General features: G+C 63.7%; 51 protein-coding genes and 2 tRNA genes. 38 read left to right on the top strand and 15 right to left on the bottom strand.

Annotation, left to right across the window (positions count from 1 at the left end):
• Window positions 1-136 precede the first annotated feature (136 nt).
• The 6 genes from NCR38_RS09215 to NCR38_RS09190 all read left to right on the top strand — a co-directional run bounded on the left by NCR38_RS09215 (window position 137) and on the right by NCR38_RS09190 (window position 9,022).
• Window positions 137-1,792, top strand: coding sequence for a transglycosylase SLT domain-containing protein (locus NCR38_RS09215; RefSeq protein ID WP_250476869.1), 1,656 nt, complete (start codon window positions 137-139; stop codon window positions 1,790-1,792).
• 96 nt (window positions 1,793-1,888) lie between these two features.
• On the top strand, window positions 1,889-3,145 hold the full coding sequence (locus NCR38_RS09210) for a nitrate/nitrite transporter (protein WP_250476868.1): 1,257 nt from the start codon (window positions 1,889-1,891) through the stop codon (window positions 3,143-3,145).
• 343 nt (window positions 3,146-3,488) lie between these two features.
• Window positions 3,489-4,631, top strand: coding sequence for a glutamine-hydrolyzing carbamoyl-phosphate synthase small subunit (carA, locus tag NCR38_RS09205; RefSeq protein ID WP_250476867.1), 1,143 nt, complete (start codon window positions 3,489-3,491; stop codon window positions 4,629-4,631).
• Between the two features lie 31 nt (window positions 4,632-4,662).
• A complete protein-coding gene (carB, locus tag NCR38_RS09200) occupies window positions 4,663-7,917 on the top strand; it encodes a carbamoyl-phosphate synthase large subunit (RefSeq protein WP_061120980.1) in 3,255 nt (1,084 codons plus the stop codon).
• A gap of 113 nt (window positions 7,918-8,030) precedes the next feature.
• A complete protein-coding gene (gene greA / locus NCR38_RS09195; RefSeq protein WP_061120979.1) occupies window positions 8,031-8,507 on the top strand; it encodes a transcription elongation factor GreA in 477 nt (158 codons plus the stop codon).
• Window positions 8,507-9,022, top strand: coding sequence for a DUF4149 domain-containing protein (locus NCR38_RS09190; RefSeq protein ID WP_250476866.1), 516 nt, complete (start codon window positions 8,507-8,509; stop codon window positions 9,020-9,022). Before greA ends, NCR38_RS09190 begins: the two co-directional genes overlap by 1 nt.
• 57 nt (window positions 9,023-9,079) lie before the next feature.
• On the opposite strand, the gene NCR38_RS09185 is transcribed toward NCR38_RS09190, so the two are convergent.
• Complete coding sequence (locus tag NCR38_RS09185) at window positions 9,080-9,616, bottom strand: YhbY family RNA-binding protein (RefSeq protein WP_061120977.1); 537 nt, start codon at window positions 9,614-9,616, stop codon at window positions 9,080-9,082.
• A 283-nt stretch (window positions 9,617-9,899) separates the two neighbouring features.
• On the opposite strand from NCR38_RS09185, the gene NCR38_RS09180 reads away from it, so the two are divergent.
• From NCR38_RS09180 to phoR, 11 genes are all read left to right on the top strand, one after another.
• Complete coding sequence (locus NCR38_RS09180) at window positions 9,900-10,562, top strand: RlmE family RNA methyltransferase (RefSeq protein WP_061120976.1); 663 nt, start codon at window positions 9,900-9,902, stop codon at window positions 10,560-10,562.
• A 185-nt stretch (window positions 10,563-10,747) separates the two neighbouring features.
• The gene (gene ftsH, locus NCR38_RS09175; protein ID WP_061120975.1) at window positions 10,748-12,634 is read left to right on the top strand and encodes an ATP-dependent zinc metalloprotease FtsH; all 1,887 of its coding nucleotides are present in this window, start codon (window positions 10,748-10,750) and stop codon (window positions 12,632-12,634) included.
• A gap of 198 nt (window positions 12,635-12,832) precedes the next feature.
• On the top strand, window positions 12,833-13,705 hold the full coding sequence (folP, locus tag NCR38_RS09170) for a dihydropteroate synthase (protein WP_250476865.1): 873 nt from the start codon (window positions 12,833-12,835) through the stop codon (window positions 13,703-13,705).
• A 115-nt stretch (window positions 13,706-13,820) separates the two neighbouring features.
• Window positions 13,821-15,182, top strand: a complete 1,362-nt coding sequence (glmM, locus tag NCR38_RS09165; RefSeq protein WP_061120973.1) for a phosphoglucosamine mutase — start codon at window positions 13,821-13,823, stop codon at window positions 15,180-15,182.
• A 221-nt stretch (window positions 15,183-15,403) separates the two neighbouring features.
• A complete protein-coding gene (gene pstS, locus NCR38_RS09160) occupies window positions 15,404-16,435 on the top strand; it encodes a phosphate ABC transporter substrate-binding protein PstS (RefSeq protein WP_061120972.1) in 1,032 nt (343 codons plus the stop codon).
• Between the two features lie 125 nt (window positions 16,436-16,560).
• Window positions 16,561-17,544, top strand: coding sequence for a phosphate ABC transporter permease PstC (gene pstC / locus NCR38_RS09155; RefSeq protein WP_061120971.1), 984 nt, complete (start codon window positions 16,561-16,563; stop codon window positions 17,542-17,544).
• Complete coding sequence (gene pstA / locus NCR38_RS09150; protein ID WP_250476864.1) at window positions 17,544-18,431, top strand: phosphate ABC transporter permease PstA; 888 nt, start codon at window positions 17,544-17,546, stop codon at window positions 18,429-18,431. The genes pstC and pstA overlap by 1 nt, the downstream gene beginning before the upstream one ends.
• A gap of 15 nt (window positions 18,432-18,446) precedes the next feature.
• Window positions 18,447-19,322, top strand: coding sequence for a phosphate ABC transporter ATP-binding protein PstB (pstB, locus tag NCR38_RS09145; RefSeq protein WP_061120969.1), 876 nt, complete (start codon window positions 18,447-18,449; stop codon window positions 19,320-19,322).
• A 38-nt stretch (window positions 19,323-19,360) separates the two neighbouring features.
• A complete protein-coding gene (gene phoU / locus NCR38_RS09140; protein ID WP_061120968.1) occupies window positions 19,361-20,065 on the top strand; it encodes a phosphate signaling complex protein PhoU in 705 nt (234 codons plus the stop codon).
• A gap of 49 nt (window positions 20,066-20,114) precedes the next feature.
• On the top strand, window positions 20,115-20,816 hold the full coding sequence (gene phoB, locus NCR38_RS09135; protein ID WP_061120967.1) for a phosphate regulon transcriptional regulator PhoB: 702 nt from the start codon (window positions 20,115-20,117) through the stop codon (window positions 20,814-20,816).
• A 63-nt stretch (window positions 20,817-20,879) separates the two neighbouring features.
• Window positions 20,880-22,193: a phosphate regulon sensor histidine kinase PhoR gene (phoR, locus tag NCR38_RS09130; protein WP_061120966.1), complete on the top strand. Its 1,314-nt coding sequence runs from the start codon at window positions 20,880-20,882 to the stop codon at window positions 22,191-22,193.
• Window positions 22,194-22,273: 80 nt separating this feature from the next.
• On the opposite strand, the gene ppk1 is transcribed toward phoR, so the two are convergent.
• Complete coding sequence (gene ppk1, locus NCR38_RS09125) at window positions 22,274-24,337, bottom strand: polyphosphate kinase 1 (protein WP_250476863.1); 2,064 nt, start codon at window positions 24,335-24,337, stop codon at window positions 22,274-22,276.
• A 251-nt stretch (window positions 24,338-24,588) separates the two neighbouring features.
• Between ppk1 and ppx the strand changes: the two genes are divergently transcribed.
• Window positions 24,589-26,100, top strand: a complete 1,512-nt coding sequence (ppx, locus tag NCR38_RS09120; protein WP_061120964.1) for an exopolyphosphatase — start codon at window positions 24,589-24,591, stop codon at window positions 26,098-26,100.
• Window positions 26,101-26,155: 55 nt separating this feature from the next.
• Here ppx and NCR38_RS09115 read toward each other — a convergent pair whose 3' ends face one another.
• Window positions 26,156-26,980: a GNAT family N-acetyltransferase gene (locus tag NCR38_RS09115; protein WP_061120963.1), complete on the bottom strand. Its 825-nt coding sequence runs from the start codon at window positions 26,978-26,980 to the stop codon at window positions 26,156-26,158.
• 141 nt (window positions 26,981-27,121) lie between these two features.
• On the bottom strand, window positions 27,122-27,580 hold the full coding sequence (locus NCR38_RS09110) for a histidine phosphatase family protein (RefSeq protein ID WP_061120962.1): 459 nt from the start codon (window positions 27,578-27,580) through the stop codon (window positions 27,122-27,124).
• Between the two features lie 106 nt (window positions 27,581-27,686).
• On the opposite strand from NCR38_RS09110, the gene NCR38_RS09105 reads away from it, so the two are divergent.
• The 3 genes from NCR38_RS09105 to NCR38_RS09095 all read left to right on the top strand — a co-directional run bounded on the left by NCR38_RS09105 (window position 27,687) and on the right by NCR38_RS09095 (window position 28,404).
• Window positions 27,687-27,763: transfer RNA gene (locus NCR38_RS09105), tRNA-Pro, on the top strand.
• Between the two features lie 70 nt (window positions 27,764-27,833).
• Window positions 27,834-28,007 carry a hypothetical protein gene (locus tag NCR38_RS09100; protein ID WP_250476862.1) on the top strand — a complete coding sequence of 58 codons (174 nt, stop codon included), beginning with the start codon at window positions 27,834-27,836 and terminating at the stop codon, window positions 28,005-28,007.
• 253 nt (window positions 28,008-28,260) lie between these two features.
• Window positions 28,261-28,404 (top strand): hypothetical protein, encoded by a 144-nt coding sequence (locus tag NCR38_RS09095; RefSeq protein ID WP_250476861.1) that lies wholly within the window; start codon window positions 28,261-28,263, stop codon window positions 28,402-28,404.
• A gap of 31 nt (window positions 28,405-28,435) precedes the next feature.
• Here NCR38_RS09095 and NCR38_RS09090 read toward each other — a convergent pair whose 3' ends face one another.
• The 3 genes from NCR38_RS09090 to NCR38_RS09080 form a co-directional block, all read right to left on the bottom strand.
• Window positions 28,436-28,756, bottom strand: a complete 321-nt coding sequence (locus NCR38_RS09090; RefSeq protein ID WP_061120961.1) for a hypothetical protein — start codon at window positions 28,754-28,756, stop codon at window positions 28,436-28,438.
• Between the two features lie 30 nt (window positions 28,757-28,786).
• Window positions 28,787-29,479, bottom strand: a complete 693-nt coding sequence (locus NCR38_RS09085; RefSeq protein WP_061120960.1) for a peptidoglycan DD-metalloendopeptidase family protein — start codon at window positions 29,477-29,479, stop codon at window positions 28,787-28,789.
• Between the two features lie 135 nt (window positions 29,480-29,614).
• Window positions 29,615-30,544, bottom strand: a complete 930-nt coding sequence (locus NCR38_RS09080; RefSeq protein WP_061120959.1) for an aldose epimerase — start codon at window positions 30,542-30,544, stop codon at window positions 29,615-29,617.
• 565 nt (window positions 30,545-31,109) lie between these two features.
• Between NCR38_RS09080 and NCR38_RS09075 the strand changes: the two genes are divergently transcribed.
• The 3 genes from NCR38_RS09075 to NCR38_RS09065 all read left to right on the top strand — a co-directional run bounded on the left by NCR38_RS09075 (window position 31,110) and on the right by NCR38_RS09065 (window position 32,891).
• Window positions 31,110-31,940: an undecaprenyl-diphosphate phosphatase gene (locus NCR38_RS09075; protein WP_250476860.1), complete on the top strand. Its 831-nt coding sequence runs from the start codon at window positions 31,110-31,112 to the stop codon at window positions 31,938-31,940.
• A 93-nt stretch (window positions 31,941-32,033) separates the two neighbouring features.
• Window positions 32,034-32,110: transfer RNA gene (locus NCR38_RS09070), tRNA-Arg, on the top strand.
• 325 nt (window positions 32,111-32,435) lie between these two features.
• Window positions 32,436-32,891 carry a response regulator gene (locus tag NCR38_RS09065; RefSeq protein ID WP_250476859.1) on the top strand — a complete coding sequence of 152 codons (456 nt, stop codon included), beginning with the start codon at window positions 32,436-32,438 and terminating at the stop codon, window positions 32,889-32,891.
• Here the strand turns inward: NCR38_RS09065 and NCR38_RS09060 are convergent.
• Window positions 32,791-34,095 carry a cyanate transporter gene (locus NCR38_RS09060; RefSeq protein ID WP_250476858.1) on the bottom strand — a complete coding sequence of 435 codons (1,305 nt, stop codon included), beginning with the start codon at window positions 34,093-34,095 and terminating at the stop codon, window positions 32,791-32,793. The two genes, NCR38_RS09065 and NCR38_RS09060, sit on opposite strands and share 101 nt — an antisense overlap.
• Window positions 34,092-35,282 carry an amidohydrolase family protein gene (locus tag NCR38_RS09055; protein WP_250476857.1) on the bottom strand — a complete coding sequence of 397 codons (1,191 nt, stop codon included), beginning with the start codon at window positions 35,280-35,282 and terminating at the stop codon, window positions 34,092-34,094. The genes NCR38_RS09060 and NCR38_RS09055 overlap by 4 nt, the downstream gene beginning before the upstream one ends.
• A 151-nt stretch (window positions 35,283-35,433) precedes the next feature.
• Between NCR38_RS09055 and NCR38_RS09050 the strand changes: the two genes are divergently transcribed.
• On the top strand, window positions 35,434-36,147 hold the full coding sequence (locus NCR38_RS09050; protein WP_250476856.1) for a GntR family transcriptional regulator: 714 nt from the start codon (window positions 35,434-35,436) through the stop codon (window positions 36,145-36,147).
• Window positions 36,148-36,220: 73 nt separating this feature from the next.
• On the opposite strand, the gene NCR38_RS09045 is transcribed toward NCR38_RS09050, so the two are convergent.
• On the bottom strand, window positions 36,221-37,789 hold the full coding sequence (locus NCR38_RS09045) for an acid phosphatase (RefSeq protein WP_250476855.1): 1,569 nt from the start codon (window positions 37,787-37,789) through the stop codon (window positions 36,221-36,223).
• A 218-nt stretch (window positions 37,790-38,007) separates the two neighbouring features.
• Here NCR38_RS09045 and NCR38_RS09040 point away from each other — a divergent pair, with 218 nt between their 5' ends.
• The 3 genes from NCR38_RS09040 to NCR38_RS09030 all read left to right on the top strand — a co-directional run bounded on the left by NCR38_RS09040 (window position 38,008) and on the right by NCR38_RS09030 (window position 40,372).
• Entirely contained in the window at window positions 38,008-39,360 is a 1,353-nt protein-coding gene (locus NCR38_RS09040) for a cytochrome-c peroxidase (RefSeq protein ID WP_250476854.1), read from the top strand.
• Between the two features lie 144 nt (window positions 39,361-39,504).
• Entirely contained in the window at window positions 39,505-39,903 is a 399-nt protein-coding gene (locus tag NCR38_RS09035) for an RT0821/Lpp0805 family surface protein (RefSeq protein ID WP_061120952.1), read from the top strand.
• A gap of 19 nt (window positions 39,904-39,922) precedes the next feature.
• The gene (locus tag NCR38_RS09030; RefSeq protein ID WP_061120951.1) at window positions 39,923-40,372 is read left to right on the top strand and encodes an NUDIX hydrolase; all 450 of its coding nucleotides are present in this window, start codon (window positions 39,923-39,925) and stop codon (window positions 40,370-40,372) included.
• Here the strand turns inward: NCR38_RS09030 and NCR38_RS09025 are convergent, their stop codons facing one another.
• Together NCR38_RS09025 and NCR38_RS09020 are read right to left on the bottom strand one after the other, a co-directional pair.
• Complete coding sequence (locus NCR38_RS09025) at window positions 40,373-41,347, bottom strand: transporter substrate-binding domain-containing protein (protein WP_086961504.1); 975 nt, start codon at window positions 41,345-41,347, stop codon at window positions 40,373-40,375.
• A gap of 89 nt (window positions 41,348-41,436) precedes the next feature.
• Window positions 41,437-43,146, bottom strand: coding sequence for a glutamine--tRNA ligase/YqeY domain fusion protein (locus tag NCR38_RS09020; RefSeq protein ID WP_061120950.1), 1,710 nt, complete (start codon window positions 43,144-43,146; stop codon window positions 41,437-41,439).
• Between the two features lie 395 nt (window positions 43,147-43,541).
• On the opposite strand from NCR38_RS09020, the gene NCR38_RS09015 reads away from it, so the two are divergent.
• Entirely contained in the window at window positions 43,542-43,754 is a 213-nt protein-coding gene (locus NCR38_RS09015; protein WP_061120949.1) for a hypothetical protein, read from the top strand.
• Window positions 43,755-43,779: 25 nt separating this feature from the next.
• On the opposite strand, the gene NCR38_RS09010 is transcribed toward NCR38_RS09015, so the two are convergent.
• On the bottom strand, window positions 43,780-45,000 hold the full coding sequence (locus NCR38_RS09010) for a CaiB/BaiF CoA-transferase family protein (RefSeq protein ID WP_061120948.1): 1,221 nt from the start codon (window positions 44,998-45,000) through the stop codon (window positions 43,780-43,782).
• Window positions 45,001-45,202: 202 nt separating this feature from the next.
• Here NCR38_RS09010 and alaS point away from each other — a divergent pair, with 202 nt between their 5' ends.
• From alaS to NCR38_RS08965, 9 genes are all read left to right on the top strand, one after another.
• Window positions 45,203-47,827 carry an alanine--tRNA ligase gene (gene alaS, locus NCR38_RS09005; RefSeq protein ID WP_250476853.1) on the top strand — a complete coding sequence of 875 codons (2,625 nt, stop codon included), beginning with the start codon at window positions 45,203-45,205 and terminating at the stop codon, window positions 47,825-47,827.
• A gap of 124 nt (window positions 47,828-47,951) precedes the next feature.
• Window positions 47,952-48,188 carry a hypothetical protein gene (locus tag NCR38_RS09000; protein ID WP_061120945.1) on the top strand — a complete coding sequence of 79 codons (237 nt, stop codon included), beginning with the start codon at window positions 47,952-47,954 and terminating at the stop codon, window positions 48,186-48,188.
• A gap of 153 nt (window positions 48,189-48,341) precedes the next feature.
• The gene (locus tag NCR38_RS08995; protein WP_250476879.1) at window positions 48,342-49,376 is read left to right on the top strand and encodes a low specificity L-threonine aldolase; all 1,035 of its coding nucleotides are present in this window, start codon (window positions 48,342-48,344) and stop codon (window positions 49,374-49,376) included.
• 65 nt (window positions 49,377-49,441) lie between these two features.
• Entirely contained in the window at window positions 49,442-50,590 is a 1,149-nt protein-coding gene (locus tag NCR38_RS08990) for an iron-containing alcohol dehydrogenase (RefSeq protein WP_250476852.1), read from the top strand.
• A gap of 3 nt (window positions 50,591-50,593) precedes the next feature.
• On the top strand, window positions 50,594-51,031 hold the full coding sequence (locus NCR38_RS08985; protein WP_250476851.1) for a thioesterase family protein: 438 nt from the start codon (window positions 50,594-50,596) through the stop codon (window positions 51,029-51,031).
• Between the two features lie 70 nt (window positions 51,032-51,101).
• Window positions 51,102-51,983, top strand: a complete 882-nt coding sequence (locus tag NCR38_RS08980) for a branched-chain amino acid ABC transporter permease (RefSeq protein ID WP_061120999.1) — start codon at window positions 51,102-51,104, stop codon at window positions 51,981-51,983.
• Window positions 51,976-53,058, top strand: coding sequence for a branched-chain amino acid ABC transporter permease (locus tag NCR38_RS08975; protein WP_250476850.1), 1,083 nt, complete (start codon window positions 51,976-51,978; stop codon window positions 53,056-53,058). The genes NCR38_RS08980 and NCR38_RS08975 overlap by 8 nt, the downstream gene beginning before the upstream one ends.
• Entirely contained in the window at window positions 53,055-53,795 is a 741-nt protein-coding gene (locus NCR38_RS08970) for an ABC transporter ATP-binding protein (protein ID WP_061121000.1), read from the top strand. The genes NCR38_RS08975 and NCR38_RS08970 overlap by 4 nt, the downstream gene beginning before the upstream one ends.
• Window positions 53,792-54,490 (top strand): ABC transporter ATP-binding protein, encoded by a 699-nt coding sequence (locus NCR38_RS08965; protein ID WP_061120941.1) that lies wholly within the window; start codon window positions 53,792-53,794, stop codon window positions 54,488-54,490. The genes NCR38_RS08970 and NCR38_RS08965 overlap by 4 nt, the downstream gene beginning before the upstream one ends.
• Here the strand turns inward: NCR38_RS08965 and iolB are convergent.
• Complete coding sequence (iolB, locus tag NCR38_RS08960; protein WP_061120940.1) at window positions 54,487-55,299, bottom strand: 5-deoxy-glucuronate isomerase; 813 nt, start codon at window positions 55,297-55,299, stop codon at window positions 54,487-54,489. The genes NCR38_RS08965 and iolB overlap by 4 nt on opposite strands.
• Window positions 55,296-56,198 (bottom strand): myo-inosose-2 dehydratase, encoded by a 903-nt coding sequence (gene iolE, locus NCR38_RS08955; RefSeq protein WP_061120939.1) that lies wholly within the window; start codon window positions 56,196-56,198, stop codon window positions 55,296-55,298. The genes iolB and iolE overlap by 4 nt, the downstream gene beginning before the upstream one ends.
• Window positions 56,199-56,886: the final 688 nt, after the last annotated feature.

Below are 56,886 nucleotides of genomic sequence, written 5' to 3'. Positions count from 1 at the left end.
ACCGAAACGTTGGAATCGCCGTTAGATGCAGGATTTTGCAGGGGTTTTGCGCGCATTCTTATTGACGTCTTAAGTGCTGTTCCGTACTATCGGCTCCAAATTTCCAAGCATCATTTTGTGGAAGCAGAGACGTTCCATGCGACTAACCCTTAGCGCGCTGTCCGTCCTGATGCTCGCCGCGTGCGCGAGCCAGGGACCTACAGCGTCAGATCCTTTATCACTTCCAGTCAACTCCACCGCTTCGCAGCAACAGCAGCAACAAGTCGCCGACGCCATTCGCCGCACTGCAGCAGCCAAAGAGACCATCAACGTCGACAAGACGCCCGTGACTTCGCTCGCGGGATCGTCCGATCTGTGGAACCGCATTCGCGGCGGCTTCCAGATTCCCGATCTGCAAAGCGATCTCGTCGACATGCAGGTCAACTGGTACGCGCAGCGCCCGGATTACGTCGAGCGCATGACGACGCGCTCGCAGAAGTACCTGTATCACATCGTCGAGGAGCTGGAGCAGCGCCACATGCCGACGGAACTGGCGCTCCTGCCGTTCATCGAGTCGGCTTACAGCCCGCAGGCGCTGTCGGTGGCGAAGGCCGCGGGCATGTGGCAGTTCATGCCGGGCACCGGCCGCGACTACAACCTCAAGCAGAACATGTGGCAGGACGAGCGCCGCGACGTGCTCGCCTCGACGAGCGCCGCGCTCGACTATCTCTCGCGTCTGCATGACATGTTCGGCGACTGGCATCTTGCCCTCGCCGCGTACAACTGGGGTGAGGGCAACGTGCAGCGCGCGATCGCGCGCAACGAGGCGGCGGGCTTGCCGACCGACTACGAAAGCCTGCGCATGCCCAACGAGACGCGTAACTACGTGCCCAAGCTGCAGGCCGTGAAGAACATCGTGAGCAATCCGCAGACGTACGGTCTCACGCTGCCGGACATCCCGAATCACCCGTATTTCGTGACGGTCACGACCGCGCGCGATATCGACGTGACGATGGCCGCGAAGCTCGCCGGCATGAGCGTGGAAGAATTCCGTTCGCTGAATCCGTCGTTCTCGAAACCGGTGATACTCGGCGCGACCAATCCGCAGATTCTGCTGCCATTCGACAACGCGGCTTCGTTCCAGCGCAATCTGTCGTCGTATTCGGGCGCGCTGTCGTCATGGACCACCTATACGGTGACCGAGCGGTCGCGCCCGGCGGCGATCGCCGAGAAGATCGGTGTGGACGCGGACACGCTGATGTCCGTCAACCGCATTCCGGCGGGCATGCGTCTGAAGCCCGGCTCGACGATCGTCGTGCCACGCACGGACGACGACGACGAAGACATCAGCGCCGACGTCGCCGCGAACGCGATGCTCGCGATCGAGCGCGACGTCCCCGACACGCGCAGACTCGTGATCCGTGTGCGCCGCAAGCAGGCCGTCAACACGCTGGCGGACCGCTATGACGTGTCGCCGGCGCAGGTGCGCGCATGGAACCGCACGCACGGTGATGTGTTCATGCCGGGCCAGGTCGTCGTCCTGCACGTGCCGTACGGCCGTGCGGTGCCGGCCGAGCCGGGTCCGGCGCGCGTGGAGACGGTGGCGGCGTCTAGCCGTTCGTCGGGCGGCGTGTCGAAGATCGGCACGCGCGTGCCGGAAACGAAGTCTTCGCGCGGCGGGAAGTCAGCCGCGCATTCGGCGGGGAAGGTGACGAAAGTGTCGGCTTCGACGACATCGCACGCAGCAAAGCATGCCGCCACGGCCAAGGCCGTGAAGCCGGCCGCGCCGGCGAAGACCAGCAAAAAGAAATAAAGCCGGCGTTTCTACGAAGCGCTATCCCACGCCGTCACCAAGGTGACGGCGTTTTCGTTTGACGACCCCGTTAAACTGGCGATCCAAAAAGAATCAATGAAGCGCCCGTTTCACATGTCGCCCACCGCTCACCTTCGTGTTTTCTTCCTGTTCGCCGCCGGTTACTTCGTCTCGTACGTGTTCCGCGGCGTCAATCTCGGCTTCGCGCCGCTGATCACGCACGACCTCGGCCTGTCCGCGGCCGATCTGGGTCTGCTGACTTCGCTGTATTTCATCGGCTTCGCGCTGGCGCAGATTCCCGTCGGCGTGCTGCTCGATCATTTCGGACCGCGTCGCGTGACGGCCAGCATGCTGGTCTTCGCGGCGGCCGGCATCTGGGTGTTCGGCGCATCGCGCGGGCTTGTGGGGCTGATGATCGGCCGATTGCTGATCGGCATTGGCGTGTCGGTGTGCCTGAGCGCGGCCTTCAAGGCGTCGGCGCAGCATTTCGCGCTTGCGCGCCTGCCGCTCATCAACGGATTCACGATGGCCGTCGGCGGGCTGGGCGGTGTCGTCGTGGGATCGCCGCTCGCCGCGCTCTTGCAGGTCGCGAGCTGGCGGCAGGTGTGCGTGGGACTGGGCATGTTCACGCTCGTCGTCGCTGCCGCGATCGTCCTTTTCGCGCCACGCAAGGCGGAGGCCGATCCGCATCACCGGGCGGACGTCGTCACCCAGTTCAAGGGCACGTGGCTCATCCTGAAAAGCGGCGTGTTCTGGAAGATCGCGTCGTTTTCCGTTGTCACGCAGGGCGTTTTCTATGCGATGCAATCGCTATGGATTCGCCCCTATTTGCTCGATGTAATGGGCCTCGCCCCGGCACACGCGGCAGCGCTCGTTTCGATACTCGGCTTTGCGATGATGTTCGGCTGCGTCGGCTTCGGCGCCGCGGCGCGCGGGATGGAACGGCGCGGCGTGTCGGTGTATGCGTTCTGCGGCGCCGGCATGATGCTGTTCGTCGCCACGCAACTGCTGATGGTGCTGCGCGTGCCGGTACCGCCGTCCGTGCTGATTGCCGCATACGGGATTTTCGGCGGCACGGGCATTCTGAGCTACGCGGTCGCCGCGGAGTATTTCCCGTCGCACATGATCGGACGCGCGCACACGACGCTGACGCTCGTGATTTTTCTGTTGATCTTCGGTTTTCAGGTGGGCGTCGGCGCGATGCTTTCGTTCTGGCCCTCCGATGGAGGGCGCTATCCCGCGTCGGCGCACTTGACGGTCTGGATCGTGCTGATCGGGCTGCAGGTCGCGAGCGCGGTCTGGTACGTTTTCCCAAGCCGCACGGTGCAGAAGGCCGAACGCGCGGCGCGCTGATCGGCGCGCGAAGTAAGTAGCCGGCAAGCGGACATTTCTCAAATCTGGCGAATGTGACCTTTTCGCGCTATAATTCGAAGGTTTGAGCATATCAACCCGCACCCTAGCGCCTACCTCCCATTCACCGTCGTTCGCTGCGCACGAACTGCGCGCCGCACGCCGCCGATCGCCTGCTTGAATCCTTCGTTGCCACGCGCAAGCGTGCCGGTTCGAGTCACGATGCGCGCCCCGCGAGCCGCCGCTTTCACTGCGAAGGAAACCCCTCGTTCTTCGAGCGACGGGAGGCCAAGCCTGAATTTCGGACAGACAGGTCGGTAACAGGGTGTTCCCCAAGGAGCTTCCCGTGTTGCCGTCATTTTCCCCCGCACTCCTCGCACTTGCCGACGGCACGGTCTTTCGTGGTCAATCGATCGGCGCGCCCGGTTCGACGATCGGCGAAGTGGTGTTCAACACCGCCATCACCGGTTATCAGGAAATCCTGACCGATCCGAGCTATGCCCGCCAGATCGTCACGCTGACCTATCCGCACATCGGCAACTACGGCGTGAACGCCGAAGATGTCGAAGCCACCAAAGTCCATGCCGCCGGCCTCATCATTCGTGATCTGCCGGTGCTCGCATCGAACTTCCGTTCCGAGCAAAGTCTCTCCGACTATCTGAAGGCCCAGGGCGTCGTCGCGATCGCGGGCATCGACACGCGCAAGCTCACGCGCATCTTGCGCGAGAAGGGCGCGCAAAACGGCTGCATTCTCGCCGGCACCGATGACGAAGCGAAGGCGCTCGGCCTCGCGCGCTCGTTCCCGGGTCTTGCGGGCATGGACCTCGCGAAGGTCGTGTCGACGGAAAAGAACTACGAGTGGACGCAGACCGAATGGCGGCTCGGCAGCGGCTACGGCAAGCAGGAAGCGCCTAAATTCCGCGTTGTCGCATTCGACTACGGCGTGAAGTTCAATATCCTGCGCATGCTTGCCGAGCGCGGTTGCCACGTGACCGTGCTGCCGGCGCAATCGAGCGCCGCCGACGCGCTCGCGCTCAATCCGGACGGCATCTTCCTGTCGAACGGCCCGGGCGACCCGGAACCGTGCGACTACGCGATCCGCGCCACGCGCGAGTTCATCGAGCGCGGCACTCCGACCTTCGGCATCTGCCTCGGCCATCAGATCATGGGCCTCGCCGTCGGCGCGAAGACCATGAAGATGAAGACGGGCCATCACGGCGCGAACCATCCGGTGAAGGACATGGAAGACGGCCGCGTCGTCATCACGTCGCAGAACCACGGCTTCGCAGTCGATGCCTCGACGTTGCCCGCCAACGCGAAGGTCACGCACGTCTCGCTCTTCGACGGCACGCTGCAAGGTTTCGCGCTCACGGATAAGCCCGCGTTCTGTTTCCAGGGCCACCCGGAAGCGTCGCCCGGCCCGCACGACATCGCGTATCTGTTCGACCGCTTCATCAAGCTGATGGAGTCGGCGAAGGTCGCCGCTTAAAAGTACCGAACATATATATTCGAGAGCAGTTATGCCGAAGCGCACAGACATCAAGAGCATCCTCATCATCGGCGCGGGCCCGATCATCATCGGCCAGGCGTGCGAGTTCGATTATTCGGGCGCACAAGCCTGTAAAGCGCTGCGAGAAGAAGGCTATAAGGTCATCCTCGTCAACAGCAATCCGGCGACGATCATGACCGATCCGAACACGGCCGACGTGACCTACATCGAGCCGATTTCGTGGGAAGTGGTCGAGCGCATCATCGCGAAGGAGCGCCCGGACGCGATCCTGCCGACCATGGGTGGGCAAACCGCGCTCAATTGCGCGCTGGACCTGTTCCACCACGGTGTGCTGGAGAAGTACAACGTCGAACTGATCGGCGCATCGCCCGAAGCGATCGACAAGGCGGAAGACCGTCAGAAGTTCAAGGACGCGATGACGAAGATCGGCCTCGGTTCGGCCAAGTCGGGCATCGCGCATTCGATGGAAGAAGCGCTCGCGGTTCAGGCCCAGATCGCCGAGGCGACGGGCAGCGGCGGTTATCCGACCGTCATTCGTCCTTCGTTCACGCTGGGCGGCTCGGGCGGCGGCATCGCGTACAACAAGGAAGAGTTCGAGGAGATCTGCCGCCGCGGTCTCGATCTTTCGCCGACGCGCGAACTGCTGATCGAAGAATCGCTGCTTGGCTGGAAAGAGTACGAGATGGAAGTCGTCCGCGATAAAAAGGACAACTGCATCATCGTGTGCTCGATCGAAAACCTCGACCCGATGGGCGTGCACACGGGCGACTCGATCACCGTCGCGCCCGCGCAGACGCTGACCGACAAGGAATATCAGGTGCTGCGTAACGCGTCGCTCGCGGTGCTGCGCGAGATCGGCGTCGATACGGGCGGCTCGAACGTGCAGTTCGCGATCAATCCGAAGGACGGCCGCATGGTCGTCATCGAGATGAACCCGCGCGTGTCGCGCTCGTCGGCGCTGGCATCGAAGGCGACGGGCTTCCCGATCGCGAAGGTCGCCGCGAAGCTCGCGTGCGGCTACACGCTCGACGAACTCAAGAACGAAATCACGGGCGGCCAGACGCCGGCATCGTTCGAACCGACGATCGACTATGTCGTGACGAAGGTGCCGCGCTTCGCGTTCGAGAAATTCCGCGAGGCCGATTCGCGCCTGACGACGCAGATGAAGTCCGTGGGCGAAGTGATGGCAATGGGCCGCACGTTCCAGGAGTCGTTCCAGAAGGCGCTGCGCGGTCTGGAAGTGGGCGTCGACGGTCTCGATGAAAAGACCACGAGCCGCGACGAAGCGATCCGCGAAATCGGCGAGCCGGGCCCGGACCGCATCTGGTATCTCGGCGATGCATTCCGTCTCGGCCTCACGATGGACGAGATCTTCGAAGAGACGTCGATCGATCCGTGGTTCCTCGCGCAAATCGAACAGATCATCCTGAAGGAAAAGGCGCTCGAAGGCCGCACGCTCGCGAGCCTCACGAAGGACGAGCTGCTGTATCTGAAGAAGAGCGGCTTCTCGGACCGCCGTCTGGCGAAGCTGACTGGCTCGACGCAGGACGACGTGCGCAAGAAGCGCCATGAACTGAAAGTGCGCCCGGTCTACAAGCGCGTGGACACGTGCGCGGCCGAATTCGCGACGAAGACCGCCTACATGTACTCGACCTACGAGGACGAGTGCGAAGCGAATCCGACCGACAAGAAGAAGATCATGGTGCTGGGCGGCGGCCCGAACCGGATCGGGCAGGGCATCGAGTTCGACTATTGCTGCGTGCATGCCGCGCTCGCGATGCGCGAGGACGGCTATGAAACCATCATGGTCAACTGCAATCCGGAAACCGTGTCTACCGACTACGACACGTCCGATCGTCTGTACTTCGAATCGCTGACGCTCGAAGACGTACTCGAAATCGTCGATCTCGAAAAGCCGGTCGGCGTGATCGTGCAGTACGGCGGACAGACGCCGCTCAAGCTCGCGCTCGATCTCGAAGCGAATGGCGTACCGATCATCGGCACGTCGCCGGACATGATCGATGCCGCCGAAGACCGCGAACGCTTCCAGCAGCTTCTGAAGGATCTCGATCTGCGCCAGCCGCCGAACCGCACGGCGCGTGCGGAAGACGAAGCGTTGAAGCTCGCGGAAGAAATCGGCTATCCGCTCGTCGTGCGCCCGTCGTACGTGCTGGGCGGCCGCGCGATGGAAATCGTCCACGAGCCGCGCGACCTCGAACGCTATATGCGCGAGGCCGTGAAGGTATCGAACGACTCGCCGGTGCTGCTCGACCGCTTCCTCAACGACGCGATCGAATGCGACGTCGACTGCATCTCCGATGGCGACGACGTGTTCATCGGCGGCGTGATGGAGCACATCGAACAGGCGGGCGTGCACTCGGGCGACTCGGCTTGCTCGCTGCCGCCGTACTCGCTGTCGAAGGAAACCGTCGACGAACTGAAGCGGCAAACCGCCGCAATGGCGAAGGCGCTGAACGTCGTCGGCCTGATGAACGTGCAGTTTGCGATCCAGCAAGTGCCGCAGGACGATGGCTCGAAAAAGGACATCATCTACGTGCTGGAAGTGAATCCGCGCGCATCGCGCACGGTGCCGTACGTGTCGAAGGCAACGGGCCTGCCGCTTGCGAAGATCGCCGCGCGCGCGATGGTCGGTCAGAAGCTCAAGGCGCAAGGCGTCACGAAGGAAGTGATTCCGCCGTACTTCAGTGTGAAGGAAGCCGTGTTCCCGTTCGTCAAGTTCCCGGCGGTCGATCCGGTGCTCGGGCCGGAAATGCGTTCGACCGGCGAAGTGATGGGCGTGGGCCGCACCTTCGGCGAAGCGCTCTTCAAGTCGCAGCTTGCGGCCGGCTCGCGTCTGCCGGAATCGGGCACGGTGCTGCTTACGGTGATGGACGCAGACAAGCCGAAGGCCGTCGAAGTCGCGCAGATGCTGCATGAGCTCGGCTATCCGATCGTCGCGACCAAGGGCACCGCGGCTGCGATCGCGGCGGCGGGCGTGCCGGTGAAGGTCGTGAACAAGGTGAAGGACGGCCGTCCGCACATCGTCGACATGATCAAGAACGGCGAGATCGCGCTCGTGTTCACGACCGTCGACGAAACGCGCGCCGCAATCGCCGATTCGCGCTCGATTCGCATGAGCGCGCAGGCCAACAAGGTCACCTACTACACGACCATGTCGGGCGCGCGCGCGGCGGTCGAGGGCCTGCGTTATCTCCGCGATCTGGAAGTCTATGATTTACAAGGGCTGCATGCTCGCCTAAACTAAGGCTTCGATTACCAGTCTAAGCATCACGAGCCGCGGTTAAGCGGCGTCTCCTTTTATAGGGAGATGCGCTTAACCGCGGTAATTTTTTTGACGAAATTGTTTGTGAGTGGTCTATGAGCACGATTCCTTTGACGAAGCGCGGCGCGGAGTTGCTGCGCGACGAATTGCAGCGCCTGAAGGCCGTGGAGCGTCCGGCGGTCATCAACGCGATCGCGGAGGCCCGCGCGCAAGGCGACTTGTCGGAAAACGCGGAATACGATGCCGCGAAGGAAAAGCAGGGTTTCATCGAGGGCCGCATCGCTGAGATCGAGTCGAAGCTCGCTGCCGCGCAAGTGATCGACCCGACGCAGGTCGAGGCCGAAGGTCGCGTGGTGTTCGGCGCGACGGTCGAGCTGGAGGACCTGGAGTCGGGCGACATGGTGACGTATCAGATCGTCGGCGATGACGAAGCGAATATCGATCACGGTCTCATTTCGGTGAGTTCGCCGATCGCGCGCGCGCTCATCGCGAAATCGGAAGGCGACGTGGCGTCGGTGCAGGCTCCGAGCGGCGCGCGCGAGTATGAAATCATCGCAGTGCGTTACGTCTGATGGAGCACCGGCTCTTTCGCACCATCAGCATGGTCTGGGTCGGTAGCTTGCTGACCCTGGGCTTCGTCGCCGCGCCCGTCCTCTTTTCGATGCTCGACCGCACGTCGGCGGGCTCGGTAGCGGCGCAACTCTTCAGGATCGAGGCGATCATCGGCGTGGTCAGTGCGCTCGTGCTCATTCTGATCGGCAATCGCTTTGTGAAAAGCGGCATCGTCGACTACAAGCGCGTTCGGTGGATCGTCGCGGTGATGCTTCTCTGCGTGCTGGTCGGCTACTTCGCGCTGCAGCCGTTCATGAACTCGCTACGCATGGCAGCGCAGGAAGCGGGCACCGATCTCGCGAGTTCGCCGTATGCGAAGGAGTTCGGGATACTGCACGGCATATCGAGCGCGATCTATGTGATCGAATGCCTCTTCGGCATTGCGCTGGTGTGGCGCCTGCCGGGTGCGGCGCCGGCCAAGATCGTGCCGAAGAAAAATTCGGCCAAGGTGGCGGCGAAGCGGGCGCGAAGCTGAATCGCATTCGTTACAGGGCGGCGCGTGCGTTGAAGTGGAATCGCACGCGCCGGTTGATCACTTCACGTCCTGATGCTGGCGTTTCGAGCTGGTCTGACGCTTTTTCGCGCGCTTCACGTTGCCACCAGCGGTGACGCGTTCATTACCCAGCACCTTCAGCGTCTGCTTTTTCGGCTTCTTGAAGGCAGGCGCGTCACGCGTGATTTTCACTGCCTTGACGACGCGCGGCGCACGGCCCCTGGTCGGGCGGTCGGCGGCTTCGCCTGCGCTCGGCGGCATCGTGCTGCGCGTGCGGGTGGCGCGACTTTTGGGCGCGGCGCCTTCAGGTCTCCAGATCACGAGCAGCTTGCCGATATGCTGGATGGGCGCGGCGTTCAGGCGATCGCAGATTTCGTCGTAGATCCCGACACGCGTTTCGCGTTCGTCGCCGAACACGCGGACTTTGATGAGCTGGTGCGCTTCGAGGTGCACGTTGATCTCTTTCAGCACGGCATCGGTCAGACCCTCCGCGCCGACGAGCACGACGGGCTTGAGCGCATGGGCCTGGGAACGCAGATCGGCGCGCTCGGCGGGGGAGAGTTTAAGAGCTGGCATGTGAGATTTGGGACTCGACTAAAATGTGGGCGGCGTGAGGTACGCTCGCGAGGCGGTTTGAACACGCTGAAGCGAAAGCGCATGGCTTCGCGCCGGATCTGCGGCGCATCGATCGCGCCATCGCCCACCAGAAACAGAACAGGCCGGATGCCGGGTACGGCGCACGTAAGCGTCCGAGGGCCGGTCCGGCCGACAAGACGCGTATTATCCGCTAAAAGCATCGCGCGATGCAGCAAAATACGCACCGGGCGCGCTGTCAGCGCGCCACATGAGCTCAGTTTGAATGGCAAAGAACCGTTTTAATCAATCGTGGTTGCATGACCACATCAACGATCCCTACGTGAAGATGGCGCAGCGCGAAGGCTATCGCGCGCGCGCCGCGTACAAGCTTAAGGAGATCGACGAGCAGGACAAGCTCATCAAGCCGGGGCAGGTGATCGTCGATCTCGGCTCGACGCCCGGAAGCTGGAGCCAGTACGCGCGCAACAAGCTCGCGCAGGGCGCGAAGCGGGACGTCGAGCGCGAGGGCGGTATCGACGGGACGATCATCGCGCTCGATATCCTGCCGATGGAGCCGATTGCGGACGTCACGTTCATTCAGGGCGACTTCCGCGAGGACGAAGTGCTCGCCCAACTCGATGAAATCGTGGGGGAGCGGCAAGTGGACCTTGTAATCTCGGACATGGCCCCCAACCTCTCTGGCGTAGCGAGTGCGGATGCCGCGCGCATCGAGCATCTCTGCGATCTGGCGCTGGAGTTCGCGCAGAACCATCTGAAACCGGAAGGTGCGCTGCTGGTCAAATGTTTTCATGGCAGCGGTTACAGTCAGATCGTCGAAAAGTTCAAGCACCAGTTCAAAGTGGTGGCGCCGCGCAAGCCCAAGGCCTCCCGTGACAAATCGTCGGAGACTTTTATTCTCGGGCGGCGGCTCAAGCACCCGAACTGAAAGGCCCGCTCCGCTAATTTGGCGAATTTCTGCGATATTTGCGCGGATTATGCCGAAAATAACGGGTCAGCCGCTATTTGTGCGGTAAATAAACCTTATGGCAGGGGTTAGCGGTCTGGATTAGAATGCTTTGGTGGCGTCGCAAGGTTTATGTAGGCGCCCGTCTATGAGTGAGGAGTGGTGCTTTGAACAACAATATGTTCTCTAAAGCGGCAGTGTGGCTCGTGATCGCACTGGTGCTGTTTACGGTGTTCAAGCAGTTCGATAAGCCCCGCGTCCAGGAAGGTGTGTCCTATTCGCAGTTCATGGACGACGCGAAGAACGGCAAAGTGAAGAACGTTACCGTTCAGGGCCGCAATCTCACGGTCACTCCGGCGGACGGCCAGAAATACCAGATCGTGTCGCCCGGCGACATCTGGATGGTCGGCGATCTGATGAAATATGGCGTTCAGGTCAGCGGCAAGGCTGACGATGAACCGAATGCGCTCGTCTCCGCGCTGTACTACCTCGGGCCCACGATCCTGATCATCGGATTCTGGTTCTACATGATGAGGCAGATGCAGGGGGGCGGCAAAGGCGGGGCGTTTTCATTCGGGAAGTCGCGAGCGCGACTGATCGACGAGAACAACAACGCAATCAATTTTACCGACGTCGCGGGCTGCGACGAAGCCAAGGAAGAAGTGTCGGAACTGGTGGACTTTCTGCGCGATCCGCAGAAATTCCAGAAGCTGGGCGGGCGCATACCACGCGGCGTGCTGTTGGTCGGCCCTCCGGGTACCGGCAAGACGCTGCTCGCACGCGCCATCGCGGGTGAAGCGAAGGTTCCATTCTTCAGCATCTCGGGTTCTGATTTTGTCGAAATGTTCGTCGGTGTCGGTGCGGCCCGTGTGCGCGACATGTTCGAGCAGGCAAAGAAGCACGCGCCGTGTATCGTGTTCATCGACGAAATCGACGCGGTCGGTCGCCATCGCGGCGCCGGTATGGGTGGCGGCAACGACGAGCGCGAGCAGACACTGAATCAGATGCTCGTCGAAATGGATGGCTTTGAGGCGAACTCGGGCGTCATCGTAATCGCGGCAACGAACCGTTCGGACGTGCTCGACAAAGCGCTGCTCCGCCCGGGCCGCTTCGACCGTCAGGTGTATGTCGGTCTGCCGGATATCCGCGGTCGCGAGCACATCATGAAGGTGCATCTGCGCAAGGTGCCGATCGCGAACGACGTGGACGCATCGGTCATCGCACGCGGCACGCCGGGTTTCTCGGGCGCTGACCTGGCGAACCTCGTGAACGAAGCTGCGCTGTTCGCGGCGCGCCGCGGCAAGCGCATCGTCGAAATGCAGGACTTCGAGGATGCGAAGGACAAGATCTTCATGGGTCCGGAGCGCAAGTCGGCGGTCATGCGTGAGGAAGAGCGTCGCAATACGGCCTATCACGAGTCCGGTCACGCGGTGGTGGCGAAGTTGCTTCCGCATGCCGATCCGGTTCACAAGGTCACGATCATGCCGCGTGGCTGGGCGCTTGGTGTCACCTGGCAGTTGCCGGAGCATGACCGCGTGAACCTGTATCGCGACAAGATGCTCGAGGAAATCGCAATCCTGTTCGGCGGTCGCGCAGCAGAAGAAGTCTTCCTGAACTCGATGTCGACCGGCGCTTCGAACGACTTCGAACGCGCAACCAAGATGGCACGCGACATGGTCACGCGCTACGGGATGTCGGATGTGCTCGGCACGATGGTCTACGTCGACACCGAACCGGACGGCATGTTCGGCAAGCTCGGCTCGAAGACGGTGTCCGAAGCCACGCAGCAGAAGGTCGATGCGGAAATCCGCCGCATCCTGGACGAACAATATGCGCTCGCCCGTAAGCTGCTGGAAGACAACCGCGACAGGGTTGAAGCGATGACCAAGGCGCTCCTCGAGTGGGAAACCATCGACGCGGAGCAGATCAGCGACATCATGTCGGATCGTCCGCCGCGTCCGCCGAAGAATCTGCCGCCTCCGTCGGGCGATACGCCGCCGGGTGGCAGCAGCGGCACCGAGGTCAAACCGGGCAACGCGCCGGCAACGGCCTAAGTTCCCTGCGTCCGTTCATGGGCCGGTGTGCTTTGCACGCCGGCCCATTTTCACTTCTCGGCACAGTTTTAATGAGATGCTGAACGTAGCGCCGCGCGACGCCGATTCGCCTCGAACTGAATTCAGGCCAGACGCCTTGCGACAGCCCGTCCGCCAATCCTGATCTCTGCTTCGCTCCCACTCGCTTCGACCACACCAATGTCTTCCCCGCTTCCAGCAGCGCCGCTCCAGTGCGGCCGCTTCATGTTGACCTTCGAGCGCCCGCTCGTCATGGGCATTCTCAACGTTACGCCGGATTCGTTCTCCGACGGCGGCCGCTTCGTGTCGCGCGATGCCGCGCTCGCACGCGCCGAGCAGATGCTTGCCGATGGCGCCGACATGATCGACATCGGCGGCGAATCCACGCGTCCGGGCGCGCCGCCCGTGCCGCTCGATGAGGAACTGCAGCGCGTCGTGCCGATCGTCGAGGCGCTGCGCGCCATGCAGGTGCCGCTCTCCGTCGATACCTATAAGCCTGGCGTCATGCGTGCCGCGCTCGAGGCCGGCGTGGACATGATCAACGATATCTGGGGCTTGCGTCGGGAAGGCGCGCTGGATGCCGTCAAAGACAGTAACTGCGGACTGTGCGTGATGCATATGCTCGGCGAGCCGCGCACGATGCAGCTTCACGATCCCGTGTACGACGACGTCGTCGCCGACGTGCGCGCGTTCTTCGCGGAGCGCGTCGCTGCGCTCGCGCACGCGGGCATCGCTGCATCGCGCGTCAGTTTCGATCCGGGCTTCGGGTTCGGAAAGACGGTCGAGCATAATTACGCGTTGCTTGCGCACATCACGGCCACGTTGCCAGCAGGGACGGACTTCCCGTTGCTTGCAGGCATGTCCCGGAAATCGATGCTCGGCGCGGTCACCGGACGCGGCGCCGGCGAGCGGCTCGCGGCAAGCGTCGCGGGCGCAGTCTGCGCGGCCGAACGGGGTGCGGCGATTATCCGCGTGCACGATGTCGCGGAGACCGTCGATGCGCTGAAAGTCTGGCAGGCCACAAAGAATGCTGCCAGGAATGGGCATCATTGACACCTGGCCTCATTCATCAGGAAGTTAGGCGCAGGCGCGCGTCTATAGAATTCATCAACTAGAAATCGCGGTCCGATGACAAGCGCCATACGGCCGCGAGGAGGGTCAAGCAACAATGACACGTCAATACTTTGGAACGGACGGCATCCGCGGACGCGTAGGCGTCGCGCCGATCACGCCGGACTTCGTACTCAAGCTCGGCTACGCGGCCGGCAAGGTGCTGGCGGGCGCGGACCGCGCCCAGCAAAAAAAAGGCAATCGTCCGACGGTGCTGATCGGCAAGGACACGCGCGTGTCGGGCTACATGCTCGAAGCCGCGCTGGAGTCGGGTTTTTCGGCGGCGGGCGTCGATGTCATGCTGGCCGGCCCGATGCCCACGCCCGGCGTCGCATACCTGACGCGGGCGCTGCGCTTGTCAGCGGGCGTCGTGATCAGCGCGTCGCACAATCCGTATGACGACAACGGCATCAAGTTCTTCTCCGCGGACGGCAACAAGCTGCCCGACGAAGTCGAGCTCGACATCGAGCGCCAACTCGAGCAACCGATGGAATGCGCGCCGTCCGAACGTCTGGGCAAGGCGCGGCGTCTTGACGACGCGGGCGGGCGTTACATCGAGTTCTGCAAGAGCACCTTCCCCGCGAGCTTCGACCTGCGCGGGCTGAAGCTCGTCGTCGATTGCGCGCACGGCGCCGCGTACGACGTCGCACCGCACGTGTTCCACGAACTCGGCGCGGAAGTCGTGTCGATCGGGGTGTCGCCCAACGGCTTCAACATCAACGATGGCTGCGGTGCGACCGCGCCCGACGCGCTCGTGCGCGCCGTGCTGGAGCACAAGGCCGACCTCGGCATCGCACTCGATGGCGACGCGGACCGCTTGCAGATCGTCGATTCGACCGGCCGTCTCTTCAACGGCGATGAATTGCTCTACGTGCTGGTCAAGGACCGCATCGCGACCGACGGAAAAGTGGAGGGCGCCGTCGGCACGCTGATGACCAACATGGCCGTCGAAGTGGCGCTGAAGGAAGCCGGCGTGCAGTTCGTGCGGGCGGCGGTCGGCGACCGTTACGTGCTCGAGAAGCTCCGCGAAAACGGCTGGCTGCTGGGCGCAGAAGGTTCGGGTCACATCCTGTCGCTCGACCGTCACTCGACCGGCGACGGCATCGTCTCGGCGCTTCTCGTTCTGGCGGCGATCCAGCGCAGCGGCAAGTCGCTTGCCGAATTGCTGCACGGCGTGAGCCTGTTCCCGCAGAAGCTCATCAACGTGCGCATGAAGGCGGGCGCGGACTGGAAAGGCAGCGACGCGATCCGCCGCGCGGTCGAGCAAGCCGAGCGTTCCCTCGAATCGCACGGCCGGGTCTTGATTCGCGCATCGGGAACCGAACCGGTCTTGCGCGTGATGGTTGAAGCGTCGGCGCAGAAGGATGCGGTTCGCTACGCGGAAACGATTGCGCAAGTCGTGAAAGAGGCGACTTCGTAGCGTTTACTGAAGTTCGTCATCATCGCTGAAAGCGGGCCGCGGCCCGCTTTTTTGTTTGCGCCGGCACCTTGACAAGTCGAGCGTGATCTAACTTTCAAGGCGTAAGGCGAATGACACGGTGGCTTCACGAAAAGTCATATTACTGTCACAGACTCCTCCTATATTTCGCGTTGTCGTCTCACACGCATACACGACACACGCTCATAACCCTGGAGGTTTCAATGAAATTGATGCAAACCGCGCTGGCCGGCGTAATTGGCGCCCTGTTCGCCATCTCCGCGCAAGCCGCCGACATCACCGGCGCGGGTTCTACCTTCGCAGCTCCGATCTACACCAAGTGGGCGGACGCCTACCAGAAAACCGGCGGCGGCAAGGTGAACTACCAAGGCATCGGCTCGTCGGGCGGTATCAAGCAAATCATCGCGAAGACGGTGGATTTCGCGGGCTCTGACGCTCCGCTGAAAGATGAAGAACTCGCGAAGGACGGCCTGTTCCAGTTCCCGACGGTGGTTGGCGGCGTCGTGCCGGTGATCAACGTGCCGGGCGTGAAGGCCGGTGAAGTGACGCTGTCGGGTCAGGTGCTCGGCGACATCTACCTCGGCAAGATCAAGAAGTGGAACGACCCGGCGATCGCCGCGTTGAATCCCAAGGTCAAGCTGCCGGATACGGACATCGCCGTGGTCCGTCGTGCCGACGGCTCGGGCACCAGCTTCATCTGGACGAACTACCTGTCGAAGGTCAACACCGAGTGGAAGTCGAAGGTCGGCGAAGGCTCGACGGTGAACTGGCCGACGGGCACGGGCGGCAAGGGCAACGACGGCGTCGCGGCCTTCGTGCAGCGTCTGCCGGGCGCGATCGGCTACGTCGAGTGGGCGTACGCGAAGCAGAACAAGATGACCTACGTCGGCATGAAGAATTCGGCCGGCACGGTCGTCGAGCCGAAGACGGACACGTTCAAGGCGGCGGCCGCCGGTGCGGACTGGTCGAAGTCGTTTTACCAGATCCTGACGAACGAGCCGGGCCAGAACGCATGGCCGATCGTCGGCGCAACCTTCGTGCTGCTGCACGCGACGCAGGAGAAGCCGCAACAAGGCACCGAAACGCTGAAGTTCTTCGACTGGGCGTTCAAGAACGGCGGTCAGGCTGCGAGCGATCTCGATTACATCTCGCTGCCGGATTCGGTCGTCGCCGAAATCAAGACGCAATGGAAGGCGAAGGTCAAGGATGCGTCGGGCAAGTCCGTTGCTGAGTAAGCGCAGTACTCATAGCTGGAAACTGTCCTAAGCTTCTGAAGCCTGGATGGTCAGTAACAAGGAAAGCCGCGCGGCTGGCCGTAACGCCGCCGCGCGGTCTGACACGTAGCGAAACCAAGGTTGCCATGTCGGACACCAACTTAGCGTCGGCAGTGCCGGCGGCGCAGACACAGCGCGCGCCGAGCCGTATCGGTGACATCATTTTCGGCGGCGTGACACGGCTCGCGGCCGTCATCACGCTGCTTCTGCTTGGCGGCATCATCGTTTCGCTGATCGTCGCGTCGATGCCGACCATCCAGAAATTCGGCTTCTCGTTCCTCTGGCGCTCGGAGTGGGATCCGCCCAGCGAATTGTTCGGCGCGCTCGTGCCGATCTACGGCACCGTTGCGACCTCGATCATTGCGCTCATCATCGCAGTGCCGGTGAGCTTCGGCATCGCGCTTTTCCTGACGGAGCTGTCGCCCGCATGGCTGCGCCGGCCGCTGGGCGTCGCGATCGAGCTGCTCGCGGCGATTCCGTCGATCGTCTACGGCATGTGGGGCTTGCTCGTGTTCGCGCCGATCTTCGCGCAATACTTCGAGAAGCCGCTCGGCCATCTGCTCGGTGATGTGCCCGTCATTGGCATGTTCTTCCAGGGCGCGCCGATCGGCATCGGCATCCTGTGCGCGGGCGTGATTCTCGCGATCATGATCATCCCGTACATCGCCTCCGTGATGCGCGACGTATTCGAAGTCACGCCTGTCCTGCTGAAGGAATCGGCGTACGGCATCGGCTGCACGACTTGGGAAGTGATGTGGAAGATCGTGCTCCCCTACACGCGCGCCGGTGTGATCGGCGGCGTCATGCTCGGCCTCGGCCGCGCACTCGGGGAGACGATGGCCGTCACGTTCGTCATCGGCAATACGAACCTGCTCGACAACGTATCGCTCTTTTCGCCCGGTAACAGCATCACTTCCGCGCTCGCCAACGAGTTCGCGGAAGCGAGCCCGGGCCTGCATACCTCGGCGCTGATGGAACTCGGTTTGATCCTTTTCGTGATCACGTTCTTCGTGCTCGCGCTCTCGAAGCTGATGCTGCTTCGCATGGAACGCGGGGAGGGTCGTAAATAATGAGCCGTCCCGCTACCTTCAGTCACGACCCGGACCGCGTGCAGGCCACGCGCAAGAAGCTGCAAAGGCGTCGCCGCGCCACCAACGCAGTCGCGCTGACGCTTTCCCTCGCCGCGATGGCCTTCGGCCTCGTCTGGCTCATCTGGATTCTCTATACGACGCTCAGGCTCGGCATCGGCGGTTTGTCGATCGATCTCTTCACGCAATCGACGCCGCCGCCGAACACCGATGGCGGCGGTCTCGCCAATGCGATCGTCGGCTCGCTGATGCTCGTCCTCCTCGCGACGTGCGTCGGCACGCCGCTCGGCATCCTTGCGGGCGTGTATCTCGCGGAATACGGCCAGAAGCGCTGGCTCGCGAGCGTGACGCGCTTCATCAACGACATTCTGCTGTCGGCGCCCTCGATCGTCGTCGGTCTTTTCGTGTATGCGATCGTGGTGGCCAAGGCGGGCCGCTTCTCGGGCTGGGCCGGGGTGATCGCGCTGGCTCTGCTGCAGATTCCGATCGTCGTCCGCACGACCGAGAACATGCTGAAGCTCGTGCCTAACGCACTGCGCGAAGCCGCGTTCGCACTCGGCACGCCGAAGTGGAAGATGGTGATGTCGATCACGCTGAAGGCGTCGGTCGGCGGCATCGTGACAGGCGTGCTGCTGGCGATCGCGCGTATCGCCGGCGAAACCGCGCCGCTGCTCTTCACGGCGCTGTCGAATCAATTTTTCTCGTGGGACATGAATCAGCCGGTGGCAAACCTGCCGGTGACGATTTACAAGTTCGCGATGAGTCCGTTCCCGCAGTGGCAATCGCTCGCGTGGGCCGGTGTGTTCCTGATTACGCTCGGCGTGCTGGGTCTGAATATCCTGGCGCGTGCGATCTTCTCGAAGAAATAAGGGCGGAGTGATTCCATGAATATGGTCGAAAGTGGTGTCAACCACCTGAATTCGAAGGTTGAAGCAGCGCCGGTCGAGCGCGGCCCGGTGCCGGGCAGCGTGCGTCCGACGCATGCTTCGCAGCCTGCCGATTCCATCAAGCCGAAGATCGAGGTGAAGAACCTCAACTTCTTCTACAACAAGTATCACGCGCTTAAGAACATCAACCTGCGTATTCCGGAGAAGAAGGTGACGGCCTTCATCGGTCCTTCGGGTTGCGGCAAGTCCACGCTGCTGCGCACGTTCAACAAGATGTACGCGCTCTATCCGGAGCAGCGCGCCGAAGGCGAAATCCTGATGGACGGCGCGAACCTGCTCGACACCACGCGCGACATTTCGCTGTTGCGCGCGCGCGTGGGCATGGTGTTCCAGAAGCCCACGCCGTTCCCGATGTCGATCTACGACAACATCGCGTTCGGCGTGAAGATGTTCGAGCAGCTTTCGCGCTCGGAGATGGACGATCGCGTGGAATGGGCGCTCACCAAGGCCGCGCTCTGGACCGAAGTGAAGGACAAGCTGCAACAGAGCGGCTACGGTCTGTCGGGCGGCCAGCAGCAGCGTCTTTGCATCGCGCGCGGCATCGCGATCCGCCCGGAAGTGCTGCTGCTCGACGAGCCTTGCTCCGCGCTCGACCCGATTTCGACGGGGCGCATAGAAGAGCTGATCGCCGAACTGAAAAGCGATTACACGGTTGTCATCGTCACGCACAACATGCAGCAGGCGGCGCGTTGTTCGGACTACACTGCCTATATGTACCTCGGTGAATTGATCGAGTTCGGCGATACCGAAAAGATCTTCATCAAGCCGGCCCGCAAGGAAACGGAAGACTACATCACGGGCCGCTTCGGCTGAACGTCAGCCAGGTCAACAGAAAGGCATAAGGAGCATACATGTCCGATAAACATCTCTCGAGCCAGTTCGACGCCGACCTCAACGCGGTGTCGTCGAAAGTGCTGGAAATGGGCGGTCTGGTCGAGTCGCAGATCATCAACGCGATGCAGGCGCTGAACGAATTCGATATCGGCATCGCGGATCAGGTGATCGCGGCCGAAGCGCGCCTGAACACGATGGAAGTCGAGATCGACGAGGAGTGCAGCAACATCATCGCGCGCCGTCAGCCGGCTGCGCGCGACCTGCGTCTGCTCATGGCGATCTCGAAGACGATCACGAATCTCGAGCGCGCCGGCGACGAAGCCGAGAAGATCGCCAAGCGCGTGAAGCGCATCAACGAAGACGGCGCGGGCCGCACGGTGAACATCGCCGAGATCAAGCTTTCGGGCGAGATGGCGGTGTCGATCCTGCGCCGCGCGCTCGATGCGTTCGCGCGTCTGGACACGGTGGCCGCCGCGCAGATCGTGCGCGACGACAAGGCCATCGACGACGAATTCCGCGCCTTCGTGCGCAAGCTCGTGACCTACATGATGGAAGATCCGCGCACGATCTCCGCGGGCCTCGACTATCTGTTCATCGCGAAGGCGGTGGAGCGCATCGGCGATCACGCGAAGAACATCGCCGAGTTCATCATCTATATCGTGAAGGGCACGGACGTGCGCCATGTCTCGCGCGACCAGCTCGAGCGCGAGGCGCTCAGCTGATCGGCCGCGCGCAATCGTTTTAACTCAAGCAAAAGGTCAAGAGGTGCCGATGCCCAGCAGTATCCTCGTCGTCGAAGACGAACCCGCGATCTCCGAGCTGATTTCGGTGAATCTTCAACATGCGGGACATTGCCCGATTCGCGCATACAACGCGGAGCAGGCGCAAAACCTGATCAGCGACGTGCTGCCCGATCTCGTGCTGCTCGACTGGATGTTGCCCGGCAAGTCGGGCATATCGTTCGCGCGCGAACTGCGCAACAACGAGCGCACGAAGCACATCCCGATCATCATGCTGACCGCGCGCGGCGACGAGCAGGACAAGGTGCTCGGCCTCGAGATCGGCGCGGATGATTACGTCACGAAGCCGTTCTCGCCGAAGGAACTGATGGCGCGCATCAAGGCGGTTCTGCGCCGCCGCGCGCCGCAGCTGACGGAAGACGTGGTCGCGATCAACGGCCTGCGCCTCGATCCGGCGACGCATCGCGTGGCGGCGAGTCATTCGGGCAACGACATCAAGCTCGATCTCGGCCCGACCGAGTTCCGGCTGCTGCATTTCTTCATGACGCATCCGGAGCGCGTGCACAGCCGCACGCAACTGCTGGATCAGGTGTGGGGCGATCACGTATTCGTCGAAGAGCGCACGGTCGATGTGCACATCAAGCGTCTGCGCGCCGCGCTCAAGCCGGCGGGCTGCGATGCTATGATCGAAACGGTGCGCGGCAGCGGATACCGGCTTGCGAAGAGCGCCTGAGTCCGGGTTCAGCGTCGTCCGCTTCAACGTTCCGCATCAACGTCACTCAGACTCGCCGACAACATGAACATCATCTGGACGCGTGCGATCGTGTCCCTCGCGCTGCTCGCCGCGCTCTGCGTCGCGATCGGCGCATTCGCGGGCGTGCGGGTCGCACTCGCCTTCGCGGTGCTCATGCTCGTCGTGCAAGGTTTCTTCGTCACCTATCACATGCAGCGCCTGTGGCGTCTGCTCGAAGCGCCGGTCTACGGCGAAGTGCCGAGCGCGCTCGGCATCTGGGGCGAAATCTACTACCGCCTGCACAAGCTCGCGAAGCGCTGGCACGCGCAAGTGCGCCAGGTCGAGCAACAGCATGCGCGCTTCATTCAGGCGATCCAGGCGTCACCGAACGGTGTGGCGATGCTCGACGATCACGACCAGATCGAGTGGTGCAACGCGATCGCCGAGAAGCACTTCGGACTCGATGCAAAGCGCGACTTGCGCCAGCACATCACGCATCTCGTGCGTCATCCGGATTTCGTTCGCTACCTGAACGCGCACCACTACGAAGAGATGCTCGTGATGCGCGGCATGGGCGTGAGCCGCAAATACACGGTGTCGGTGCAGGTGTTTCCGTATGGCGATCATCGCAAGCTGATTCTCACGCAGGACATCACCGAGCTGGAGCGCACGGATTCGATGCGACGCGACTTCGTCGCCAACGTCTCGCATGAACTGAAAACGCCGCTCACGGTGCTCTCCGGCTTTCTCGAAACGATGCGCGAGCTGCCGCTCGACGAAGCCGACCGCAGGCGCTATCTCGACATGATGGAGCAGCAGGCGTCGCGCATGCAGAACATCGTGCGGGATCTGCTCGTGCTCGCCAATCTGGAAGGCGACATGCGTCCGCCTGGCGAAGAGCTGCTCGACATGCGTGCCGTGATGCGCCACCTGGAAGACGATGCGAACAATCTGTCGAACGGGCGGCATCGCATCACGTTCCATTGCGACGATGCGCTGACCATCGCGGGCGCGGAGACGGAAGTGATGAGCGCGCTCGGCAACCTCGTGACGAACGCGGTGCGTTATACGCCGGATGGCGGAACGATCGAAGTGACGTGGCAGCGGTTGAAGGAGCGCGCGGTGTTCACCGTGCGAGACAGTGGGCTCGGCATTCCGGCGGAGCATATCCCGCGTTTGACCGAGCGTTTCTATCGCGTGGATCGTAGCCGGTCGCGGGATACGGGCGGCACGGGGCTCGGGCTCGCCATCGTCAAGCATGTGTTGCAACGGCACAATGCCGAGCTCGATGTGAAGAGCGAGGTGGGGAAGGGGAGCATGTTCATCGTGCGGTTTCCTGGGTCGCGGACAGCGTTGAGGAAGTCGCTGGCCGCGTGAGGGGCTTCTGGTTTTTTGCTTTCGCTTTCGTCGGATCCCCATAAGACATCGGGATCCGGCGAAAGCGAAAGCAAATAAAATCAGGAGCAAAACTTCGCAAGCAACCCCAACTGGGCGTTGCGAATAGCCTTGCCAGGCCGACGCTTGCGATAGTGCCCATCGCTTTGCATCACCCACGCCGATTGATTGTCACCGAGACACACCGACAACCCTTCGGCAATTACGCGCCGCTTCAGCCTCCGATCGCGTATCGGAAACGCCACTTCCACGCGTCGGAAGAAGTTGCGATCCATCCAGTCGGCGCTCGAAAGAAACACATCTTCCTTGCCGTTCGCATAGAAATAGAAGATGCGATGGTGTTCGAGAAAGCGCCCGACGATCGACCGGACCGTGATGTTCTCCGACAGATCCTCCACACCCGGCTTGAGCGAACACACACCACGCACGATCAGATCGATCTTTACGCCCGCATGCGACGCCTCGTAAAGCGCGGCAATGACGGTAGGCTCGAGCAACGCATTCATCTTCGCGACGATGCGCGCACGCCGCCCCGCGCGCGCATGCTCGGCCTCGGCGCGAATCGCTTCGATGAGCTTCGCATGCAGCGTGAACGGCGATTGCCATAGCTGATTGAGCGCAATCTCGCCGCCGATGCCCGTCAGTTGCTGAAACACGTGATGCACGTCCTCGCACATCTCCTGATCGGAAGTCATCAGGCCGAAGTCGGTATAGAGACGCGCCGTGCGCGGATGATAGTTGCCCGTGCCCAGATGCGCGTAACGCTTCAGCACGAGCTTGCCGCCCTGCGACACACGCCGCACGATCAGCATCATCTTCGCGTGGCACTTGTGGCCGACCACGCCATACACGACATGCGCGCCCACGGCTTCGAGCTGCGACGCCCAATTGATGTTCGTCTCCTCGTCGAAACGCGCGAGCAGCTCGACGACGACGGTCACTTCCTTGCCATTGCGCGCGGCCTGCATGAGCGCGTCCATCAGCGGCGAATCGGTGCCCGTGCGATAGATGGTCTGCTTGATTGCGACGACCTGCGGGTCCTTCGCCGCCTGAAGCAGCAACTCCAGCACCGGCTGAAAGCTCTCGTACGGATGATGCAGCAGGATATCGCCCTGATCGACCGCATCGAAAAGATTCGACGTGTTCGCGATCGCCTTCGGCACGGAAGGGATATGCGGCACGAACTTGAGGTCCGGCCGGTCGACCATCTCGGGCAACTGCATGAGGCGCACGAGATTGACCGGCCCGTTCACGCGATACAGATCGCGTTCGCTCAACTGACCTTCGTCGAGGAGGCGCCGCACGAGATGCGGGGGCGTTTCCGCCGACACTTCGAGACGCACTGCGTTGCCCAGATGCCGCGCTGGCAATTCGCCCTGCAGCGCGACGCGCAGATTGGTGATTTCGTCCTCGTCGACGAAGAGCTCGCTGTTGCGCGTAATGCGGAACTGATTGCAGCTGCGCACGACGAGATGCGGGAACAGGTCGTTCACGAAGTGCTGCATGAACGAACTCAGCAGCACGAAACCATGCGGATACCCCGACAGCGCTTCGGGCATGCGCACGAGGCGCGGCAACGCGCGCGGCGCCTGGACGATGCCCATCATCGCCTGCCGGCCGAAGGCGTCGGTGCCCTCCAGCTCGACGACGAAGTTCAGGCTCTTGTTCAGCACGCGCGGGAACGGGTGCGCGGGATCGAGCCCGATCGGTGTGAGCACCGGCAGCAATTCGCTGTAAAAGTATTCGCGCGCCCATGCGGTCTGCTGCTCGGTCCAGTCTTCCGCGCCGTGGAAATAGATGCCTTCCATTTCGAGTGCGGGCAGCACGATGTCGTGCAGCATCGAGTATTGCTGGCGCACGAGACGCTGCGCGCGCTCCGAGACGAGGTCGTAGACGTGCTGAAGCGACATGCCGTCCGGCGACAGCGAGCCGGGGTTGTCGCGCATCTGCTCCTGCAGACCCGCCATGCGGACTTCGAAGAATTCGTCGAGGTTACTGCTGGTGATGCAGATGAAGCGCAGGCGTTCCAACAGGGGAACGGTCGTGTCGGCGGCTTGCGCGAGGACGCGCTCGTTGAAACCTAATATGCCCAGTTCGCGGTTGAATAGCGGATAGCGTATGGACATCGGAGGGAGGGAAGGTGTCTCGATCAGATGGGCAAGGGAACTCTCGGATGCTCTCACAGTATCATGTGTTTTTTATGACAGAACGATTGTCACAAATTCTACTCACATTGCGAATAGCGTCGCTAGCGCAAACGCGCGGTTCCGAACGAGCGGCGAGGGCCGTGGGCCGCGTCGGCATAGAATAGAATTCGTGCGCTGCAACAGCGCCGCTGTGACAGTGCCTTTCCCCACTTCACGACTCTGGATATCCGATGGTCACACATCCCCATCTACTTGCCGCCGTCGACCTCGGATCGAACAGCTTCCGGTTGATCGTGGGACGGGTCGAGGAAACGCCCGCGGGCAGCCAGATCTATCAGGTCGACGCGCTGCGCGAACCCGTGCGGCTCGGCGGCGGCCTGTCCAAGGACAAGCTGCTCGATCGCGCGTCGCAGGTGCGCGGCTGGGAGGCCCTGAAGCGTTTCGGCGAACGCCTGCGCGATTTTCATCCCGATCACGTGCGGGCCGTCGCCACTAACACACTGCGGGTCGCGAAGAACGCGCACGATTTTCTCGTCGAGGCGGAAGCCGCGCTCGGTTTTCCGATCGAAGTGATCGCGGGGCGCGAGGAAGCGCGCCTCATCTACGCGGGCGCGGCGCACTCGGTGCCCGCGAGCGCGGGCAAGCGGCTCGTGGTCGATATCGGCGGCGGCTCGACGGAGTTCATCATCGGCTCGCATTACACGCCGATTCACATGGAAAGCCTCTATATCGGCTGCGTGAGCCATAGCCGCCAGTTTTTTCCGGCGGGCAACGTCGACGAATACACGATGCGTCAGGCGGAACTCGCCGCCAAACGCGAAATCCAGATTATTTCGAGCGAATACAAGGGCACCGGCTGGGATCAGGCGATCGGCTCGTCGGGTACGGCGCGCGCGCTCGCGGAATTGATCGAGGCGAACGGTTTCAATGACGAAGGCATCACGCACGGCATCTCGCGCGGCGGCCTGGAGAAACTGAAGCGCGCGCTCATCAAGGCCGAGAACGTGAACCGGCTAAAGCTCGTCGCGCTGAAAGCCGATCGCGTGCCGGTGCTGGCGGGCGGCTTGTCGATCATGCTCGGCGTGTTCGAGGAGCTGGGCATCGAATACGCCGACACGACCGACGCCGCGCTGCGTCTCGGCGTGCTGTACGACCTGCTCGGGCGCTCACAGCATCAGGATATGCGCACGGTGACGGTCGAAGGCTTCAAGCGCCGTTATGGCGTCGATGCCGCGCAGGCCGAGCGCATCGGCGAACTGGCGATCAGCTTCTACGATCAGCTCGACGAACCCGACGAGGACGTGCGCGAGGAAAATCGCATGTTCCTCGCGTGGGCGGCGGCGCTGCACGAGATCGGCTTGTCGATCGCGCATAGCGCCTATCACAAGCATTCGGCGTATATCGCGAGCAACGCCGACATGCCCGGCTTCTCGCGCACCGATCAGGCGCGTCTCGCCACGCTCGTCCTCGGGCATGCGGGCAAGCTCGGCAAGCTCGCGCAGTCGCGCGACATCGAGTGGACGTTGCTCTTCTGCCTGCGCCTCGCGGCGTTGCTGTCGCGCCGCCGCACGGATGTCGGGCTGCCCGGCATCGAGGTGAAGAAAGCGCGCGGCGGTTTCGAAGTACATGTGCCCAACGAGTGGGTGACGAACAATCCGCTCACCGATTACAGCCTCGTTCAGGAAGCGATGGAATGGGAGAAGATCGGCCGGCCGTATCGCGTGGTCTACACGGGCGACTGATGCCGCGATGAGAATGAGAAGGCCCCGTCGAGCGGGGCCTCTTCGTTTCGGGGCTTCAGCGTCCCTGCATGTCGCCGATGAAGTGCCGCGCATAACGCGCGTTGATATCGGAGAGACGGAAGAGGGTGAGGAAGTCGGCGGTGTTGAAGTCGGGATCCCAGGCGGGTGCGCCGCAGATCTTCGCGCCCAGGCGCAGATAACCTTTCACGAGCGGCGGCGGGCTCACGGTCGCGCCCGTGCGCAGTTCCTCGACGGGCAGCGGCGTGTGCGCAAAGGCGCGGTATTCGGGCGCCGTGAGCGCATTGGCCGGCAGCGAGGTATAGAGATTCGCGGCGTAATGCCCGCCGTCGATCATGCCGACGCTCGCGCAGCCGAGCATCGTTTCATAGCCGTTTTGCATCATGTACGCGGCGAGGCCGCCCCACAGCGACATGATCACCGCGCCGTTGCGATAGTCCGGATGCACGCACGAGCGGCCCACTTCGACGAGCTTCGGCCGCAGATGCGTCAGGCGCGACACGTCGAACTCGCTTTCGGCGTACAGACGGCCGATGCGCGCGGCCTGATGCGGCGGCAGCACGCGATACGTGCCCACGACCTGCAGCGTGTCGAGATCGCGCACGAGCAGGTGATCGCAATAGGCGTCGAAGGCATCGACGTCGAGGCCCGCGGGGCCGGACAGATGCGCGCCCATTTCTTCGGAAAACACGCGGTAGCGCAGGCGCTGCGCGTCGCGTAGCGCGTCTTCGTCACGCGCCCACGCCACTTGCAGGCGCTCGCGGCCCGTGACGGTTTCGGACGGACGCGGAAGGTGGCGGCGCGAATCGAGCGAGAGCGATGACGCTCCGAGTTGCAGGAAGGGCGTCGGCAAATCTTGCATTGGCGTTCCTCGACAGGACGTGGCTGTGGCTTCAAGTCCTCGCCAATGTAGTAATGCACGGTGACGCTCGCATGGCATCGCAATGACGTTTCGATGAAACGACACGCGCATGAACGCGAGCTTGCGCCGCCGCTGCCGCGCTCAAAGCAGATCGGGATTGACCACCGCGCGCAGCACGACGTGGCCGTCGCCGCTGCGCGTGCGGCCCTGGAACCACCAGATGCCGGCCTTCTTGATCGACCATTCCGATTCGTGGCCGGTCATGAGGAGGGCGGCGACGCGGCCGAGCGTCGGCTGATGCCCGATCACGACGACCGTCTCCGCGACGCCCTCCGGCCAGCCGGCCGCATCGAGCACGGCCTGCGCGCCGTTGCCCGGCGCGAGCGCGTCGATAACGCGATAGCGGTCGCCGAAGGCCTCGGCCGTCTGGATCGTGCGCGTCGCGGGACTGGCGAGCAAGACGGCGTCATCGTCGATGCGCGCCTTCAACCATTTCGCGATGCCTTGCGCCTGCTTGCGTCCGCGCGACGTGAGTTGCCGCGCGAGATCGCTCGACGCCTGATCTTCCGCTTCGGCGTGACGCCAGAGTATGAGGTTCATGGGGTGTCCCCGGATGATGAGGTTCGCTCTCGGACGAAGCAGAAAGATGCGTGCCCGCGTTTTCCGTTGCGAACGCGCGCCGGGCACGTTACAATCTGCGGCTTCTCGGAGCGTAGCGCAGCCTGGTAGCGCATCTGATTTGGGATCAGAGGGTCGAAGGTTCGAATCCTTTCGCTCCGACCACGATACACGAAGGGGTTACAAGTTACGGCTTGTAACCCCTTTGTCTTTTCGACGCTCGTTCGGGAGTCTCATGCCGCGCATCGTTTCCGCCGTTGTCTGCATCGCACTCGTCGCGTTCGGCCTCGCCGCCTGCGCCGACACTTCTCATCAGAAGCACGAACCGCAAGATCCGCCCGACTACAAGGGCGTGCCGACGGACATGACCCCGCCGTCGATGATCACCGATCCGGTCAAGCCTCAATAAGCGCCATAAAAGGCGAAGCCCCGATGCGGGAACATCGGGGCTTCTGATGACCCGCGCTGACTGTTCGCGCGGACATCCTGCGCGGGCTGGCGCCGGTATCAAAAGCACGCCGTGTCATGACTGTGTGCACGACGCCGCCGGATGCGCCGGTTGCGGCAAATGTTACCTGTCACACGTTTTCAGAAGGTTCCTTCGAGCGGAACAATTGCCGGACGAGTATCATCTGGCGAACGTGTTTCAAAGTGTATCTGTCATGGATCTGCTCTGGGTTTTCGCTGCCGTCGCACCGCTCGCGGTCGGATCGCTCGTTGCGTTCGCGGCGCATATCGATCCGCTGTCGGGACATTGGCGCACGCCGGGCGCGAAGAAGCCGAAGGACGACGCGGCTGACGCCTGACGGCCCGCGCGTCGCAGTGCTCGCCGAGGCATCACTGTTTGCAGCGGATCACCATCGAGCGATTCTTGATGTTCGCCCCGAAAATTCCGCCGACGGAACCACCCGCGGTCGCGCCGGTGTCGGCGTCCTTCGACACCACGTCGTAACCGTACGCCCCGCACATTTCGCCCGCCTGCTTGTAGCAGGCTGCCCAGGTCGTGCTCGCATCGCTGCCGCTGCAGTTGATCGCGAAGCCCGTGTCGCCCGAAGGCAGGTAGGTCATCGTCGCCGTGTGCGCGCATCCGGCGAGTGCGCCGGTCAAGGCAAGCGCCGCGCCGAGCGCGGCCGTGTTCATCCTCATCGTCAATCTCATCAATCTTCCTCGTAACGTCCGCCGGACTTCTTAACGCGGCGGTAGATAGCGCGCCGGGTCCGTCGAGCGGCCCATGTAGCGCACTTCGAAATGCAGCATCGTGCGGTCGCTGTCGGTATCGCCCATTTCGGCAATTTGCTGGCCCTGTTGCACGGTCTGGCCTTCCTTTACCAGCAGCGCCCGATTGTGGGCGTAGGCGGTCAGATAATCATCGTCGTGCTTGACGATCAGCATGTTGCCGTAGCCGCGCAGGCCGTTGCCCGCGTAGACGACACTGCCGGTGGCGGCAGCCACGACGGGCGTGCCCGCCACGTTGGCAATATCGATGCCCTTCGAGTTCTTGCCGTCGAAGCCGCGGATGATGCTGCCCTGCGCCGGCCAGACGAGCGTTACGCCCGGTCCCGCCTTGTTCTGCGACGAAGCCTGCGCGCCGGCATCGCTCTTCGCGCTGCCGCCCGCTCCCGCACTCGATGAGCCCGCCGCAGCCGCGCTGCCCGCCGGCGGCGCGATGCGCAGCACTTGTCCGACCTCGATGGCGTCGGGATTCGTGAGCCCGTTCCAGCGCTTGATGTTCGAGACCGTGGTGCGATTCTCGCGCGCGATCTTCGACACGGTGTCGCCACGCTCCACGCGATAAAAGCCCGGCGCGACCGGCCCCGTTCCACACGCGGCCAACGCTGCGACGAGCGATGCGCAGACGAGCCGTCGAATTCTTTTTTGCAAACCTGACCTCGTAAAGCACCGCCGCGAGAAGTGCGCAGCACAGTCGCGCGGCGAACCAAAAGGCAGGATTTTACCGTCTCGGGTTTCCCCGAACAGAAAGACGCCGCGCGTGGCCTTGCGTCGGCGCCATTCGCCTTACTCGCCGTGCGTGACGGCGAGCCTGAGCGATGCCGTCTCGGTCTTGCCCGGCGCGAGCCAGCGCAGGCCGCGGCCATTGTGAATGGCGTCGGGCAGGCCGATCCACGGCTCGACGCAATAGAAGTCCGAGGTGTCCGATTCGGTCCAGGTCGTCACCGCGTACCACGGCACGGAGTCCGGCTGCTGCAGTTCGAAGGCGATCGTGCGCTTAAGGCCCGGCAGCTTGAGCAACATGGGTTCGTCGGACTGTTGCGTGAGGCAGTGAAACGTATCGACGATGCTCGGGTCAGCGAGCGAATAGCGCGGCAGCCCGGGCTCGGCTTCGCTGATCGAGCCGTCCGCGAGTTGCCGGCGCCGCTCGGTGTGCGGCAGCTCCACGCTGCTCTCGGCGCGCTGCCCGTGCGGCAGATGGAAGTAGAAGTGATGCCCGGCGTAGTAGGGCAGCGCGACTTCGCCCGGATTCGACGTCGTGAGTTCGACTTCGAGCGTATTGCCGTCGACGATGCGGTATGCCGCCTCGAAGCGAAATGCGAACGGATAGCCGTCGCGGGTCGCGTCGCTGTCGACGAGCGTCATGCGCAGGCCGTGCCCGTCCGCATCGCGCGTCCAGGAGAAGGGCAGGTTGCGCGCGAAGCCGTGGGTCGGCAGCGCATGCACGACGCCTTCAGGGTCGCGCCATTTGCCGATCTCGCCGTCGACGAAATGACGCCCGAGAAACGGGAAGAGCAGCGGATTGCCGCCGCGGATCTTGGCCGGATTGGACCAGTCGGGTCCGTTGGGTCCATTGGGTCCGTTGGGTCCCGTGGGCCAGTGCAGGACCGCATCGCCACCGACGCGCCAGGTCATGAGCCGCCCGCCCGCCTGCGGAGCGAGCTGGATGGCGGCGCCGTCGCGCTCGATTTCGATGACGTCAATTTCCGGTGACATGATGGCAGGCGCTCCGTTGAATGGCGAGGCGCCGCGCACGGCGATCCGGCGCGGCTCGACCCGACGATTCTGCCTTGGAATTCCGTCCGGAAAAACCCTTTGCGGGAAATTGCGACTAAGCAAGGCTTATGCAATATGTTGTTATATGCTTCCAGTGTTAGGAATCAGACGGACAAGGAGCAACCATGGATCTGGCGATGGCAATGGGCGTCGCGATGTTCGGCCTCTTCGGCGCGAGCACGGCAGTCTTCCTCTACAAGCTGACGGCCTGACGGGTAACGCGGTCCGCAACGCCGCGCAGTGCTACCTGCGCGCGCTTTCTTTCGTATAGCCTGTAGTCCGCTTGCGATCATTCTTCGTTTTCCCGACGATTTGCTGTCGGTGCAATTTGTGTGCGGTTTGCGCTTGGCGCTCGATTTCCCCCCCGGCATAATCGGTCCCATTTGCGCGCCGTATCGGCTTTTCCTTCCTGTTCCAATATCCCCCTGCCTCGTTCGGCTTCGCGTGATGCGAGGGATGGAACTGCACGGCGCGTCCTTCTTCCTCCTCAAAAAAGGACCGACGCGTGACTCTGTGGTTTCTCGTATTCTTGAGCGTGCTCCAGGGCGTGACCGAACTCTTTCCGGTCAGCAGTCTCGGGCACACCTTGCTCGTTCCCGGGCTGATCGGCATGCATATCGACAAGCATGCGCCGCAATTGCTGCCGTTTCTGGTCGCGTTGCACCTCGGCACGGCCATCGCGCTGCTATGGTATTTCCGCACGCGCTGGATCGCGCTGATCCGCGGCTTCTTCGCGTCGCTCGGCGGCCGCAAGAACGACGACGGCCACATGATGTGGGCGCTCATCATCGGCACGATTCCGACGTGTATCGTCGGGCTGGTGCTCGAAAAGCGGCTTGAGGCAATTTTTCACGATTTGCGGATCGTCGCGGCGGCGTTGATCGTCAATGGCGTGCTCTTGTGGCTGGGCGACCGTTTGCAGAGAAGCCGCGCGACACGAGCACCCGAGAAGCTCACGTTCAAGCAAGCGTTTCTGGTGGGCCTTGCGCAGATCGGCGCGCTGATTCCGGGTTTTTCGCGCAGCGGTCTGACGATGATCGCGGGCGTGGGCGCGGGCCTCACGGCGCAGGCTGCAGCGGAATTCTCGTTTCTGCTCGGCACGCCGATCATCTTCGCGGCGGGCGTGCTCGAATTGCCGAAGCTCTTTCACGCGCCGGGGCAACTGGCCGATTCGCTGCTGGGCGGCGTGCTGACCGGCATCGCGGCGTATCTCAGCGTGCGTTTTCTGATGCGCTACTTCGAAGGGCACGGCAAGCTCGCGTCGTTCGGTGTGTATTGCGTGATCGCGGGCGTTTTCTTCCTCGGCTGGTTCACGATGCATCCGCAGCCGGTGTGACGAACTCGGGACTAGCGAAGCGGCGAATGAGGTAAAATCGCGATCTCTTCTGATCAGCGGCTGCTTTTTTCTGCATTGCCGCGCTCCGGTTCTCCGCCCTTAGCTCAGCTGGATAGAGCAACGGCCTTCTAAGCCGTAGGTCACACGTTCGAGTCGTGTAGGGCGGGCCACATGCCTGCGTCGAGCCCAGTCGTTGCGACTGGGCTTTTTGTTTTCATGAAGCCCGCACGCGCGCACACCCGCGCAAATCGCCCGGAACGTCAGCATCACTAATCGAATCGGCGCCCGCCCTGCACCTGGCCCGCTTCCTGCCCATCCTCCACCCGTGCGCGTGCCCGATCTTCGCAAATCCCGCGCCCCGCAACGCATCGGAGAAACTAACCATCTCGTACAAGCGAGCGTTCCGCCCATCCGCGGTGCGCCGATGCGTCATCGTGGCGCGCGGTGCGCCATAACGGTGACGGCGACAAGCCGAACCGACGCAAGAGGAATGACTTGAACAAACGAGCATACGAAACCAGCCTGGCGCAATGCTCGCTATGGAACCGCAAGCAGGCGCGCCTGCAACCGGAGTCGCGGCGCGTGCTGCTCGCGCTGCCGGAGCGCATGCTCGGCGCATCGCTCGCGTCCTTGTTCGAACTGAAGGGCTTTCCGGCGCAACTCGCGGTGGACGCGTCATCGCTCAAACATATCGCGCGGGAATGGCGTCCGCATGTGCTTTTTCTGGATACGCGCGTCGGTGGCTGCGGCAATTACGCGCTGGTCCGCGCGCTTCGCCAGCTCGATGACGACGCGAATCGTCTTGTCATCGCCATGAGCGGCTTTCTGCCCGAAGAGCCGATCGCGCGTCTCAAGGAAGCGGGCTACGACGGACACTGCCGCCGTCCGTGCCCGGTGTGGCAGATGACCGATCTGCTCGACGAGTACTTCGCATGTCACGCGGTGCGTTGAGGGCGCCGTCCTGTTGCCGCATCGCGTGCGCATAGCTGCGCGGCCCGAAGACGACATTCAGCGCGATCATCGCGAGAAGGCTCGCCGCCAGCATCATCCACGACATCGAAAAACCGCCGCTCACATCGCGAACGACGCCCGCGACGACCGGCGCGATCGCCGCAATGACGAAGCCCACGCCCTGCACGAACGCGACGAGCCGCGCGGCGAGTGCGGGATCGTCGGCGTGATCGAGGGTCAGCACGAGCGAGAGCGCGAACACGCCGCCGAGCCCGCCGCCGAGCAATGCAACGACCGCGAGCGGCGCCGCAAGCGGCGCGACGAGCAGCAGACCGAAGCCCGCCAGTTGCGCGGCGAGACCGAGCGCGAGCCACGGACGACGGTCGCGGCCGCGCCCGAAGCGGGCGGCCGCCATCGGCAGAAGCAACGCCGACGACGCCTGGAAGACCGTCAGCATCGCCAGTAGCGCGCCGCTCTCGGTCACGCCGCGGCCGAGTTGCTGGTAGTACGCGGGCATCCATGCGACGAGGCTCGTATAGCCGCCATTGACGAGCCCGAAGAAGATTCCGAGCGTCCACGCCCGCCGATTGACAAAGAGCGATGGCGCGGGCTTCGCGTGACGCGCCGACGATGCGCGAGGCAAAGCGTCCGCGCGCATCAGGAGCATCCATGCCGCAAGCGCAATGAGCGCGGGCAACGCCCAGAACGCAAGCCCCGCCTGCCACGACATGCGCGACGCGACCGCGGGCGTTATGCTCGCGCCGAGTCCGCCGCCCGCCATGATCGATGCGGAATAGAGGCCCATTGCGAAGGGCAGGCGCGCGGCGAAGCGCGTCTTCATGACGCCGGGCAAGAGCGCCTGAATGACCGCGACGCCCGTGCCCGCGATCGCCGCGCTCGCGATGAGCGCGGCCGCGTCGCCGGCGAAGCGTCGTCCCGCGCAGGCAGCGACGATCGCGATGAGCCCGATCGCCACGCCGCGTGCCTGGCCGACTGAACGTGACAGCGCGCTAGCGCCGAACGCGCATGCGCCCATCGCGACGACGGGCAGGCCGGTCAGCATCGACGCGCCGCGGAACGACAATCCCGTCGCGTGCAGGATCACGCCCATCAGCGGGCTGATCGAGGTGAGCAGCGGCCGCAGGTTGAGGCCGATCGCGACGATCACCGCGAGCCACGCAAGGTTCGATGCGCGCAGGTTCATCGCGTGAATTCCGGCGAGATCGGCACCCCGTTCGCCATCACGAAACGCCGCGGCGGACGCATCGCGACGGCTTGCGCGACCGTTTCCGCATCGACGAGCACGAGGTCCGCGCGCATGCCCGGCGCGAGACCGTAGTGCGCGAAGCCGCACGCGCGGGCCGCTTCGATCGAGACGCAATCGAACGCGGTGGCGAGATCGTCGTCGCGGCGCAGGTCGTAGCGCATCGCGATCAGCATCGCGCGCTCGAGCATGTCGGGCGAGCCGAAGGGCGTCCACGCATCGCGAATGCCGTCGTTCCCGCCGAAGAGCGTCACGCCCGCCGCGCGCGCTTCGCGCAACGGCGGAACGCACACGGATGCGGGCGCGGTCGTCAAAAGCGCGACGTTCGCGCGCGCGATGCGTTCGAGCAACGCGCCGCGCCGCGCGTCGGTCAGCGAGCCGAGGCAGAACGCATGGCTCACGACGACGCGCCCCTGATAACCATGCGCTTCCACGCGATCGAGCAGCAAGTCGAAGGTGAACGCGCCGAGATCGCCGGGCTCGTGCAGATGCATGTCGATGGGCTTGCCGTGCTTCGTCGCGATCGCGAATGTCGCGTCCAGCGAGGCGGCCGGATCGCCGTCGATCGAAGAAGGGTCGAGCGCGCCGAGCACATCCGCGCCATGCGCGAGCGCGGCGTCGAGCAGCTCGCGCGTGCCGGGGCGCTTCAGCATGCCCGATTGCGGAAACGCGACGATCTGCATGTCGAGCACATCGGCGAGCGCGGCGCGCGTTGCGCAAACGCCGTCGAGATGACGCAGGCCCGCATCCGTGTCGATATCGACATGCGTGCGCAAGCGCGTCGTGCCTGCGCGCAGGAAAGCGAGCGCCAGCGCGCGCGATGCCTTGGCGGCGTCGTGGCCGCTTTCGCCGCGCCAGCGCCGCTCGTTCTCGATGCGGTCGGCGAGGCGCGGCCCGACCGCGTTGCGATACCACGGCATGCCCCACGTGGTCTTGTCCAGATGCGTATGTCCTTCGACGAAACCGGGCAGCAGCAGCGCGAGCGCGCCGTCGATGACGATATCGCCCGGCGCGGGCTTGCGCTCGCCGTGCGGCGCGATCGCGCCGATCGTCGTGCCGTCGACACGCACATCCACCGGCGCACCGCCGAACGGTCGTGCGTTGACGATCCAGGTCGATGGTTTCATACGATGGAATCCTCCCGTGCGTCGCTCGATTTGGTTGACCATTCTAGCAGCGTTTGGTCAACCAAAAATACGCCAAATCTGATAGGCCGGATTCGCGTCCGGACGCGGGCGCTCGCTACAATGCGACTCAACGCAAGCACGACCGGGCATCATGGCATCACGCAAGCACACATCATCGAATGAAACCGCGAGCGCAACGTCGGCCGACGAACGCGTGTACGCGGCGATCACATCCGCGCTCCTGCACGGCAAGCTCGCGCCGGGCGCGCAGCTCGTCGAGCGCGAGCTCGCCGCCGCGTTCGACTGCACGCGCGGCACGATACGCAAGGTGCTGGCAAGGCTCGGCGCCGAGGGCAAGCTCACGCTGGAAGTGAATCGCGGCGCGTTCGTGCCTTCACCCACGCCCGCCGACATCAGCGAGGTCTATCGCGCGCGGCAGGTGGTGGAGGCGGGCATCGTCGCGGCGCTGTGCGGCACGCTGACTGCGCAGGCGAAGCGCGCGTTGCGCGCGCACGTGAAAGCCGAGCAGCGCGCGGTGAAGGCGGGAAGCGTGGAGGAGTGCGTGCGCCTCGCGGGTCACTTTCATCTGCTGCTCGCGGAACTGGCGGGTGCGCCGGAAGTGCACGCGTTTCTCGCCAAGCTGGTTGCGAAGACCGAACTCTATAAGGCGCTCTTCGATCCGTCGAAATTGTCGAACTGCGCGTCGGACGAACACGGAAGACTCGTCGATGCCCTCGAGGACGGCGATCTCGCTGCCGCGCTCACGGCGATGCGAACGCATATCGACGAACTGGAAGCGCGCGTGCTCGCGCAGGCGAGCGGCGCGCGCACGAACGATCTGGCGACGCTATTTGCGGGCGCGTGAGCATCGGCACAAAAAATACGGGCCGCGGCTTGAGGGCCGCGGCCCGTCTCGTTTCAGCGCCGACGAGCAGTGCTTACTGCGAGAAGTCGAGCGCGGCGGTCAGATCGCCCATCGCCTTGCCGCCGTTCGCGACGAGCGCGTCGTCACGCGATTTCAGGCCCGGCAGTTCCGGCAAGCCGAAGCGTTTGGTGATGAAGCGCAGGATCGACGTCGTGTCGTATTGCGTGTGATCGACGAAGCCCTTCTTCGCATACGGCGAGATGATGAGCGCCGGAATACGCGTTCCCGGGCCCCAGCGGTCGCCCTTCGGCGGCGCGACGTGATCCCAGAAGCCGCCGTTCTCGTCATACGTCACGACGACGACCATGTTCTTCCACTGGGGGCTCTTCTGCAGATGGGAAACGAGATCTGCGATGTGCTGGTCGCCCTGCGCGACATCGGTGTAACCCGCGTGCTCGTTCAGGTTGCCCTGCGGCTTATAGAACGCGACTTGCGGCAGCGTGCCCGCATCGATCGCCTTGATGAACTCCGAACCGTTCGTGCCGCCATCGAGCAAGTGCTGCGCGCGATTGGCGGTGCCCGGTGCGAGGTCGGCGAAGTAGTTGAACGGCTGATGGTGCGTCTGGAAGTCGGGCACCACGTTGACCGCGCCGTTGATGACCGAACGATCGGCGAGCGCCGCCGCCCACGAGCCGCCGTACCATGCCCAGCTCACGCCGGCCGTGTTCAGCAGATCGCCGATGTGCTGTTGCGTTTGCGGCGGCAGCGTCGTCGGCTGGCTCGGGTCCGCGAGGTTCGGATCGCCGCCGGTGACCGGCTTGTTACCGCTCGGCTGATACGGCGGCTGCATCGTGTTGACGGCATAGAAATCGGGCGTGAGCGTGCCCGAGTTGACGAACTGCGCGTCGGCCGAGCCGGTCAGCGCGGAAGGCGGTGGATTCGTCTTCGTCCTGAGCGACACGCCGTCCGCATTCACTGCCGAAATCGATCCCTTCGCGACGCTTGTGTCCGCGTTCGGATAGATCGGCGTGCACGCGCAGACGAGCCACTGGTGGTTCAGGAACGAACCGCCGAACGCGCTCATGAAGAAATTGTCCGCGAGCGTGTATTGCTGCGCGATCTTGTAGAGCGGCAGCTTGTCCGGCGGCGTGTCGTAGTGGCCCATCACGAGACCGCCCGAGTCGCCCCATGCGGCGAACTTGTCGTTCTTGCCGCCGTCGATCTGCATCTGGTTCTCGTAAAAACGGTGATACAGATCGCGCGTCGTGACGTTGAGCTGCGTGTTGAAACCGTTGGGATCGTCGATCGCGAACGGCGCGTTCGGCAGGTTCGCCGTCATCGCTTCGGAGATCGCGGGTGTCACGCCCTTCGCCGTCAGGCCGGTCCAGATCGACGGCAGCGTCGCGAGCACGCTGCCGTCGCGGTCGAGCTGCCGGGAGTTGGCCGCCGTCACGTTCTGCAGGCCGTTCGCGCCGGGGAAGTGCCCATAGAGGTTATCGAAGCTGCGGTTTTCCGCGTAGATCACGACGACGTTCTTCACCGAAGAAATATCTTTGTCTTGATGATCGTCGCCGCCGCATGCGTAGAGGCCGAGTGCGAGAGCGGCCGCGAGCGGCACCACGCAAACGAGTTTGTTGTTCATTGAGATTCTCTCTTGGTTTGGAGACCGGCGCGTGACGCGGGCGTCGTCGTCAAAAGCCTTTGCCCGCCGGCGTGGGCAGTGTCGCAACGCAAATTGACGCAGCGATGTAACAAGGCTTTCGTTTGCGTAATGTTCGCTTAATAAAGTTCGTCCTTGTCACATGAAAGACATGCGCACGACATACGCTTCGGCATCTTTCGATTCCGATCCGCACGTCCATGTCTTCGATGCGTTTGCCGTTTGTCCTTCTTGCGCTCGCGCTCGGCGCGTCATCGGCGGTAATGAGCGGCTGCGATTCCCATGCGGCGGACAACGGCGCGAGCGGGCAGACGCAGGCCGCGACGCGCATCGCGGCCGAGGCGGCGCCGCATGGTCAGTCGCGCGCGGAGGTGTTCGCGCATGTGAAGCAGATCACCTCGCTCGGCGCGAAGCTGTTCTCCGATCCGTCGCTGTCCGGCTCCGGCAAGCTCGCGTGCGCATCGTGCCATAGCCCGAGCCATGCGTTCGGGCCGCCGAACGCGTTATCCGTGCAGCTCGGCGGCAACGACATGCATCAGCCGGGATTCCGCGCGGTGCCTTCGCTCAAGTATCTGCAGGCGGTGCCCGCCTTCACGCGCCATTTTCACGATTCCGACGATGAAGGCGACGAGAGCGTCGATGCCGGCCCGACCGGCGGGCTCACGTGGGACGGCCGCGTCGATCATGGCTCGGACCAGGCGCGCATGCCGCTCTTGTCGTCGTTCGAGATGGGCAGCACGCCGGCGAAGGTCGCGGCCGCGGTGAAGGCATCGTCCTATGCGGACGACTTCCGCGAGGCGTTCGGCGCCGATGTATTCGACAGCGACGACAAGGTGTTCGCCTCCGTGCTGCAATCGCTCGAAGCGTTCGAGCAGACGCCTGAAAAGTTTTATCCGTACACGAGCAAGTACGACGCGTTTCTCGCGGGCCGCGCGAAGCTCAACGAGGCCGAGATGCACGGCCTGCGGCTCTTCAACGACGAGAACAAGGGCAACTGCGCGTCGTGCCACATCAGCCAGCGCGCAAAGGACGGCTCGCCGCCGCAGTTCAGCGACTTCGGCCTGATCGCGATCGGCGTGCCGCGCAATCGTGCGCTGCCGGTCAACAGAAACCCGAACTTCCACGATCTCGGGGCATGCGGTCCCGAGCGCCGCGACCTGACGGGCCAGGACGAGTATTGCGGCATCTTCCGCACGCCGTCGTTGCGCAATGTCGCGACGCGCAAGACGTTCTTCCACAACGGCATCTATCACAACCTGGAAGACGTGGTGCGCTTCTACGTCGAGCGCGACACGAACCCGGAGAAGTTCTATCCGGTGTCGAAGAAAGGCGTCGTCCAGAAGTTCGACGATCTGCCGAAGCGTTATTGGCAGAACGTCAATACCGAGCCGCCGTTCGATCGAACGAAGGGTGACAGGCCCGCGCTCGACGAAGCCGAGATCAGGGACGTCGTCGCGTTCCTCGATACGCTCACCGACGGCTACGATCCGGCGAAGGACAGGAACGCGCAGAAGGGCATCGGCATCGACGAAATGAACTCCACTTCCAATTGACGCAAGCCCGCGTGGCCCGGGCCGCCGAACGCCGCGCGTCATGCTATCCTCCTTGCGACCCGCCCCTACGGGCCGAGTTGATGAATCGCCGTTGCCGCTCTTTGCATCTGCAGGCGGCATACTCATCCGCAAGAGGAACATTCAATGCCGATCACACATCGAGCGCTCGCTCGCGCTTCTTTCCCGACTTTCGCGGCAGCCGCGCTGCTTGCTTTGAGCACGGGCGCAACCGCCGCGAATCTCGGATTCCTGAACAACACGCCGATCACCTACATGAAGCAGCGCGACCTGCAGGCGCTCAACAACGCCGCGCAGACCGCGCTCAATACCAAGCAGGACGGCGAATCGCTCGACTGGGACAACAAGGGCACGGGCAACACGGTCCCGATCAACGGCACGGTCACGCCGCACGAAACGTTCGAGTCCGATGGCCTCAAGTGCCGCAAGGTCACGCTCATCGCGCAAGCCAAGGGGCAGACGCAGACCTGGACGCCGGTGGCCTGCAAGGCGAGCGACGGCAAGTGGAAACTCAAGAAGCAGTGATGAACGGGCAGAGCCGTCGATGACCGCCCGTACCGTATCGTGCGGCGTGGTCATGCTGAACGCGCAGGGCGACGTGCTGCTCTGCCACGCGACCGAAACCACGCACTGGGACGTGCCCAAGGGCGCCGCCGATCCCGGCGAAAGCCCGCGCGAGGCGGCGTTGCGCGAGCTCGTCGAGGAGACGGGCATCGTGCTGCCCGCCGCGCGGCTGAAGGATCTCGGACGCTTCGTCTATCGTCGTGACAAGGACCTGCATCTCTTTGCGGTGCGCGTGAGCGAAGACGAAGTGCAACTCGAGAACTGCGTGTGCGAATCGTATTTTCCGCGCTATAGCGACGGCACGATGATTCCCGAGATGGACGCCTACCGCTGGGTCAGCCCGGCGGACGTCGATAAATTCGCGAGCCGCAGCCTCGCGCGTCTGTTCGAGACGACGCTATCGCTCGCGCAACTGCACGAGACGCTGTAGTCAGTCGACTGTGCGGTCATTGGGATTGGCGAAGAGCGCCTTCATTTCGGGCGACATCGGAAATTGCAGGTTCATGCCATCGGGCGGAATCGGGCGCATGAACCAGGTCTCGTAGAGCTTCGCGGCTTCGCCGGAGCGCTGCATGTTGGCGATCACGTCATCGACGATACGCTTGAACACGGGGTCGCCCTTTCTCATCATGCAGCCATACGCCTCGTTCGCGAGCGATGCGCCCGTCACTGTGTACTCGTTGCGCGCCGCGCCTTCCTGGGCGATCTTGCCGTAGAGAAGCGGATCGTCCATCACGAACGCCACCGCGCGATCCGACTTCAACGCGGCGAACGCTTCCGCATGATCGCGCGCGCTGATGATGCGCAGATTCAGCTTCTTGTCGATGCTCATCTGCCGCAACATGCGCTCATCCGATGTACCCGCCGTGGTCGCCACTGTCTTGTTCGCGAGATCCGCGTAGTCGCGAATGCCCGACTTCTTCTTCACGGCCATGCGGATGCCGTACTGGAAAAAGCTGTTCGAAAAAGCGACGAGCGGGTCGCGGTCGGCCACATGCGCGGTCGAGCCGCATTCCAGATCGACCTGATTGTTCACGACATAAGAGATGCGGTTCGCCGACGTGACCTGCACGTTCTTCACCGCGAGATTGGGCATGTTGAGGCGCTTCTTGATCTCGTCGACGACTTTGAGTGCGATGTCGTACGAGTAGCCGACCGGCTGTTGCTTCACCGTGTAGGAGAACGGCACGGACGACTCGCGGGTGCCGAGCACGATCGCGCCGTTTTCCACGATCTTGCGCAGCGTCGCGGAAGGCGGCATCTGATCGACCGTGGCCTGCGCCGTGGCGAGTTCGGCGGCGATGGCGCCGTGCGCGCCGGCGGATGCGAGCAGGAGCAAGGAGGCGAGGGCGGCGCTTCGTTGCGCCCATGTGCGGCGCTGCGCGAAGTAGTGCGGCTGCTTCATGATGTCCTCGTGAGAAGCGGCGTGCGATGAGTCCGGCAAGATTCATCGAGGGCGCCGCGTGGCTGCGCGGCGCCTTGGTCCTGTCGATATCAGGCCGGTTTGCCCCAGCTGTCGCGCAGGCTCACGATGCGGTTGAACACCGGCTTGCCCGGCTGCGAATCCAGCCGGTCCGCGACGAAATAGCCGTGCCGCTCGAACTGGAAGCGGTCTTCGGCGTGCGCGTCGCGCGCGCTCGGCTCGAGATAGGCGTTCACGACGCGCTTCGAATCCGGATTGAGCGCGTCGAGGAATTCCGCGCCGCCCGCGCCGGGCTGCGGCTCCTTGAAGAGGCGGTCATACAGGCGCACTTCGGCCGCATACGCCGTCGCCGCGCTGACCCAGTGGATCGTGCCCTTCACCTTGTAGTTGTTCGCGCCTTCCGTGCCCGATTTGCTGTCCGGGAAATAGTTGCAATGAACGGCGATCACGTTGCCGTTCTCGTCCTTGTCCGCGCCCGTGCATTCGACGACGAAGCCGTACTTCAGCCGCACCTTGTTGCCCGGGAAGAGACGGAAGTAGCCCTTCGGCGGCGTTTCCTGGAAGTCCTCGCGTTCGATCCACAGCTCGCGCGAAAACGGGAACGCGCGCACGCCGCGATCCGGGTGATGCGGATGCACCGGCGCGCTGCACGTCTCGCTCTGTCCTTCGGGATAGTTGTCGATGATGAGCTTCAAAGGATCGAGCACGCAGATCGCGCGCGGAGCTTTGTCATCGAGATCGTCGCGCAGTGCGCCTTCGAGCACGCTCATGTCGATCCACGAATCGACCTTCGTCACGCCGACGCGCTCGACCATCAAACGGATGCTTTCCGGCGTGAAGCCGCGCCGGCGCACACCGACGATGGTCGGCATGCGCGGATCGTCCCAGCCGTCGACGTGATTGTCCTGCACGAGCTGCAGCAGCTTGCGCTTGCTCGTGATCGCATACGTGAGGTTGAGGCGCGAAAACTCGATTTGCTGCGGCAGCGGACGCTGGAAGACGCCATCGTCCGCGAGTTGCGCGAGGAACCAGTCGTAGAGCGGGCGATGATCCTCGAATTCCAGCGTGCAGAGCGAGTGCGTGATGTTCTCGATCGCGTCCGACACGCAGTGCGCGTAGTCGTACATCGGGTAGATGCACCACGTGTCGCCCGTGCGGTAGTGATGCGCAAAGCGGATGCGATAGATCACCGGATCGCGCATGTTGAAATTCGGCGAGGCCATGTCGATCTTCGCGCGCAGCACGTGCTCGCCTTCCTTGAACTCGCCCGCCTTCATGCGGCGGAAGAGGTCGAGGTTCTCTTCGGGCGTGCGGTCGCGATACGGCGAGTTGATGCCCGCTTCGGTGGCCGAACCGCGCGTCGCGCGCATCTCTTCGGCCGTCTGACTGTCGACGTATGCCTGGCCCTTCTTGATGAGCATCTCGGCGAACTCGTACAGCTTGTCGTAGTAGTCGCTCGCGAAGTATTTGTGCTCCGCGCCGTCCTTGTTCCAGTCGAAGCCGAGCCATTTCACGGCGTCGATGATCGAATCGACGTATTCGACGCTTTCCTTCTCGGGGTTCGTATCGTCGAAGCGCAGATGGCACACGCCGCCGTAATCCGCGGCGAGGCCGAAGTTCACGCAGATGCTCTTCGCATGGCCGATATGCAGGTAGCCGTTCGGCTCGGGCGGAAAGCGCGTCTCGACCCGCTGCGACCATTTGCCGGAGCGGTTGTCGTCTTCGATGATGTTGCGAATGAAATTGGATGGCGCCGGAGCGTCGTTGCGATCGGTGTTCATGCGAAAGAGAGTGCCAGCGGGTGCGCTCGCGCGCGTGAGACGGTTCGGGAAGCGTTCATCGAGGCCGTTCGGCCCGGAACACGTACGAAGGCCTTGAATATTGGGTCGATTCTACCTTACGCAACCGTCGGGAGCAGGCTGCGGAAACGTTGTTGAAGCGCTCGCGGCCGGTTTCGTCGCGCGATTCGCACAGTCGCGCCGTTTCGCGAGTTCCGTTACATGGTTTACGCCCGGCGACGCGCATCGTAACCACCGTAACCGGACGTAAATCGCGTTGAAGGGCGCGGGTGCGCAATTTTAAGATCGGCTCGCCTGCATCGACCGCGTCTGGTTGTACGGCGCGGGACTGCGCGACAAGCACAACACATCACAACGACAACACCAGGAAGCCCATCATGAAAAAGATCGCCATCACGACGCTCAAGTTGGCCGCCGCCGCTGCGCTCGTATCGAGCCTCGCGGCCTGCGCAAACGTGTCGCGCCAGCAGGCCCACGCCGGAGTCGGCGCGGCTGCGGGCGGCGCGCTCGGCTACCTGGTCACGGGCGGGCCGATCGGCACCGTCGCGGGCGCGGCGGCGGGCGGTTTGATCGGCGCCGGCGTTCGTTGATCCTGACAACCTCGCGCGCACTCGCTCAGATTGCCTTCGACGCCCGCAACTGCGCGATCTTCGCCTCGTCGTAACCGAGCACGTCGGCGAGCACGCTCGTCGTGTGCTCGCCCAATAGCGGCGGATGCGTGCGCGCTTCGGGCGGCGTCGCGCTCATCTTGATCGGGCTCGCGACGAGCTTGACCGTGCCGGCCGTCGGATGCGGCAAATCGATCTGCATCTTGCGCGCGAGCACCTGCGGATCTTCGAACACTTCGCCGAGATCGTTGATCGGACCGCACGGCACGCCGGCGGCTTCGAGTTCGGCGATCCATTCGTGCTTGCCCTTGCTGCGCACCATGTCCGCGAGCAGCGGCACGAGGATGTCGCGGTTGCGCACGCGCGACGGGTTCGCCGCGAAACGCGAATCGTCCGCCAGTTCGGCGCGGCCGCCCGCTTCGACGAACTTGCGGAACTGCCCGTCGTTGCCCACGGCGACGATGATCCAGCCATCGCTCGTCTGGAAGGTCTGATACGGCACGATGTTCGGATGCGCGTTGCCCCAGCGGACCGGCGGCTTGCCGCTCGCGAGGAAATTGGTGTTCATGTTGGCGAGCATCGCGACCTGAACGTCGAGCAGCGCCATGTCGATGTATTGCCCTTCGCCCGTGCGGTCGCGGTGCGCGAGCGCGGTGAGCACGCCGATGGTCGCGTACATGCCCGTCATCAGGTCCGCGATCGCCACGCCGGCTTTTTGCGGACCGCCGCCGGGCTGCCCGTCGCGCTCGCCGGTGATGCTCATGAACCCGCCGATGCCCTGCACGATGAAGTCGTAGCCCGCGCGCTGCGCATACGGCCCCGTCTGCCCGAAGCCGGTGACCGAGCAATAGACGATGTCCGGCTTCACGGCCTTCAGCGACGCGTAGTCGAGCCCGTACTTTTTCAGTTGCCCGGCCTTGTAGTTCTCCAGCACGACATCGCTTTGCGCGGCCAGCTCGCGGACGATCTGCTGACCTTCCGGCGTGGCGATATCCACCGTCACCGAACGCTTGTTGCGGTTCGCCGCGAGATAGTACGCGGCCTCGTGCGTGTCCTCGCCGCCGGGCGTTTTCAGGTAGGGCGGCCCCCAGTGGCGCGTGTCGTCGCCGGTTTCGGGCCGCTCGATCTTGATGACGTCCGCGCCGAAATCGGCGAGGGTCTGCGCGCACCACGGTCCCGCCAGCACGCGGGTCAGGTCCAGCACGCGGATATGGCTCAAGGCTCCCATTCGTCGGTTCGCTCGCTCAAATTTGTCTCCGGACTGCGAATGTCGCACAGAACCGCCGCGCGCGCGATACCGGACCTGCCGCGCGCCCGGTCGGACGCGGCGAATCCCGTATAATCGACAATCACCCTCGCCACGCCGGCCAAGGCTCGCAGAGAGCCGCCCGCGGGCACCATCAAGAAACCAAAGACACGCCCCGTACGCTATGAAAGCCGCCGAAATACGCGAGAAATTCCTGAAGTTTTTCGAATCGAAGGGCCATACGATCGTGCGTTCGTCGAGCCTCGTGCCCGGCAACGACCCGACGCTGCTCTTCACCAACTCGGGCATGGTCCAGTTCAAGGACGTGTTTCTGGGCAGCGAATCGCGTCCGTACTCGCGCGCGACCACCGCGCAGCGCAGCGTGCGCGCGGGCGGCAAGCACAACGATCTGGAGAACGTCGGCTACACCGCGCGCCATCACACGTTCTTCGAGATGCTCGGCAACTTCTCGTTCGGCGATTACTTCAAGCGCGACGCCATCCACTATTGCTGGGAACTGCTCACCAAGGTCTACAACCTGCCGGCCGACAAGCTCACGGTGACCGTCTACAAGGAAGACGACGAGGCCTTCGACATCTGGGCGAAGGAAATCGGCGTGCCGGTCGAACGCATCATCCGCATCGGTGACAACAAGGGCGCGCGTTACGCATCCGACAACTTCTGGCAGATGGCCGACACCGGCCCGTGCGGTCCGTGCTCCGAAGTGTTCTACGACCATGGCCCGGAAATCTGGGGCGGCCCGCCGGGATCGCCCGAAGAAGACGGTGACCGCTTCATCGAGATCTGGAATCTCGTGTTCATGCAGTTCAACCGCGACGCGCAGGGCAACATGACGCCGCTGCCCAAGCAGTGCGTTGACACGGGCATGGGCCTCGAACGCCTCGCCGCCGTGCTGCAGCATGTGCACAGCAACTATGAAATCGATCTGTTCCAGAACCTCATCAAGGCCGCCGCGCGGGAAACCGGCACGCCGGATCTGGAAAACAACTCGCTTAAGGTGATCGCAGACCACATCCGCGCGTGCTCGTTCCTCATCGTCGATGGCGTGATTCCCGGCAACGAAGGCCGCGGCTACGTGCTGCGCCGCATCGTGCGCCGCGCGATCCGTCACGGATACAAGCTCGGCAAGAAGGGCGCGTTCTTCCACAAGCTCGTGGCGGATCTCGTCGCCGAAATGGGCGCGGCGTATCCGGAACTGAAAGAAGCTCAACAGCGCGTGACCGACGTGCTGCGCCAGGAAGAAGAGCGCTTTTTCGAAACCATCGAGCACGGCATGTCGATTCTCGAAGGCGAACTCGCGGAGCTGGAAAAGAAGGGCGTCAAGCAACTGGATGGCGAACTCGCGTTCAAGCTGCACGATACCTACGGCTTCCCGCTCGACCTGACCGCGGACGTGTGCCGCGAGCGCGGCGTGACCGTCGACGAACCCGCATTCGACGACGCGATGGCGCGTCAGCGCGACCAGGCACGCGCGGCGGGCAAGTTCAAGATCGCGGCGGGCCTCGAATACTCGGGCGCGAAGTCGACCTTTCACGGCTACGAAAAGGAAATCTTCGACGACGCCAGGATTCTCGCGCTGTATGTCGAAGGCGCATCGGTGAACGAGGCGAAGGACGGCCAGCAGGCGGTCGTCGTGCTCGATCACACGCCGTTCTATGCGGAGTCGGGCGGTCAGGTCGGCGATCAGGGCGTGCTCGCGAACGCGAACGTGCGCTTCGCCGTCGCGGATACGTTGAAGGTGCAGGCCGATGTCGTCGGTCATCACGGCACGGTCGAGCAGGGCACGCTCAAGGTCGGCGATGTCGTGAAGGCCGAAATCGACGCCGTGCGCCGCGCCCGCACCGCGCGCAATCACTCGGCTACACATTTGATGCACAAGGCGCTGCGCGAAGTGCTCGGCGGCCACGTGCAGCAGAAAGGCTCGCTCGTCGATGCGGACAAGACGCGCTTCGACTTCGCGCACAACGCGCCGATGACGGATGACGAAATCCGCCGCGTCGAGCAGATCGTGAACAACGAGATCATCGCGAACGCGCCGGGCGTCGTGCGCGTGATGCCTTACGACGACGCGGTGAAGGGCGGCGCGATGGCGCTCTTCGGCGAAAAGTACGGCGACACCGTGCGCGTGCTCGATCTCGGCTTCTCGCGCGAGCTCTGCGGCGGCACGCACGTGCGGCGCACGGGCGATATTGGCTTCTTCAAGATCGTGGTGGAAGGCGGCGTCGCGGCGGGCATTCGCCGCGTCGAGGCGATCACCGGCGACAACGCCGTGCGCTACGTGCAGGAGCTGGATCAACGCATCAACGCGGCGGCGGGCGCGCTGAAGGCGCAGCCTTCGGAACTCACGCAGCGTATCGCGCAGGTTCAGGAGCACGTGAAGTCGCTGGAAAAGGAACTCGGCGCGCTGAAATCGAAGCTCGCGGCAAGCCAGGGCGATGAACTCGTGTCGCAAGCCGTCGATGTATCCGGCGTGCAGGTGCTTGCCGCGCAACTCGAAGGCGCGGACGTGAAGACGCTGCGCGAAACCGTCGACAAGCTGAAGGACAAGCTCAAGAGCGCGGCGATCGTGCTCGCATCCGTAGATGGCGGCAAGGTCAGCCTGATCGCGGGCGTGACGGCGGATGCGTCGAAGAAGGTGAAGGCGGGCGAGCTCGTCAACTTCGTCGCGCAGCAAGTCGGCGGCAAGGGCGGCGGTCGTCCGGACATGGCGCAGGCGGGCGGCACCGAGCCGGCCAATCTGCCGGCCGCGCTCGCGGGCGTGACGGGCTGGGTTCAGCAACAGCTCTAAGTCGATTCTTCTTCCGCTGCATGACGGCTCGGTCCCTTCGGACCGGGCCGTTTTTTATTACAGCCTGTCAGGCACACTGCGTGCAACGCTCCCGTCACGTTCAACGAGAAGAGGGAGATGCATCATGAGTCGCAAAATCGTATTGATCGCACTGACGTCCGCCATGCTCGCCGCAACGGGCGCGGCACAGGCGAAGGGTTGTATCGAAGGCGCGGCGGTCGGCGGCGTGGCGGGACACGTCGCGGGCAAGCACGGGACGGCGGGCGCGGTAGGCGGCTGCGCGATCGGCCATCACGAGGCCAGCAAGAAGGACAAGAAGGCGCAGCAGGCGAACGCGGCGAGCGCGCCCGACGCCAAGTAAGACAGCAAACCAGCATTGCTCGGATCGGCGCCACGGCGCGCGTCGATCCGAGCCGCTAGAATGGCCGGATTGCGGCCGCGCGACGTCACCCGTTCGCGCGCCTCGTTTTGACAAGGCCATCACAGCGATCCCATGACAGCGCCCACGGACCCGATCCAGCACTTCGCCTCCGACAATTACGCGGGCATCTGCCCCGAAGCGCTGCAAGCGCTGATCAATTCCAACACCAGCGGCCACGAGCCCGCCTACGGCGACGATTCGTGGACGACGCAAGTCTGCGATCGCATCCGCGATCTCTTCCAGACCGATTGCGAAGTCTTCTTCGTGTTCAACGGCACCGCGGCGAATTCGCTCGCGCTCGCTTCGTTGTGTCAGTCGTATCACTCGGTGATCTGCCACGAGCTCGCGCATATTGAAACCGATGAATGCGGCGGCCCCGAGTTCTTCTCGGGCGGCTCGAAGCTGCTCACCGCGCGTGGCGAGAACGGCAAGCTCACGCCCGATGCGATCGAGGAACTCGTCACGAAACGCGCGGACATCCACTATCCGAAGCCGAAGGTCGTCGCGCTCACGCAGGCGACGGAAGTCGGCACCGTGTACACGGTCGAGGAAATCCGCGCGATCGCCGCGATTGCGAAGCGCCGCCATCTGAAAGTTCACATGGACGGTGCGCGTTTCGCCAACGCGGTCGCGACGCTGAACGTGCATCCGTCGGAGATCACGTGGCGCGCGGGCGTCGACGTGTTGTGCTTCGGCGGCACGAAGAACGGCTTGCCGGTGGGCGAGGCGGTCGTGTTCTTCGACAAGGCGCTCGCCGCCGATTTCGCCTATCGACTCAAACAGGCGGGGCAACTCGCATCGAAGATGCGCTTCATCTCCGCGCCGTGGCTCGGCCTGCTCGACAACGACGTGTGGCTGCGCAACGCGCGTCATGCGAACGCGATGGCGCAACTGATGGCCGAGCGCCTCGCCGACATTCCCGGCGTGAGCCTGCTCTTCAAGCCCGAATCGAACGCGGTGTTCGCGGAACTGCCGGCGCGCGTTGCCACGGCGCTGCGTGCGAAGGGCTGGCGCTTCTATCAGTTCATCGGATCCGGCGGCTGCCGTCTGATGTGCGCATGGGACACGAAGCGCGAGACCGTCGAACGGTTCGTCGATGACGTGCGCGCGTTGGCCGCGTCGATCTAACCCCGATTGACACGCGCGTCGCAGCGCCCCAACATGCCCGCACATTCCTCACCGGTTCCCGCGCCATGGCCTACATTTTCTACCTGACCCATATCCACCTCGGCTACGACGCGCTTCAGGCGCTGGAAAGCGAATGCGCGCGCATCGGGGTGAAGCGTCCGCTCGTCATCACCGATAAAGGCGTCGCGGCGGCGGGCCTCGCGAATCGTGTGATCGAAAGCGCGAAGCTCGGCGCGCTGCCGGTGTTCGACGACACGCCTTCGAATCCGACCGAAGCGATGGTCCTGCGAGCCGCGGAGCAGTACCGGCGCGAAGGTTGCGATGGCCTCATCGCGGTGGGCGGCGGCTCGTCGATCGATCTGGCGAAGGGCGTTGCGATTGCGGCGACGCACGACGCGCCACTGACGACCTTCGCGACGATCGAAGGCGGTAGCGGCAGGATCACCGAGCGCGCCGCGCCGCTGATCGCGGTGCCGACCACGTCGGGCACGGGCAGCGAAGTGGCGCGCGGCGCGATCATCATTCTCGAGGACGGGCGCAAGCTCGGCTTCCATTCCTGGCATCTTTTGCCCAAATCCGCGATCTGCGATCCGTCGCTCACGCTCGGCCTGCCGCCGGCGCTCACCGCCGCAACCGGCATGGACGCGATCGCGCATTGCATCGAAACGTTTCTCGCGCCCGCGTTCAATCCGCCCGCCGACGGCATCGCGCTCGACGGGCTCGAACGCGCGTGGGCCAACATCGAGCGCGCGACGCACGACGGCCAGGACCGCGACGCGCGCCTGAACATGATGTCCGCGTCCATGCAGGGCGCGATGGCCTTTCAAAAGGGCCTGGGCTGCGTGCATTCGCTGTCGCATCCGCTGGGCGGGCTCGCGGTGAACGGCCGCACGTCGCTGCATCACGGCACGCTGAACGCGGTGGTTTTGCCCGCGGTGCTGCGCTTCAACGAGAGCGCGCCGTCGGTCGTCGCGGAACGGCGCTTCGCGCGCATGCGCCGCGTGATGAATCTCGCGGAGCACGCCGATGTCGCGCAGGCCGTGCACGACATGACCGCGCGCCTCGGCTTGCCGACGCGTCTCTCGCAGATGGGCGTCGACGAGAGCATGTTCGACAAGGTGGTGAAGGGCGCGCTCGCGGATCATTGCCACAAGACGAATCCGCGCGAGGCGAGTGCCGACGATTATCGACGCATGCTGACGGAGTCTCTTTAAGCAATGAGCAAGCCGGTTCCGACCACGCGCGCGGACTACGCGCACTTTCTCGCGATCAGCACGCGCTGGTCGGATAACGACGTCTACGGGCATATCAACAACGTCGTCTACTACAGCTACTTCGACACGGTCGTCAACGAGTATCTGCTGCGCGCAGGCGTGCTCGATTTCAGCGAGGGCGAGACCATCGGCCTCGTCGTCGAGACGCGCTGCAACTTCTTTGCGCCGGTGGTGTTTCCTGAGCCGATCGAAGCGGGCTTGCGCGTCGAGCGGCTCGGCAACACGAGCGTGCGCTACGAAGTGGCGATCTTCACGCAAGGCTCGGACACCGCCGCCGCGCAAGGACACTTCGTGCATGTCTATGTGGATCGCGTGACGCGCAGGCCGGTGCCGCTGCCCGCGCCGCTCGTCGATGCGCTGAAGCCGCTCATCAACGGCTGAGGGTCGCGTTTTGCTCCAGTGGTTCTGCGTAAGTCTGCTCAACGGCGTGAGCGTGGGATTGCTGCTCTTCATGTTGTCGGCGGGCCTTACGCTGATCTTCTCCATGCTCGGCGTGCTCAACTTCGCACACGCGAGTTTCTATATGCTCGGCGCGTATGTCGGGCAGGCGCTCGCCGCGCATGGCGGATTCTGGTCCGCGTTGATGCTCGCGCCGGTCGTCGTCGGCATCGCGGGCGCCTTGTTCGAGCGATTGTTGTTGAGACGCGTGCATGCGCGCGGCGCGCTCGGGCAAATGCTGCTCACGTTCGGCGCGGCCATCGTGATCGGCGAAGGCGTCAAGCTCGTATGGGGGCTCGGGCCCTTGCCCGCGTCGATTCCTTCCGTGCTCGACGGTCCGCTTTTCACGCTCTACGGCGCGTCGTTCGCGCGCTACCGCGTGTTCATGATGACGATCGCGGTCCTGATGCTCGGCGCGCTCTGGCTGATACTGCGCATATCGAAGACGGGACTCGTCGTACGCGCGGCGCTCACGCATCCCGCAACGGTCGAAACGCTCGGCCATGACGTGCCGCGCGTGTTCACGATGGTCTTCGCCGTCGGCACCGCGCTTGCCGCGCTCGGTGGCGTGATCGGCGCGCCGCTCGCCGTCATCGAACCGGCGATGGCCGATGCAATGGGACCGATCGTGTTCGTCGTCGTCGTGATCGGCGGGCTCGGATCGCTGGGCGGCGCGCTCGTCGCGTCGCTTCTAATCGGCTGCGTGCAGACCTTCGCCGTGGGCGCGAGCGTGTCGGCGGGCAGCATCGCTGCATCGCTCGGCCTGACGCTGCCGCCCGCGTGGAGCGCGTTGACGGTCGCGCAGCTCGCGCCCGTGCTGCCCTATCTCGTGCTCGTCGCGATGCTGGCCGCGCGGCCGCGCGGACTCTTCGGCGAGCGCATGCAAGATGCGTAAGTTTCTTGCGCTCGCGCTCGCGCTGGCGCTCGCGCTGCCTCTCTTCTTCGATCGATCCTGGCTGCTCGCCTACAGCGCGCAGACCGCGACGCTCATCGTTTTCGCGCTCTCGTACAACTTGTTGCTCGGCGAGACCGGGCTGCTGTCGTTCGGCCACGCCGTATATTCGGGGCTCGGCGCATTCGCCGCCGCGCATGTGTTCAATCGCTACGGCGTGCCGTTGCCGCTCCTGCCGGTCGTCGGCGGATGCGCGGCGATGCTCGTCGCCGTCGTGTTCGGCGCGATCTCGACGCGGCGCGCGAGCACGCCTTTCGCGATGATCACGCTCGGCATCGGCGAGCTCGTCGCCGCGTGCGTGTGGCTCGTGCCCGGATGGTTCGGCGGCGAGGGCGGGGTGACGATCGACCGGGCGAGCGGGCCGTCGTTCTTCGCATGGACCTTCGGGCCGCTCCGTGAGGCCTATGCGCTGATCGCGTGCTGGTGCGTCGTATCGGCGCTCGCGATGTTCGCGTTCTCGCGCACGCCGATGTGCCGCCTCGCCAACGCCGTGCGCGACAATCCCGCGCGCGCGGCGGCGATCGGTTTCGCACCGGCGCGCGTGCGGTTTCGCGTGCTCGTCGTGTCGGCGTTCTTCGCGGGCATCGCGGGCGTGCTGGCGCTGATCAATGTGGAGCTGGTGTCATCGGAAAGCGTGGGCATCGCGCGCTCGACGAGCGTGCTGGTCGCCACGGTGATCGGCGGGACCGGCGCGTTCTTCGGGCCGGTGATCGGCGCGGTGCTGCTGACGTTCTTCAGCGTCGCCGTGGCGAGCGTGACCGCCGCGTGGCCGATGTATCTCGGGCTCTTTTTCATGTGGGTCGTGCTCGCCGCGCCGGAGGGCGTCGCGGGTGTCGTCAGGCGCGATGCGCGATCGCTGCGCTTCGGGGCGTTCAGCGCGATGGTCTGGGGCGTCGCGGTGGTCGTTCCGGTCGAAGCGCTCTATGCGGGACGAATCGATGCGCGTGCGTGGCTCATCGCGTTGGCGTGCGCATTGCTGGGTCTGTGGCTCACACGACGCGCGAGGGCCGCGCGATGAACGCCGCGCTCGAACTGCACGGCGTCACCCGACGCTACGGTGCGACGCAGGTGTTGCGCGGCGTCGATCTGCGCGTCGCGCAGGGCGAACGGCATGCGCTCATCGGACCGAACGGCGCGGGCAAGTCCACGCTTTTCGATCTGATCTCGGGCCGTGCGCGGCCGGATGACGGGCGCATCGTCGCGAACGGGATCGACATCACGGGCGAGCCGCCGCAGCGCGTCGCCCGAACGCTTGCGCGCAGCTTCCAGACGACGAGCGTATTCGGCGGCTTGTCCGTGCTCGACAATCTGCGTTGCGCGGCGCTCGGCGCGTCGTCATCGGGCTTTCTCGACCGATGGCTGCCTTCGCGAAAAATCGATGCGCGCGCACACGCGATGCTCGATGCCATCGGCCTTGCCGAACGCGCCTGCGAACTCGCCGCGCGTCTCACCTATGCCGAGCAACGCGCGCTCGATCTGGGCATCGCGCTCGCGACCGATGCGCCGCTCATCCTGCTCGACGAACCCACCGCCGGCATGAATCGCGCGGAAGCGACGCGCGCGCTCGCCTTGATCCGTGCGACGACGGAAGGGCGCACGCTGCTCGTGATCGAGCATGACATGGACGCGGTGTTCAGTCTCGCGGATCGCATTTCGGTGCTCGTGCGAGGGCGCGTGATTGCGACCGGCACGCCTGCTGCCATACGTGCGAATCGTGACGTGCGGCAAGCGTATCTCGGCGGAGTCGCGCCATGAGCGCTACATTGCGCATCGAAAATTTGCGTGCGTGGCATGGCGCGGCGCAGGCGCTGCACGGCGTGAATCTTCGTATCGCGGAAGGGGAAGTGGTCGCGCTCGTCGGCCGCAATGGGTCGGGGCGTTCGACGCTCGCGAAGGCCATCATGGGACTCGTGCGATGCGCGGGCGATGTGCGGTATGGCGAAGTTCAGCTCGTCGGGTTGCGGCCGCATCGCATCGCGCGGCTCGGCATCGGCTATGTGCCCGAAACGCGTGACGTGTTTCCGTCGCTGACCGTGCGCGAAAACCTGTTGCTCGGTGAACGCAAAGGCACGCGCTTTTCGCTGAGCGACGCGTATCGATTGTTTCCCGTGCTCGAGGAGCGCGCGTCGGTGAAAGCGGGTGCGCTATCGGGCGGCGAACAGCAAATGCTCGCGCTTGCACGCACGTTGACGGGCGATCCGTCGCTCGTCGTCATCGACGAACCCGGCGAAGGACTCGCGCCGCAAGTGCTCGCGCAAGTGGCCGCGTGTCTCGCGGCGCTGCGCGAACGCGGTGTGGCGATGCTGCTGATCGAAGAACGATTGACGATCGCGCGCATGCTCGATGCGCGCGTCGCGGTGATGGGGCATGGGGCGATTCAGTTCGATGGGGCGTGGGAGAGGCTTGCTCAGGACGAGCAAGTCATCGGCGACTGGCTTTCCATCGGCTAGGTCGACGCCTTGCTATCCCGCTCCACGATCCACTCGTGCTTCGGATCGTTCTTGAAGTGCCACGTGCGCTTGCTGCCCGCCATCACGTTCAGATAGTAGTTGTCGTAGCCATACGGCACGACCACCGGATGATATCCACGCGGCACCATCACGACATCGTGATTCTCGACGGCCATCGTTTCGTCGAGGTCGCGCTCGTCGGTATAGACGCGCTGAAACGCAAATCCTTGCGGCGGATTCAACCGATGATAGTACGTCTCTTCGAGCGAACTCTCGACCGGCACGTTGTCCTGATCGTGCTTGTGCGGCGGATAGCTCGATGCGTGTCCGCCCGGCGTGCGCACTTCGACCACGAGCAGGGACTCGGCCGCTTCCGTTTGCGGAAGAATGTCGCACACGTAGCGCGTATTTGCGTTTTTGCCGCGCGTCGAGCGCTTCATCTGCGATGGCTCGATCAGCCGCGGCGGATACTCGCCCTTCGCGGGTGCGCTCGCGACGCCGATTTCCGCATCGCGTTCCGCACGCACGATCGCCGCGAGCTTCGGCGGCACATAGACCGCATAGGGCGCGGCGTCCTCGAACACGCTGTCGCGCGAGCCGATCGACTGATAATGCTCGTCGCCGGCCTCGACGCTCACGGTGCCCGTCAACACGACGATGCAGCTTTCGCGATCCGCGTCATACACATGCACGACATCGCCCGCGTTCAGGCGATACGCCGCGAAGCCGACATGCTTCCAGCCCGCGGAATCGGGCGTGACGCGCGCGATGGTTTGTCCCTCGCGCGATGCTTTCACCAGCAGGCTCATGCTGCCTCCTTGTATGTTCCGTCGACGAGCGCGCGCAGCGTGCGATAGCCCTTCTCGGCATATGCATAGCTCGGCGCGATCACCGGATCCTGTTCCGCTTCCACGACGAGCCAGCCGTCGTAGTCATGTTTCGCGAGACACGCGATGATGCCCGGGTAGTCCACGCAGCCATCGCCCGGGACGGAGAACGCGCCGTTGATGACCGCATCGAGAAAACTCCAGTTGCGGTTGCGCGCGAGCTTCACGATGTCCGGCCGCACGTCCTTGCAATGCACATGACATACGCGGGCGATGTGCTTCTGCAGCACGCTCAGGGCATCGCCGCCCGCGAACGTGATGTGTCCTGCGTCGAACAGGAGACCGACCGCATCGTTCGTCAGGGCCATCAGACGATCGACGTCCGCGGTCGTCTCGACATACGCCCCCATGTGATGATGATAGGCGACGCGCACGCCGCGCGTGAGTGTGAATTCGGCAAAGCGGTTCAGACGCTCGGCGTACTGGTTCCACTGCGCATCGGAGAAGAAGCGCGGACGTTGGTAGAGCGGACGCGGCGCGCCCTGAATCGACTGCGCGACTTCGCCGTAGACCATCACGGTTGCGCCGTTTTTCGCGAGCAGGTCGAGGTGCGGGCCTACGGCTTCGATTTCCTCCTCGGCGGTGCGCTCGGCGAGCCTGCCTGAGTACCAGCCGGACACGAGGGCGAGATCGTATTGGGCGAGCAGCGTCTTGAGCGCTTGCGGTTCGCGAGGGAACTTGTTGCCTAGTTCAAAACCTTCGTAGCCGATCTGTTTTCCTTCGCTTAGTGCGGTAGACAGAGGGGTCTCTCCGCCGAGCGAGGGCAGGTCGTCGTTCATCCACGACAGTGGGTTTATGCCTATGCGTACGTTTATGGGCATTGTTTGGTCCTCGGGTTTTCGTTTGCCTGGGTTTTTTGCGTTTGCGTTTGCGTTTGCGTTTGCTTTTGCTTTCGCTTTCGCTTTCGCTGGATCCCGTATTGGTGTTGGTTTATTAGCACTGCCCCTATGCGGGGCGGCAGTCACTTTCTTTGCTGCTGCAAAGAAAGTAACCAAAGAAAGCAGCTCGTTAGGCCCGCGGTCACACGCAGTTTGGCCATGCTTGCCAGGTGATCGTGGGCTGCCTAAGTGTCGCCCTCATAGGCCCGACCGGGCTTGGATCGCGCACGGTCGCCACCTCACGCCACACAACAAACTGGTTCAGCACCAAATGGCTCCAGCCCGCTTCGCGGCCGACCGGTCCATCGGGTCCGCCCGTACTTCTTTGCTGACGCCTCCATCTCACAGCATGTGCGATACGGTGGTTTCCCTTGCATACCCGGCGGCAGCGCGTAGCGCTGTGCCGAAGCCGTTTGGTGCTGAACCAGCTTCGTTTGGGTACTAGCTAGTCAGACCGTGCGCGATCCACGTCCGATGGGGCCTATGAGGGCACTCGCTACTGAGCCCACGATGGGCTGGCAAGTATGGCCAAACTGCGTGTGACCGCGGGCGTCTCGAGCTGCTTTCTTTGGTTACTTGTATATTGACTCCAAGTATTCGGAAACTATCTTTCCACTTACTCGAAGCGGTA

The sequence above is a fragment of the Caballeronia sp. INML1 genome (genome assembly GCF_023631085.1).
GTDB lineage: Bacteria > Pseudomonadota > Gammaproteobacteria > Burkholderiales > Burkholderiaceae > Caballeronia > Caballeronia turbans.
Note: the sequence above shows the minus strand (reverse complement) of the source record. Positions and strands in the feature narration are given on the sequence as shown.

Excerpts from the sequence above, each read along its gene's own strand:
- NCR38_RS09215 (WP_250476869.1), top strand. The coding sequence starts at position 137 with ATGCGACTAACCCTTAGCGCGCTGTCCGTCCTGATGCTCGCCGCGTGC.
- NCR38_RS09210 (WP_250476868.1), top strand. The coding sequence starts at position 1,889 with ATGAAGCGCCCGTTTCACATGTCGCCCACCGCTCACCTTCGTGTTTTC.
- carB (WP_061120980.1), top strand. The coding sequence starts at position 4,663 with ATGCCGAAGCGCACAGACATCAAGAGCATCCTCATCATCGGCGCGGGC.
- greA (WP_061120979.1), top strand. The coding sequence starts at position 8,031 with ATGAGCACGATTCCTTTGACGAAGCGCGGCGCGGAGTTGCTGCGCGAC.
- NCR38_RS09190 (WP_250476866.1), top strand. The coding sequence starts at position 8,507 with ATGGAGCACCGGCTCTTTCGCACCATCAGCATGGTCTGGGTCGGTAGC.
- NCR38_RS09185 (WP_061120977.1), bottom strand. The coding sequence starts at position 9,616 with ATGCCAGCTCTTAAACTCTCCCCCGCCGAGCGCGCCGATCTGCGTTCC.
- NCR38_RS09180 (WP_061120976.1), top strand. The coding sequence starts at position 9,900 with ATGGCAAAGAACCGTTTTAATCAATCGTGGTTGCATGACCACATCAAC.
- folP (WP_250476865.1), top strand. The coding sequence starts at position 12,833 with ATGTCTTCCCCGCTTCCAGCAGCGCCGCTCCAGTGCGGCCGCTTCATG.
- glmM (WP_061120973.1), top strand. The coding sequence starts at position 13,821 with ATGACACGTCAATACTTTGGAACGGACGGCATCCGCGGACGCGTAGGC.
- pstS (WP_061120972.1), top strand. The coding sequence starts at position 15,404 with ATGAAATTGATGCAAACCGCGCTGGCCGGCGTAATTGGCGCCCTGTTC.
- pstC (WP_061120971.1), top strand. The coding sequence starts at position 16,561 with ATGTCGGACACCAACTTAGCGTCGGCAGTGCCGGCGGCGCAGACACAG.
- pstA (WP_250476864.1), top strand. The coding sequence starts at position 17,544 with ATGAGCCGTCCCGCTACCTTCAGTCACGACCCGGACCGCGTGCAGGCC.
- pstB (WP_061120969.1), top strand. The coding sequence starts at position 18,447 with ATGAATATGGTCGAAAGTGGTGTCAACCACCTGAATTCGAAGGTTGAA.
- phoU (WP_061120968.1), top strand. The coding sequence starts at position 19,361 with ATGTCCGATAAACATCTCTCGAGCCAGTTCGACGCCGACCTCAACGCG.
- phoB (WP_061120967.1), top strand. The coding sequence starts at position 20,115 with ATGCCCAGCAGTATCCTCGTCGTCGAAGACGAACCCGCGATCTCCGAG.
- phoR (WP_061120966.1), top strand. The coding sequence starts at position 20,880 with ATGAACATCATCTGGACGCGTGCGATCGTGTCCCTCGCGCTGCTCGCC.
- ppk1 (WP_250476863.1), bottom strand. The coding sequence starts at position 24,337 with ATGTCCATACGCTATCCGCTATTCAACCGCGAACTGGGCATATTAGGT.
- ppx (WP_061120964.1), top strand. The coding sequence starts at position 24,589 with ATGGTCACACATCCCCATCTACTTGCCGCCGTCGACCTCGGATCGAAC.
- NCR38_RS09115 (WP_061120963.1), bottom strand. The coding sequence starts at position 26,980 with ATGCAAGATTTGCCGACGCCCTTCCTGCAACTCGGAGCGTCATCGCTC.
- NCR38_RS09110 (WP_061120962.1), bottom strand. The coding sequence starts at position 27,580 with ATGAACCTCATACTCTGGCGTCACGCCGAAGCGGAAGATCAGGCGTCG.
- NCR38_RS09100 (WP_250476862.1), top strand. The coding sequence starts at position 27,834 with ATGCCGCGCATCGTTTCCGCCGTTGTCTGCATCGCACTCGTCGCGTTC.
- NCR38_RS09095 (WP_250476861.1), top strand. The coding sequence starts at position 28,261 with ATGGATCTGCTCTGGGTTTTCGCTGCCGTCGCACCGCTCGCGGTCGGA.
- NCR38_RS09090 (WP_061120961.1), bottom strand. The coding sequence starts at position 28,756 with ATGAGATTGACGATGAGGATGAACACGGCCGCGCTCGGCGCGGCGCTT.
- NCR38_RS09080 (WP_061120959.1), bottom strand. The coding sequence starts at position 30,544 with ATGTCACCGGAAATTGACGTCATCGAAATCGAGCGCGACGGCGCCGCC.
- NCR38_RS09060 (WP_250476858.1), bottom strand. The coding sequence starts at position 34,095 with ATGAACCTGCGCGCATCGAACCTTGCGTGGCTCGCGGTGATCGTCGCG.
- NCR38_RS09055 (WP_250476857.1), bottom strand. The coding sequence starts at position 35,282 with ATGAAACCATCGACCTGGATCGTCAACGCACGACCGTTCGGCGGTGCG.
- NCR38_RS09050 (WP_250476856.1), top strand. The coding sequence starts at position 35,434 with ATGGCATCACGCAAGCACACATCATCGAATGAAACCGCGAGCGCAACG.
- NCR38_RS09045 (WP_250476855.1), bottom strand. The coding sequence starts at position 37,789 with ATGAACAACAAACTCGTTTGCGTGGTGCCGCTCGCGGCCGCTCTCGCA.
- NCR38_RS09040 (WP_250476854.1), top strand. The coding sequence starts at position 38,008 with ATGTCTTCGATGCGTTTGCCGTTTGTCCTTCTTGCGCTCGCGCTCGGC.
- NCR38_RS09035 (WP_061120952.1), top strand. The coding sequence starts at position 39,505 with ATGCCGATCACACATCGAGCGCTCGCTCGCGCTTCTTTCCCGACTTTC.
- NCR38_RS09030 (WP_061120951.1), top strand. The coding sequence starts at position 39,923 with ATGACCGCCCGTACCGTATCGTGCGGCGTGGTCATGCTGAACGCGCAG.
- NCR38_RS09025 (WP_086961504.1), bottom strand. The coding sequence starts at position 41,347 with ATGAAGCAGCCGCACTACTTCGCGCAGCGCCGCACATGGGCGCAACGA.
- NCR38_RS09020 (WP_061120950.1), bottom strand. The coding sequence starts at position 43,146 with ATGAACACCGATCGCAACGACGCTCCGGCGCCATCCAATTTCATTCGC.
- NCR38_RS09015 (WP_061120949.1), top strand. The coding sequence starts at position 43,542 with ATGAAAAAGATCGCCATCACGACGCTCAAGTTGGCCGCCGCCGCTGCG.
- NCR38_RS09010 (WP_061120948.1), bottom strand. The coding sequence starts at position 45,000 with ATGGGAGCCTTGAGCCATATCCGCGTGCTGGACCTGACCCGCGTGCTG.
- alaS (WP_250476853.1), top strand. The coding sequence starts at position 45,203 with ATGAAAGCCGCCGAAATACGCGAGAAATTCCTGAAGTTTTTCGAATCG.
- NCR38_RS09000 (WP_061120945.1), top strand. The coding sequence starts at position 47,952 with ATGAGTCGCAAAATCGTATTGATCGCACTGACGTCCGCCATGCTCGCC.
- NCR38_RS08990 (WP_250476852.1), top strand. The coding sequence starts at position 49,442 with ATGGCCTACATTTTCTACCTGACCCATATCCACCTCGGCTACGACGCG.
- NCR38_RS08985 (WP_250476851.1), top strand. The coding sequence starts at position 50,594 with ATGAGCAAGCCGGTTCCGACCACGCGCGCGGACTACGCGCACTTTCTC.
- NCR38_RS08980 (WP_061120999.1), top strand. The coding sequence starts at position 51,102 with ATGTTGTCGGCGGGCCTTACGCTGATCTTCTCCATGCTCGGCGTGCTC.
- NCR38_RS08975 (WP_250476850.1), top strand. The coding sequence starts at position 51,976 with ATGCGTAAGTTTCTTGCGCTCGCGCTCGCGCTGGCGCTCGCGCTGCCT.
- NCR38_RS08970 (WP_061121000.1), top strand. The coding sequence starts at position 53,055 with ATGAACGCCGCGCTCGAACTGCACGGCGTCACCCGACGCTACGGTGCG.
- NCR38_RS08965 (WP_061120941.1), top strand. The coding sequence starts at position 53,792 with ATGAGCGCTACATTGCGCATCGAAAATTTGCGTGCGTGGCATGGCGCG.
- iolB (WP_061120940.1), bottom strand. The coding sequence starts at position 55,299 with ATGAGCCTGCTGGTGAAAGCATCGCGCGAGGGACAAACCATCGCGCGC.
- iolE (WP_061120939.1), bottom strand. The coding sequence starts at position 56,198 with ATGCCCATAAACGTACGCATAGGCATAAACCCACTGTCGTGGATGAAC.